The sequence below is a fragment of the Paenibacillus sp. HWE-109 genome (assembly GCF_022163125.1).
Classification (GTDB): Bacteria; Bacillota; Bacilli; order Paenibacillales; family NBRC-103111; genus Paenibacillus_E.
This window is the reverse complement of sequence record NZ_CP091881.1, coordinates 4,610,911-4,668,581: the sequence shown is the minus strand read 5'-3', so window position 1 is coordinate 4,668,581 and position 57,671 is coordinate 4,610,911. Positions and strand designations below refer to the sequence as shown.

The 57,671-nt window shown below is 44.6% G+C and carries 42 protein-coding genes and 2 pseudogenes (2 of these 44 only partly in view); 34 read left to right on the top strand and 10 right to left on the bottom strand.

Annotated elements, in window-relative coordinates:
* Positions 1 to 78: the 3' end of a DinB family protein gene (locus LOZ80_RS19950; RefSeq protein ID WP_238166360.1), read on the top strand. 384 nt of this gene lie to the left of the window's left edge; only the last 78 of its 462 coding nucleotides appear in the window; its start codon lies off the left edge, out of view; it ends in the stop codon at positions 76 to 78.
* Between the two features lie 11 nt (positions 79 to 89).
* Positions 90 to 1,850 carry a methyl-accepting chemotaxis protein gene (locus LOZ80_RS19945; protein ID WP_238166359.1) on the top strand — a complete coding sequence of 587 codons (1,761 nt, stop codon included), beginning with the start codon at positions 90 to 92 and terminating at the stop codon, positions 1,848 to 1,850.
* A 253-nt stretch (positions 1,851 to 2,103) separates the two neighbouring features.
* On the opposite strand, the gene LOZ80_RS19940 is transcribed toward LOZ80_RS19945, so the two are convergent.
* Positions 2,104 to 3,687 (bottom strand): stalk domain-containing protein, encoded by a 1,584-nt coding sequence (locus tag LOZ80_RS19940; protein WP_238166358.1) that lies wholly within the window; start codon positions 3,685 to 3,687, stop codon positions 2,104 to 2,106.
* A 528-nt stretch (positions 3,688 to 4,215) separates the two neighbouring features.
* Positions 4,216 to 4,479, bottom strand: a complete 264-nt coding sequence (locus tag LOZ80_RS19935) for a hypothetical protein (protein WP_238166357.1) — start codon at positions 4,477 to 4,479, stop codon at positions 4,216 to 4,218.
* A 76-nt stretch (positions 4,480 to 4,555) separates the two neighbouring features.
* On the opposite strand from LOZ80_RS19935, the gene LOZ80_RS19930 reads away from it, so the two are divergent.
* Both LOZ80_RS19930 and LOZ80_RS19925 read left to right on the top strand, forming a co-directional pair.
* The gene (locus tag LOZ80_RS19930) at positions 4,556 to 6,163 is read left to right on the top strand and encodes a hypothetical protein (RefSeq protein ID WP_238166356.1); all 1,608 of its coding nucleotides are present in this window, start codon (positions 4,556 to 4,558) and stop codon (positions 6,161 to 6,163) included.
* 38 nt (positions 6,164 to 6,201) lie between these two features.
* On the top strand, positions 6,202 to 7,206 hold the full coding sequence (locus LOZ80_RS19925) for a hypothetical protein (RefSeq protein ID WP_238166355.1): 1,005 nt from the start codon (positions 6,202 to 6,204) through the stop codon (positions 7,204 to 7,206).
* A gap of 667 nt (positions 7,207 to 7,873) precedes the next feature.
* Here LOZ80_RS19925 and LOZ80_RS19920 read toward each other — a convergent pair.
* Positions 7,874 to 8,263 carry an AlkZ-related protein gene (locus LOZ80_RS19920; protein ID WP_238166354.1) on the bottom strand — a complete coding sequence of 130 codons (390 nt, stop codon included), beginning with the start codon at positions 8,261 to 8,263 and terminating at the stop codon, positions 7,874 to 7,876.
* 345 nt (positions 8,264 to 8,608) lie between these two features.
* On the opposite strand from LOZ80_RS19920, the gene LOZ80_RS19915 reads away from it, so the two are divergent.
* A complete protein-coding gene (locus LOZ80_RS19915; RefSeq protein ID WP_238166353.1) occupies positions 8,609 to 9,676 on the top strand; it encodes a YheC/YheD family protein in 1,068 nt (355 codons plus the stop codon).
* On the opposite strand, the gene LOZ80_RS19910 is transcribed toward LOZ80_RS19915, so the two are convergent.
* The 3 genes and pseudogenes from LOZ80_RS19910 to LOZ80_RS19900 all read right to left on the bottom strand — a co-directional run.
* A complete protein-coding gene (locus tag LOZ80_RS19910) occupies positions 9,673 to 11,040 on the bottom strand; it encodes a HAMP domain-containing sensor histidine kinase (protein WP_238166352.1) in 1,368 nt (455 codons plus the stop codon). The two genes, LOZ80_RS19915 and LOZ80_RS19910, sit on opposite strands and share 4 nt — an antisense overlap.
* 5 nt (positions 11,041 to 11,045) lie before the next feature.
* Positions 11,046 to 11,744: a response regulator transcription factor gene (locus LOZ80_RS19905; protein WP_238166351.1), complete on the bottom strand. Its 699-nt coding sequence runs from the start codon at positions 11,742 to 11,744 to the stop codon at positions 11,046 to 11,048.
* A 160-nt stretch (positions 11,745 to 11,904) separates the two neighbouring features.
* Positions 11,905 to 12,278, bottom strand: a pseudogene (locus LOZ80_RS19900) (C40 family peptidase); the annotation flags it as partial.
* Between the two features lie 207 nt (positions 12,279 to 12,485).
* On the opposite strand from LOZ80_RS19900, the gene LOZ80_RS19895 reads away from it, so the two are divergent.
* Positions 12,486 to 13,091: a DedA family protein gene (locus tag LOZ80_RS19895; protein WP_238166350.1), complete on the top strand. Its 606-nt coding sequence runs from the start codon at positions 12,486 to 12,488 to the stop codon at positions 13,089 to 13,091.
* A 537-nt stretch (positions 13,092 to 13,628) separates the two neighbouring features.
* Here LOZ80_RS19895 and LOZ80_RS39320 read toward each other — a convergent pair.
* Positions 13,629 to 14,396, bottom strand: a pseudogene (locus LOZ80_RS39320) (COG4705 family protein); the annotation flags it as partial.
* Positions 14,397 to 14,558: 162 nt separating this feature from the next.
* Complete coding sequence (locus LOZ80_RS19885) at positions 14,559 to 15,395, bottom strand: glycosyltransferase (protein ID WP_238166348.1); 837 nt, start codon at positions 15,393 to 15,395, stop codon at positions 14,559 to 14,561.
* A gap of 486 nt (positions 15,396 to 15,881) precedes the next feature.
* Here LOZ80_RS19885 and LOZ80_RS19880 point away from each other — a divergent pair, with 486 nt between their 5' ends.
* The 3 genes from LOZ80_RS19880 (at position 15,882) to LOZ80_RS19870 (ending at position 18,104) form a co-directional block, all read left to right on the top strand.
* The gene (locus LOZ80_RS19880) at positions 15,882 to 16,166 is read left to right on the top strand and encodes a stalk domain-containing protein (protein ID WP_238166347.1); all 285 of its coding nucleotides are present in this window, start codon (positions 15,882 to 15,884) and stop codon (positions 16,164 to 16,166) included.
* A gap of 76 nt (positions 16,167 to 16,242) precedes the next feature.
* A complete protein-coding gene (locus LOZ80_RS19875; protein WP_238166346.1) occupies positions 16,243 to 16,809 on the top strand; it encodes a histidine phosphatase family protein in 567 nt (188 codons plus the stop codon).
* A 668-nt stretch (positions 16,810 to 17,477) separates the two neighbouring features.
* Positions 17,478 to 18,104, top strand: coding sequence for an undecaprenyl-diphosphatase (locus LOZ80_RS19870; protein WP_283214677.1), 627 nt, complete (start codon positions 17,478 to 17,480; stop codon positions 18,102 to 18,104).
* Between the two features lie 887 nt (positions 18,105 to 18,991).
* On the opposite strand, the gene tlp is transcribed toward LOZ80_RS19870, so the two are convergent.
* Positions 18,992 to 19,213, bottom strand: coding sequence for a small acid-soluble spore protein Tlp (gene tlp / locus LOZ80_RS19865; RefSeq protein WP_238166344.1), 222 nt, complete (start codon positions 19,211 to 19,213; stop codon positions 18,992 to 18,994).
* Between the two features lie 329 nt (positions 19,214 to 19,542).
* Between tlp and LOZ80_RS19860 the strand changes: the two genes are divergently transcribed.
* Both LOZ80_RS19860 and LOZ80_RS19855 read left to right on the top strand, forming a co-directional pair.
* Complete coding sequence (locus LOZ80_RS19860) at positions 19,543 to 19,668, top strand: RidA family protein (protein WP_337950968.1); 126 nt, start codon at positions 19,543 to 19,545, stop codon at positions 19,666 to 19,668.
* Positions 19,669 to 20,074: 406 nt separating this feature from the next.
* Entirely contained in the window at positions 20,075 to 20,326 is a 252-nt protein-coding gene (locus LOZ80_RS19855) for a hypothetical protein (protein ID WP_238166343.1), read from the top strand.
* 736 nt (positions 20,327 to 21,062) lie between these two features.
* Here the strand turns inward: LOZ80_RS19855 and LOZ80_RS19850 are convergent.
* Entirely contained in the window at positions 21,063 to 21,821 is a 759-nt protein-coding gene (locus tag LOZ80_RS19850; RefSeq protein ID WP_238166342.1) for an SDR family NAD(P)-dependent oxidoreductase, read from the bottom strand.
* 138 nt (positions 21,822 to 21,959) lie between these two features.
* Here LOZ80_RS19850 and LOZ80_RS19845 point away from each other — a divergent pair, with 138 nt between their 5' ends.
* The 23 genes from LOZ80_RS19845 to LOZ80_RS19735 all read left to right on the top strand — a co-directional run.
* The gene (locus LOZ80_RS19845; protein ID WP_238166341.1) at positions 21,960 to 22,331 is read left to right on the top strand and encodes a MerR family transcriptional regulator; all 372 of its coding nucleotides are present in this window, start codon (positions 21,960 to 21,962) and stop codon (positions 22,329 to 22,331) included.
* 287 nt (positions 22,332 to 22,618) lie between these two features.
* Entirely contained in the window at positions 22,619 to 24,673 is a 2,055-nt protein-coding gene (locus LOZ80_RS19840) for a methyl-accepting chemotaxis protein (RefSeq protein ID WP_238166340.1), read from the top strand.
* Between the two features lie 242 nt (positions 24,674 to 24,915).
* Positions 24,916 to 26,460 (top strand): response regulator transcription factor, encoded by a 1,545-nt coding sequence (locus LOZ80_RS19835; RefSeq protein WP_238166339.1) that lies wholly within the window; start codon positions 24,916 to 24,918, stop codon positions 26,458 to 26,460.
* A gap of 20 nt (positions 26,461 to 26,480) precedes the next feature.
* Entirely contained in the window at positions 26,481 to 28,253 is a 1,773-nt protein-coding gene (locus tag LOZ80_RS19830) for a sensor histidine kinase (RefSeq protein WP_238166338.1), read from the top strand.
* 187 nt (positions 28,254 to 28,440) lie between these two features.
* Positions 28,441 to 29,748: an ABC transporter substrate-binding protein gene (locus LOZ80_RS19825; RefSeq protein WP_238166337.1), complete on the top strand. Its 1,308-nt coding sequence runs from the start codon at positions 28,441 to 28,443 to the stop codon at positions 29,746 to 29,748.
* Positions 29,749 to 29,859: 111 nt separating this feature from the next.
* Positions 29,860 to 30,738: a carbohydrate ABC transporter permease gene (locus LOZ80_RS19820; RefSeq protein WP_079412535.1), complete on the top strand. Its 879-nt coding sequence runs from the start codon at positions 29,860 to 29,862 to the stop codon at positions 30,736 to 30,738.
* Positions 30,735 to 31,559, top strand: coding sequence for a carbohydrate ABC transporter permease (locus tag LOZ80_RS19815; protein WP_238166336.1), 825 nt, complete (start codon positions 30,735 to 30,737; stop codon positions 31,557 to 31,559). Before LOZ80_RS19820 ends, LOZ80_RS19815 begins: the two co-directional genes overlap by 4 nt.
* A 52-nt stretch (positions 31,560 to 31,611) precedes the next feature.
* Positions 31,612 to 34,662, top strand: a complete 3,051-nt coding sequence (locus LOZ80_RS19810) for a beta-galactosidase, LacZ type (protein ID WP_238166335.1) — start codon at positions 31,612 to 31,614, stop codon at positions 34,660 to 34,662.
* 813 nt (positions 34,663 to 35,475) lie between these two features.
* Positions 35,476 to 38,097, top strand: coding sequence for a DUF5054 domain-containing protein (locus LOZ80_RS19805; RefSeq protein ID WP_238166334.1), 2,622 nt, complete (start codon positions 35,476 to 35,478; stop codon positions 38,095 to 38,097).
* Position 38,098: 1 nt separating this feature from the next.
* Positions 38,099 to 41,131 (top strand): glycoside hydrolase family 2 TIM barrel-domain containing protein, encoded by a 3,033-nt coding sequence (locus LOZ80_RS19800; protein WP_443146966.1) that lies wholly within the window; start codon positions 38,099 to 38,101, stop codon positions 41,129 to 41,131.
* Positions 41,132 to 41,240: 109 nt separating this feature from the next.
* On the top strand, positions 41,241 to 43,028 hold the full coding sequence (locus LOZ80_RS19795) for a sensor histidine kinase (protein ID WP_238166332.1): 1,788 nt from the start codon (positions 41,241 to 41,243) through the stop codon (positions 43,026 to 43,028).
* On the top strand, positions 43,028 to 44,092 hold the full coding sequence (locus tag LOZ80_RS19790) for a response regulator transcription factor (RefSeq protein WP_238166331.1): 1,065 nt from the start codon (positions 43,028 to 43,030) through the stop codon (positions 44,090 to 44,092). The genes LOZ80_RS19795 and LOZ80_RS19790 overlap by 1 nt, the downstream gene beginning before the upstream one ends.
* A gap of 131 nt (positions 44,093 to 44,223) precedes the next feature.
* Positions 44,224 to 45,534, top strand: a complete 1,311-nt coding sequence (locus LOZ80_RS19785) for an ABC transporter substrate-binding protein (RefSeq protein ID WP_238166330.1) — start codon at positions 44,224 to 44,226, stop codon at positions 45,532 to 45,534.
* A 114-nt stretch (positions 45,535 to 45,648) separates the two neighbouring features.
* A complete protein-coding gene (locus LOZ80_RS19780) occupies positions 45,649 to 46,500 on the top strand; it encodes a carbohydrate ABC transporter permease (RefSeq protein ID WP_238173050.1) in 852 nt (283 codons plus the stop codon).
* Positions 46,497 to 47,321, top strand: coding sequence for a carbohydrate ABC transporter permease (locus LOZ80_RS19775; protein WP_238166329.1), 825 nt, complete (start codon positions 46,497 to 46,499; stop codon positions 47,319 to 47,321). The genes LOZ80_RS19780 and LOZ80_RS19775 overlap by 4 nt, the downstream gene beginning before the upstream one ends.
* Positions 47,322 to 47,969: 648 nt before the next feature.
* On the top strand, positions 47,970 to 49,706 hold the full coding sequence (locus LOZ80_RS19770) for a sensor histidine kinase (RefSeq protein WP_238166328.1): 1,737 nt from the start codon (positions 47,970 to 47,972) through the stop codon (positions 49,704 to 49,706).
* Positions 49,707 to 49,716: 10 nt separating this feature from the next.
* Entirely contained in the window at positions 49,717 to 51,291 is a 1,575-nt protein-coding gene (locus LOZ80_RS19765) for a response regulator (RefSeq protein WP_238166327.1), read from the top strand.
* 157 nt (positions 51,292 to 51,448) lie between these two features.
* The gene (locus LOZ80_RS19760; RefSeq protein ID WP_238166326.1) at positions 51,449 to 52,987 is read left to right on the top strand and encodes an ABC transporter substrate-binding protein; all 1,539 of its coding nucleotides are present in this window, start codon (positions 51,449 to 51,451) and stop codon (positions 52,985 to 52,987) included.
* A gap of 188 nt (positions 52,988 to 53,175) precedes the next feature.
* Positions 53,176 to 54,117: an ABC transporter permease gene (locus tag LOZ80_RS19755; protein WP_238166325.1), complete on the top strand. Its 942-nt coding sequence runs from the start codon at positions 53,176 to 53,178 to the stop codon at positions 54,115 to 54,117.
* Between the two features lie 14 nt (positions 54,118 to 54,131).
* Positions 54,132 to 55,007 (top strand): carbohydrate ABC transporter permease, encoded by an 876-nt coding sequence (locus LOZ80_RS19750; protein ID WP_238166324.1) that lies wholly within the window; start codon positions 54,132 to 54,134, stop codon positions 55,005 to 55,007.
* A 26-nt stretch (positions 55,008 to 55,033) separates the two neighbouring features.
* Positions 55,034 to 55,681 (top strand): SGNH/GDSL hydrolase family protein, encoded by a 648-nt coding sequence (locus LOZ80_RS19745; RefSeq protein WP_238166323.1) that lies wholly within the window; start codon positions 55,034 to 55,036, stop codon positions 55,679 to 55,681.
* Positions 55,682 to 55,921: 240 nt separating this feature from the next.
* On the top strand, positions 55,922 to 56,698 hold the full coding sequence (locus tag LOZ80_RS19740) for an MgtC/SapB family protein (protein WP_238166322.1): 777 nt from the start codon (positions 55,922 to 55,924) through the stop codon (positions 56,696 to 56,698).
* Positions 56,699 to 56,756: 58 nt separating this feature from the next.
* On the top strand, positions 56,757 to 57,671 hold the beginning of the coding sequence (locus LOZ80_RS19735; RefSeq protein WP_238166321.1) for a glycoside hydrolase family 2 TIM barrel-domain containing protein. 1,563 nt of this gene lie beyond the right edge of the window; the window shows 915 of its 2,478 coding nt (coding positions 1–915); the start codon lies at positions 56,757 to 56,759; its stop codon lies off the right edge, out of view.

Here is a 57,671-nt window from a genome sequence, read left to right as displayed (position 1 = left end):
GGGCTGGTCGTTTCCACGGCTCTGCATGCATCGTATCATGTGGGCAATGTCTCCGCTATGCTGAAAGCATTGAAGTAGAGGGCAATATCGTGAAGTTGAGATCAAATCGCAGGCGGCTCACTATTCAAAATAAATTATTGTTCATTACCTTAACTATCCTGATCGTGCCGATGCTGACGATGGCTGCTATGAGTCTATGGGTGTCGTCGAGCGAGAGCGACATGCAAATGAGGTCGAATCTGCGCAATACGGTCAAGATGGGTTCCGAGATCATGGCGTCGTTCGAGGATTCGGCTGCAAGGGGCACGCTCAGCAAAGAGGCCGCGCAGGAGCAAGTGAAGCAGTTGCTTCTCGGTCCCAGGCAGGCGGACGGATTGAGGACGGTCAATGCGAATATTGATCTGGGGGAGCACGGCTACTTCTTTATCCTCAACGATAAAGGTGAATTGCTGGCGCACCCTTCGCTGGAGGGGCAGAATCTCTTTGATCAAAAGACGAGCGATGGCTTCTATCATATTCGAGATATGCTGAAGAAGGGCGGACAACCGGCCGGCGGCTTTACTGTCTACAAGTGGCCTCTTCCCGATAATTCCAAAGAGGCCATGAAAATCGCCTACTCGCTGAAGAACCCAGAGTGGGGGTGGACCCTTGTCGCGGGATCGTACATCCAAGATTACATGGCGGGGCAAACGTATATTGTTCAAGGCACACTGTATACGCTCATCAGCTGCCTGGCGGTTGGTGTCGTTGTCATTATTCTATTCGCCATGAGGCTCTCCAAGCCGATCGCGTTGCTGACCCGCCAAGCCAGGAAGATCGCTGAGGGCGACTTGTCGCCCAGCGATGGAGAAATCATTCGGAGCCAGGACGAGATCGGCGACTTGTTCCGCTCGTTCTCCATGATGAGGGACAGCCTACGAACGATGACCGGGGAGCTGATCACCCACGCCGCCGCTTTGTCATCGGCCTCGCGGGACCTATCGTTGACTTTTTTGGAGACGACGGGAGCAATGAACCGCATCTCCGCTTCCGTGCAGGAAGTCGCTGCGAGCAATGAGGTGCAAAAGAAAAGCCTGCGGGAAAGCACACTCGCCATGGAGGAATTGGCGGAGGAGGCGCAACGCATAGCCGCCTCCTCTTCGCTGGCTCATGAGGCCTCTCTGACCACTTTAGACCATGCGGAACAAGGCAACGAACTCATCATCCGGTCATCGGAGCAGATGTGGGCAATAACTTCCACCGTGGAGGACCTCTCATCGATAGTCGGCCGGCTCGGAGAGAGATCACGGCATATCGGGGAAATTGCAGAAGAGATGGCTGAGTTGTCCGCGCAGACGAACCTGCTCTCGCTGAATGCGTCTATCGAGGCGGCGAGGGCCGGGGAGCAGGGTAAGGGCTTCGCAGTCGTCGCCGGCGAGGTGAAGAAGCTGGCCGAACGCTCGCAACGATCCGCCATGCAGGTCGCGGAGCTAATCGGTGATACGCGAGGAGATATTGGCGCCGCCGTTTCGTCTATGGATAAGGGGGATCGCGAAGTAAGGGCCGGAGCCGAGCTCATCCAGTATTCCGGCGAAGCATTCAACCGGATCCTGTTAGCTACGCGCAGCGCTGCGTACCATGTGCGGCAGACCTCTTCGGCGTCCGAACAGATCTCCTCGAGCTCGCAGGAATTTACCGCGTCCTTGTTGGAGATTGACCATATGGCAAAGTGTTCCGACGATCTGGCGCAGGGAATTTCGGCGGCCACCACACATCAGTTCGCCGCCTTGGAGGAAATCTCGGCATCGGCCGACTCTATGAGCCGGATCTCCGAGGAGATGCTCCGGCTAGTTCAACGGTTTAAGCTGTGAAGACGAAGGGAGACTAGATCGGCTAACGATTATCGATTTTAGGAAGCGTAGGCTGTTGGACTAGGGGATGTATTGCCTGAATGGATTGAAAGCATTGATCGACATTTGAAAAATAATATTCACGTTACTAAAAAACAGATGAGATAACTCCTCATCTGCTTTTTTTTATAATATTCTTTTCAGAATTGTTTTCGCCTTTCTAATTCATTTAGTATCCCATTTTTACACTCAAATGCTAGAGCAAGATTACTACTTATTCTCGATCAATGTTGATCGATGAGCTGGTACCGTCCCAATTCACTTTTCTCCCCAACGTTTCGCCTACGAAACGAAGTGGCACGAATGTGTTATTGTTTTCAATCAAAGGTGATTCGTTCAACTCTTGTGCTAGTCCGTTGACGAAGGCTGTTTTTCCCCCAATCGTTAATTGGATGGATAAGCCCTCTTTTGTACCAGTGATGGTTTTCAAGTCGGGATCCCACGAAACCTTGAGACCAGCGTTTTCGAATAGTGATCTGAATGGTACAAGTACGGTACCATCATGATTAATCGGAGCAGCAGTTAGAGGCAGGCTAAGGTTATCTATATATACTTGAATTTGCTTCTTTCCAAAAGATACAAGTCCAATATCATCTAACGTTGATACAATATTTCCATTATTATCAAGAATGAGTTTATCGATTTTTGACCAGAAAGCGTTTCGAAGGAACACAAAAATTTCTTGCCCTTTGTTGTTGAGCGCGATAATATTACCGACACCCGTGTTGAAATACACGTTCCCTTCTTTGTCTGTTATGGGTTCTTCCACAGAACCTATCCCATTTTTCTCTGTCTCTCGCCGTTTGTATTCCCAGATCAGCTCGCCTTCACGGTTGATTTTCAGAAATCTTCCCCGCGCGTTAATGTAGAATCCACCCTGACCATCCATTGGAACACCTGAAGATTGAATATCGTTAATATCCATATTAATTGTATCCACAGTGCTACCATCACGAGTATTTAAGATATGCAATCCATCCTCAGTTAATAAATAAAGGTGATCGTTATGAGAGAAATGAGGTTGAAAACCAGAAAACTTATTTACATATTGTAGTGGTTGAGTGTGCCATCTTTCTACGCCAGATCGGTCAAGAGAAATCATTACACCTAGCGCAGAATCTAAGTAAAGGTTTCCTTTAGAATCCATGAATAGAGAGACTTTATGTGAGTTTCGTGAATAATCTCTTGGTTCAGAGGATGTAATGGTTTTGTTGATCCAGTTGACTTCACCTTTCGCATTAAGTGAGGTTAGTCCTTCATCGGTGAAAAAAACTAAATTGCCATGAACATCACCTGCGAACTGGCTATTAAAATCACTATAAATAGATTTAGATTGTAATTTCCATTTTATCTTACCTTCTGGAGATAGAGCATAGATTGTCGATAACCCTTTTTCAGAAAAACTGTCAGAGCTATGGGCATATAGTGTGCCATCCTGTCCAATAACTAAGTAAATTACGGAGATTTCAAAACCCATGTCCAAGTGAATACTCCATTTTTCTTTTCCATTTGGATATACAGCACGTACCATATCTTTGGAATCGGAAGTGTAAACCACTCCTTGTTGATCAAGTATAATATCTTGTATTAGCGTGTTATCGATTTTCCATTTTACTTCATAATTTAATGGGTTTAAAATTTTCGGTTGAGGACGTTTCGGTGGGGTCTCTGTAAAGGCCCAGTCTAACTCTAAGCCTTCTTCATCAGGTAAGTAAGTAGTTGAATCTGCAAATGCACAATAAGGACCTACAAGACTTAAAATGAGTACTGTACAAATCAGAATAATATACTTTTTCATTGCTAAGAGTGCTCCTTTGTTTTAGATGGATTGGTGATATGAATCAGAACTCTCTTCTTCGATATCAAATTACTTCGAGCAAGATGTATTCGACAATTTTTGTCATATTCCTATCTTTGGCCATTCTTATAAGTGTATTATTTTTCATTTCCCAACTTTCCCTAAAAAGGAATAAAGTGAGACAATTTGAATTGCTATATTATACTATTAAATTTTCATATTGGAGGTTCATTTTGTGAAAAAGCAATCCCTATTCATTATAGTATCTATTTTTATATGGATTTTTGCATTAATCCTTCCACTTACTGATCAAATAATGCTTTGTATAAATATGCATACACAGAATTATTTCTAAATATTTTTTCTAACGAATTCTGCAACAAACCCTCATTTTCGCCGCTGGCGAGTTTAGTTTCTAATTAATTCTGGAATTGCAAACTGGATTTTTTCGTTTGTTCGTTCTCCCACTTTTCTCTTTTTTTAGTGCTTCCCGTAAAAAAGGAGGCATTTTTTCTTTTTACGCGGGTTTCAAATCACGATTAGTGTCATTTGTATCATTGTTAGAATGGCCAAGTTCATGTGCTTGTTTTTGTAAATAAAGCGACCAATAATGAACAAGTAAAAACGATAATACAATCCCATAGCCAATGTTTTATACATCTGGTGATTCGTATCCAATAATTTGGTGGATAGTGAACGAAGAGATTCAAGTTCCTGTTCTTTCAAATTGTACTTGAACATCCCAACACCTAAGAGGATAATTGTAACAACAGCGAAAAAAATGATCATCATTCTTTATTCCCCTCCTTTTCTTATCAGTTATTTCCATTTGCGAGTTTCATTAGTCATTTTGAGGGAGGTAAATCGTTTGAAGGGATTATCTCGGACAACCAAAGATTTGATGGATAACATTTACAAAACGCCTTCATTATGGGGGACGTTTGCTAATAAAAACGAAGAAAAATTAAGGCTGATTAGATTGGTGGGACAATCGGCAGAGATTGCTGCCGTTCCATATTTAATCCCTCTATTGTTAGACTGTAATGCTGATTTGAGAAGCACAGCTGTGAATGCTATGGAGTCTTTATTGAGGAATTGTAGGCTAGAGGATTTGGTTTGGTTGGATGAACATATAAGAGGCTTCTCACCTTATTTACCGAGTTCTAGACTAGAAGCATGGTATAAAATAAAGATTAGTGATTTCAAGAAAGTGGACCGAGTGCTCGTTTACTTATGTAGTTTGCATCCTAACGGGTATATTCGGGAAAAAGCGGTTGAGGAGCTTTCACAAATAAGAGATGGTCAAGAGCTCCCTTACCTATTGATCAGATTAAATGATTGGGTTGAGACTGTAAGAACACAAGCACGAATGGCAGTTAATGAGCGTATTATTTCGGAGTATGCTTCCGAGTTTATAAATAATCTCCCGCTTGTGATTCGGCTTAGAACTCGTAACCGAGTTAGTCATCATCACATCGTTGAATCGGTGTTTGGACTACTTAACCTAGAAGAATCATTCCCAGCTGTAATGAATGGACTAGAATCAAGTACTTTTATAACAAAACGAATGTGTTATCAAATAGCCTTGGGATATCAAAACTCGCAGCAACTGCTCGTTCTTAATAAAGCTCTGAAACAATCTGAACCGATCATTAGATTAATGGCTTGCAGAGTCATTTGTGACAGTAAGTTATTATTTCCAAGTTATTTCAACCGCTTAATCAATGATCGATATGCGCCAATCAGGAGAATCACATTAACCACTTTAGCAGAAAAAAATCATATAGACGCAATTCCTGAACTACAGAATTCCCTTGTTGATCCTCATATTTCTGTTAGGGAAGTGTCAAGATTCTATCTTAATTCAGCAACAGAAATTGATTTTGCGAACCATTACTTGGATTATTTATGGGGCGAGAATACGAAGAGTCTAGCTACAGCATTAATTGCTTTGGGTGAAGTTGGAGGTCCTGAGCATGTTGAAATTCTAGCAGAGTATGCGAGTCATGTAGATATAAAAATAAAACGAGCAGGTCTTAGAGGATTATCTTTATTAAATTGCGAGCAGTTTCTTGAACTTTTCTATATCGCTCTACAAAGTGATAACAATGGTTTAACAGTTGAAGGATATCGAGGATTACGTAAGAAAGCACACCTTATTGATTCCAACCGTTTGTTAAATATTCTTCTTAAATCGCCAGAAATTCATGTCGCCAAATATGTCGTACGATTGTTCGCGATTATAAATAAATGGGATCAGTTACGCTGTTTATTAAGCGCTCTTCAGATGATGAATGAGGATAATATTCGAGTCGAAATTATAGCTCAACTAAGAAAGTGGATCTCCTCCTTTAATCGTAGTGTTCAAGCCAAACCGAAAACTTTTAAAATTGAGGAAGTGGATAAGATGTTAGATCGACTTCAACAAGATTTGGGTGAAAAAGAAGTCAAAAAATTAAAATTCTTGATACGTTGAGTTTCCCTAGAATTAGCGTAGAAAGGTAGAGATTTCCTATGGGGCAACGAGCTAACTTAGTTATTGTAAAGCAAGATGGTTACGATCTTTATTACAATCATTGGTGTGCAAATACGCTACCTAGTGATCTATTTTGGGGTCCAGAACATGCAATTTCATTTATCCAAGCTCAAAAGAAAGTTGATCAGACAGATTGGTTAGATGATATATGGGCCGAAGGTGGAGCTGTCATTGATGAAGCTAAAAAATTACTCTTATTTTACGGCGGCGAAGATGTGCAATCTAATATCCCATATAGAAGGCTATTCCTAGAGTTAATGCAGAGGGTTTGGGGAGATTGGGAAATCCACTGGGCACATGAAGGTATTGTTGATCTTGCAGAATACGTTGGCGTCTCGAGAGATAAGGTTCTTTCTGGTAAAGATGATGATTTAGCTAATGTAAATTTAAGACCTCCAGGTGCAATGGATTGGATTGATACTATTGCTAGCATAAAATTTGAAGATGAAGAAACACTAATTTTCCCTCTAGATGGGGGTATCGAAGGATATTTGCTTCATGGACCGGAGCTCTTGCAAAACTGTAATAAATCTTTTGGTTATAAACAATTTCATATGGAAGAATGGGCATCAGACTTCCCATCTTCCGGATTTCATTTAGACATAAAAAATAAGCAGATCGAAATATGGTATGCAGAAGTTTTTTCAAATATCGTTCAACGACTTCAAGAGAAATGGCAGGATTGGAAGGTAATCGACCACTTAGATCGATATGAAGCACAAATTGAAATTTTAAGAGGTAGACTGCAGTTTCAAACTGAAGATAGTAGTAAAAGATTGTTGGAAATTAAAGCATCGCTTCTACGGTCACCTACAAATCCGCTGGGAACCATTTCTACCTTAGTTACAAGATTACAAAAAGATGGTAAAGAAGTAAAAGTCAGCCCCTATGCCTATATGCATGAAAATTACGGCATGCCAAAAACTATCCGTGAAGACATCATTCGATACGCTTTTTCTATGTTCGAGAACAATGAAAAATGAAGTGAAATATGTAATACTAAAAGTCGTTTGGCATGAATGCATAATTATGCATACGTGGTTAAAAAGTAAAAATATTTTTCTAACGAATTCTGCAACAAACAATCATCAGCGCCGCGGGTTTGCGGGCTCCGTTTTCTAATTAATTATGGAATATCACCCTTTTTAATAAAGCGTGTATACTTTCTAAATGTCCCTTGAAATGTTCCACCCCTATTATGATAACCATTGAAAATGTATTCTGCCCTTCTGAAAAACTATTTAGAAATGAAAAAAGCTCAACTCTGATGGGTGAGCAATACATATTACTTAATACCGTTTATGATGAGCAAAACTAAGGCGGGAATCAGTGCTATTAACCCTATTTTTTCTTTCATCTTCATTAGTTTAGAGAAAAAAATAAAACGAATGAAAACAATTAATAAAAGTATCATTGCAATAATAGATGAAATGAGCAAATTATCCCCTCCTGCAATTAAAACAGCAGTTATCGGATTCAGATAACTTAAGTGTTTACACCAGTTGACCAACCATTAAGAATGTTATATGCATTTGCCATAACAGCTTTACCATCATTAGATGCAATAGAAGCTGTATTGATATTGCTTCGAGCACTATAAACTGCACCTGCATACATTTTGAAATCAGATAATTTACTAAATGTATAAGGTTAAACTGGTTTCACAAATCTTTCAAGTTTTGCGCCTGAATCACTGTCTAGGAAAGAAAGCTGAACACCGTTAATGAACAAATCTCCATTTTTCTTTTTTTTAATAGTTGTGGTTCTAATAACTAGAATGACTTTAACCCAAGGGAACAATTCGCGTGAAATGAGAATTGGTTTTTTCTTAATGAATTTACCGTAAGCCGCTGCGCCATCACTGGGAAGTCGTGTTCGCCAAAGCCAAGGATCAGTTTCAGTCCCCGTTAGCCATTGATCGCCAAAAGTAATTTCGTAAAGTGAGGGATGATTTGGAATAAGTGGTGCCAGTGGCAAGATGCCCACCTCATTAATAAGCTGAGCAGCCTCTTTATATATGGAGATTTTTATTTGGATCATTGGTATTTCCTCCTAATCGTAGCTTCCTATAGCGTATTACGACGAAGATATAAGGTTTTTATAACACCAATTACATTACACGAAATTTATCATAATAAATAGTAGAGATATTGAACGAATCTAACACCTCTCTTTTTAAGTTTGATAAACAGGCGAATGCGAGCCATTTCAAGATGTGATGCATAAATGGAATGATCAACTCAGGTAAGCGTCAATTTAGAATGGGGAGGCATAATTCCCGATTATGATAACAATCTCATCTTATTAATTGGGTAACCACCGTGTTGGCTGATGAGGAAAAGACATACCATATCTAAGTTAGATATTAGAAATGGTGGTGGGCTTATGGGTCATACAGTAGGTGTTCTGTTGGATCGGAAGATTTTTATGGGGATTTCTAAGGGCAAAACAGGAAATGAGAAGCTTTCCTTATATAATCAGGTAGCTAAGCAGCATAACCTAACGCCTTTTTATACTTCGCTTCATCAGATTGGCATTACTACAGCTCAAGGTTATATTTATACGAAAAATAAGTATAAATTTGTACGACGACCGATTCCAAAGGTTACACACAACAGAGCCATGACCTTGTCACCATTTCTTAAACGTAAGCTCAAACAATTGTCGAAAAACAGCTTTATTTTCAATAGGCAAAATCGATATGACAAATACTACATCTATAAACTTTTACATCAGAACATACATTTGCGAGACTACTTACCCGTTTCACTGAAGTACTCAGAAAAGGTATTAAAGTCGGCTATGGCGGCTTATCAATCTTTATTCATAAAGCCTACAAACGATAGTATTGGAAATGGAATCATGAAGCTGACTAAGCAGTTGAGCGGAAAATGGTTGTTGTTTTGGAAAAAGGGAAAGCAAACGCTGTTATCGGCGAAGAGAGCTGTTTCCGTTATCCAGAAGGTTGTTGGAAAGAGAACTTACATGATTCAAGAAACAATTGCATTAGCAACATACAAAGGCAGACCCTATGATTTGCGTGTCTCTGTCCAACGCGGTACATCAGGAAGATGGCAAGTAACAGGCGTGGTGGGGAAAGTCGCTAGTGCTGGAAGACATGTAACTAACGTGGCTAAAGGTGGGAAGGTAAGACGAACAGAAGTACTGTTTAAAAACAATAGATTCAACTTTGAAACGATGATGAATGACATACGTCGTGCATCTATTAGTATCATGAATGATTTGAGTGGAAAATTGCCTCATTTGGCCGATGTGGGGTTAGATATCGGGATTGATCATCGCGGTCATATTAAATTAATTGAAGTAAATGGGCGAGACCAACGCTATTCCTTTAAGAAAGCAAAGATGAGCGCTACATTCTACCGAACATATGAAACGCCTCTACAGTATGCCAAATATTTATTACAGCAAGCTCAATCCTCCAAATCCTAAAACGGGTTGGAGGTTTTCAATTTTGGGATGGTAACGATGACTTCTGTTCCTTTATGGCGTTCGCTGACGATTTGAATTGTTCCATGATGTAAACTGACAATACTTTTAGCTATTGCTAAGCCTAGGCCTGACCCGCCGGTTTGTCTGCTTCGGGATCGATCTACGCGATAGAATCGTTCGAAGACGAAGGGCAATTCTTCTGTGGGAATGCCTAAGCCATCATCAACAATGCGTATACAATGATTTGAATCTGTTTTAGAAAGGTATATATGGGTTTGATGTTTCATGTATTTCATCGCATTATCCAAAATAATGAAGATGACTTGTTTTATTTGCAATTGATCTGCTTCTATCATCATGCTTCTCTCGGAGGGGACGAGTATGAATTCTTTGTTTGAGAGTGGCTGAAGAAGTTGAATGCTTTCTTCACAAAGTGTTACTAGATCAAAAACACACAAAGTAAGCCTTTCTGCATGTTCCATTTCAGCCAATTCAAGCAATTGATAAGTTATGTGTTTCATTCGTTTGCTCTCGTTATGAACAGCTTTTAGAGCTTCCATATGAAGGTCCATATTTTCAAAGCCCCATCTACGAATGAGTGATGTATAGCCTTCAATAATTGTGAGTGAAGTCTTGAACTCATGTGAGGCATCAGAGATAAACTGCCGCTGTTTCTTCATACTTATCTCAATGCGTTCCATCAAATGATTAAATGTTTCAGATAATTGATAGAGCTCATCCTTTGACTTTTGATTCAAAGGCAGTTTTTTTATCGCAATACTCGTTTCAATCTCTTTCATCGTCTGAATCATACGAGATAGCGGTAAAAATAATAGTTTGGACAATAAGAAACTTGCAGATAGAGAGATGAGCATAGCAGCAAGTGTTACGATCACTATAATGCCAATCAAACGATATAAGCTTTGATCAAGCTCTATGGGTTCCTTAATGATTTCTAACGTTCCGATAATTTGTATTCCTTGACGAATGGGTGTTCGAACGATCATAACGGTCTGATCATTAAATTTTTGTGCGTATGACTCTTGTACATCCATGTGTTTCGGCGGAATAACGGCTAATTCGGAATTGTTAGTTGCTTGGTTGATCACCTTTGAAGAAAGATCAAGTGAGCGAATTATGGAGTGATCGGGTAGATACCTTCTTAAAATTCGGTTGCTATCCTCTTGAAGTAATTCCAAAGGACTTATATGCGTGAGTATTTGGTTAGCTGTAAATTGAAGGGTTTCCATCTCTTCCTCTTTTTCAAACTGTGCATAAAGATAATAAATAATGAAGGTAAGCGGCAATAGAACACAAATTAACCAAAAGAAGGACAGCAAAGAAGCTTTTGTCTTAATTTTCATTTCATTTAGACCTCCAAGAGGTACCCAACACCACGGATTGTTCGAATATTCGGATAAGGCGCAAGCAGCTTTTTGCGGACATACCGGATATATACATCCACCAGATTTGAATTGCCTATAAAATCGTAACCCCACACATCGGTCATAATTTTTTCTCGACTAAGGATCTCATTCTGATGTTCGATCAAATAGACCAGAAGTTCAAATTCTTTTGGTGTAAAATCGATCTTTATACCATCCTGGAACACTTCTCTGGATCGAAGATTCACGTTTGTTCCTTTCAATGTATAGAGTAGGGAGTTATGCTTATTAAGCTCGTCATCGGCCTCTTGGAGTTGGCTTTGGCGGCGAATGCAAGCGCGAATCCGAGCAAGCAGTTCTTCCAAGTGAAATGGTTTCGTTACATAATCTTGGCCCCCGAAATCAAGTCCATTCACAATATCCGAGGGGGTGCCGCAGGCAGTTACTATAATAATAGGAGTTGCTGAATTCTGCTTGCGGAAGGATTTGATCAGTTCAAAGCCGTTATATACAGGAAGCAAAATATCGAGCAGAATGAGATCCCAGTTATCATTCAATGCTTTTCTTAACCCGTCTGAGCCATCTAGAGCCAACTCTACAATATACCCAGCATGTGTGAGTTCTAATTGCAGCAGCCTTGCTATTTTCTCTTCATCTTCGATGACAAGTATTCTATATGACATTAACACCACTCTTTTCAAGGTGTTTGAAATCAATCGCCCTACATCTTATGTACCAAGAAAGCAGGATGTTCTGCCATAGGCAGAAGACCTCCTTCAGTTGGAGAACGGAAGGAGGTCTTCTGAGCTTGGCTATTTAGTTAAAAACATAATGGAAGAAGACTTAGTGAATCACACGACGGGCTGTTTTGTAATTCTTGCTCCACCAGCCAGAGTTCATATCTGAAATCGTCACACCCGGGCTGCCATAAGTGTGCAAAATCTTTCATTCCCCATGTAGATACCAACGTGATGAATTGGTGAGTAGAAAAAGACAAGATCCCCCGGTTGAAGCTGATTTCTAGCAACAAAAGTTCCGACTTGTGACTGCTGCTTTGACGAACGGGGAAGATTGATACCATACTTACCATATACATATTGTGTAAAAGACGAACAATCAAAGGAGCTTGTGCTGCCTTTTTGAGCACCGAATTTATACCTCACACCTAGATATTGTTTACCAGTTGTAATGATACTATTTGCTTTCCCAGATATTGCATATCTAGAATGCCCTATAGATTACCAAACATGGGGGAATACTAGTTCCAATAAGGCTTTAAGGGTATTAATTAGAAGTTCATGAGAATCGGATGAGGGGAAATACCTTGACAATCCATACACAAAATAACTATTTGTTGCTAAAAATTCTCTCATGTTCTTCTCACTTTCCTGTGATACTATCAAATACGAGGCAGGTGAAGAAAAATGAATCATCATTCAATGATCATGTTAATCACCCATTACGGTTATGCAGGTATTTTTATAGCACTCTTCATTGGAATTATAGGGATCCCGTTACCGATCGAGATTATCCTGCTAGGTGCAGGCTATATAGCCGTTAAGACTAATTTACATTTTGGCGGCATCATCGGCTTCGCCTGGCTAGGAGCAAGTGCTGGCATGACAGTTAATTACTTCCTAGGACAAAGTATAGGTTTGAAGCGGATTAGCAAAGTAACCAAGTGGATTAAGCTTACTGAAAGCAGATTAGAAAGTTGGGCAGTGCATTTTAAAAAGCATGGAGCCATCTTACTATTAGTAGGCTTTTATGTAGCTGGTCTTAGGCATGCTGCTCCGTTCATTGCAGGGGCTACGAAAATGCGGTTCACTAAATTTATGATCATCTCGTATGGTGGTGCAATGGCATGGATTCTAGTTATTGTTCTTCTAGGTCAAAAGCTTGGTAAAGTATGGGACCACATAATTATGCATGTCCATCATCCAATATGGTTTATTTTCGCGGCTTGTGTATTCGGTCTGGGTTTGTTAGGAGTTAAAATGATGGTACGTCAGCGAAGATTTTCATCCTAAAGCAAAAACACCTCCAATCCTCTGGATCAGTGGATTGGAGGTGTTTTTTGCTGAAGATTTTCTGGGAAGATTCTATAGCCTGTTGGTCGAATTAGAAAATGAATTAAGTAAGGACATCAAAGCTTCCAGTGATGCTTTACTAGCAGTAGCATCTGGGTGTACAGCACGTACTTGGCGCAATACATTATCTATGGCATTGTCAACCGTACTCCACTTCGTTTTGTTTATTGACTTAAGCCGAGCAGCAGCTTTGTCCCAAGCTGTTTCCAAATCACTCACGCGTGTCTTTGCGGCTGAAGGATTCCCTGCTTGAACAAGACTTAATGTATCTTCAGTGATTTTCATGAAATTTGAAATATCATCTTGTGGAAAAGCTTGAGTGACGGAGTTAGACGAAGATCCCGTCGGTAAGGCATCTTGGAGACTACTATGTCGCATATTATAGCCTGTTCCTGCCGCGAGCACGAGTACAGCTACAACCACAATAACTTGCCATCTAACGCCGGAACGTTTGGGTTCAGTAGCTGACTTTGCAGATGTTGGTATCAAATCTCGTTTGGTGACAGAGAGGAAAATAACCAATAGCAGAATCGCTATAATGAATATTACGCTTGTTACCGTTGCACCTAAGCCTAACCCACCATTATCTTGCGTTTGTGAAAGGAAATCCCCTATGGAAGCCCCCAATGGACGCGTCATGATATAAGCAATCCAGAAGGCAAGTACAGCATCAAGCCCCAATCGCCACGCGGCAGTCATGATGGCTATAACCGCACATACGATGGCACCTGTTACGACATAACCAAGTCCTAAGCTTTCTGCCATTAAGTCTCCAGCTGCCGTTCCTAGTGCAAATGTGAACAGGATGGTTAACCAATAAAAGGCTTCTCTTCGCTTCGTAAATATAGAGTGGATAGAGAGTGTTTTCTCACTGACATACCATAAAATAAATGTTGCTACCAAGCCTGCACTGAAAACGATCGTGCTCACCTCAAGGGGAATTCCCAAGTTGTCAGTCAGATTATCCGTAACAAGCGTACCAAAGATGCTGATCAAGAATACTGTCAACCAATAGATGCTCGGTATATATTGCTTAGACTTAAACTGAACATAGATGGCTACAAGCAAAAAGATTCCCGTTACAATGGAGGTACCCGTCAATCCAAAATTGAGATTTACGTTGAGGAAATCAGCAGCAGTTTCCCCGACTGTGGTGCATAAGATTTTTATGATCCAGAAATAAATGGTGACCTCTGGGACTTTACTTAACATACGTTTCATTTCATTCGATTGAATCGATTTCATTTTGTATCCCCCTTGTTCATTGATTATTAAACTACTTGACTTGGTTATTGTACTTGCATCAAATGAGAAGAAGATGAGAAATGGGGTTCACTATCCATGGAAGCCTTAACAACGCAGACAAGCCAGGACAGAGAATTCTCAGTCCTGGCTTTACAGTCAATTTTATTTTTTAGATCGCAGTACTTTTTCAACCGCAATCTTCATTAATTTTCCCGCTCGATCCCAAGATAATTGAAACATATCTCTTCTGCCTTGGAGTCCTTTTGCTTTGCAAAGTCCGGGATTCTCATAAGCTTTCCTCATGATCTTCTTCAAGCTGTGCAGATCCGGTTCCGCCCATAGTTGTCCTTTTTGCGCAAAAAGATGGCTGAACTTTCTTGAGATGGCATGCAGACTGTTCATGCTGACAGATGGGCACTTCAACTTAAAAGGAATTAAGAACGAGTTATTAGGAGTAAGGAAATCCATTTGTCCACCCCAACCTGTTGCGATGACCGGCACACCACTCGCCAATGCTTCTAGAAAAGGTAGTCCGACGCCCTCGCCACGAGTGGGGAGGACGAAGGCATTACCGAGCGTATACAAACCCTTCAGCTGGCTTTCACTGAGCCGCCTGCCGATGATGACAACAGGGGCTGTGTCTTTGCGGATACCCAGCCTTTTTTTATATATCGATACCTGATGCTTAATCCATTGCTCATTCTCATAAGCTGCATATCCGTTCGTTTTGATTACAAGAATAACGTTATCTTTTGATGAAAATTCTTCCCAGTATGCCCTAAGCAAGCCTTCTGGATTTTTACGATGCTGGAAGCCAAAGATAGACACGAATGTAAATTTTCCCGCCGCACGACTCAAAGCCAGCTTCTTATTGTTCGGATGAAACTCCCTGGTGTTAACACCATGAGGTACATTGAAAATCGGTATCTTTACACCGCTATTCTTTAATGCCCTTTCATTATGTCGTGAAGGTACAAAAACCGCATCAAATTTGTTCATATGGGGGCGCCACTTCATGGGGATCCGGCTTGTTTCCCAAACGGTATTCAAAATAATTCGATCATACAAGACTCGCTCTTTCTTCCATTGAATTTGACTAGGAATATGATGATAAATAAGTGCTTTTCGTCTTTTTAACGTTATGCCATGTCTTAAAGCAGCACCAACTCTAACAGTAACATTCTGGCGCCTTAGTGAATGTACATACGTTCTACTTGCACGGCCAAGACCGCTTCTTTTGTGTACAGGTCCTTTCCAGACAACATAATAGGGCCTCATATAGACATCACGGTATACATAACATGGGCAAGTGTAACTAGGTCCTTTTCAATTACTGGCATTAACACATCAACTCGGGTTGTCATTCGCTCATCTCCATTTAATCAAATGTATTTATTATGATATGTCGAGAAAAAGAAATGGAATGGAGAAATTAGTATTAAATTGTACTCATAATTTAAGTGGTTTGGAAGAAGGGGAATTGACATGTTCAGGCGGAAAAACGGAAGAGTGGAACCGGGTCTTACAGAAAAAGGAGATATACGCCAAATATCCTCGGGCTATTGTTATAATTTAGCGTTACTTACGGATGGAACGGTTTGGGCTTGGGGTGATAATACATATGGTCAGTTTGAAAAAGTGCTCCTAGATCAAGTTCCAATTATTAAGAATGAATTAACACTTGTTCCATTGCGTTTTATCACTGAATCCTTCGGTGGACAAGTTATATGGGATGAGAATAACAAACTTATTGATTTGAAGATACATTGATTAGTGGCAAAGGTTATAATTGGCTACTTATTGAACCATCGGGTACGATAGTTAACTAAATCTAAAGGAGCCCTGTATGAAGACAATTATCTATATGGTTAGGCATGGAGAATCACCATACAATGAAGGAAATGAAAGAACAAGAGGGCTTACCCCAAAAGGAAAGATCGATATTGAAAAAGCAACGAAGCTACTTATAGGTGAAGGAATTGACATGATTATATCAAGTCCTTATACTCGAGCAATTCTTAGTGTTGAGGGATTGGCCGAGCACTTAAAGTTAGATATTAATGTATTTGAAGATCTTAGAGAACGTCATTTTGCAACTAATATTATTGGAAATGCAGAGTTAATGTCTAGTATCAGTGAGAGTTTTAATGACCTTAATCATACCTTGCCGGGTGGAGAGTCTAATGCTGATTGTCAGAAAAGAGCAATCACAGTTCTAAAACCCATATTAAAAGAGCACAGAGGGAAGAAAATAGCAATCGGGACTCATGGTCTTGTAATGACTTTGATGATGAATCATTTTGATCCAGCTTTTGGCTTGGATTTTTTGAACCAATTAAAGAAACCAGATATCTATAAAATGCAATTCGAGGAATTAGAATTAGAAGAAGTAACAAGAATGTGGAATGATTAGATTTTATAAGGTTTATTTAAGAGGACTGTGACATCATTAGGGATAGTAATACTATTTCTCTTTTTTCCTTCTCCTACAGCAAATATTGAAGTAAGAAAACACATTTTACTTACTGGGCATCCAATACTCGCTGTTACAACTGAATTGAAAAATCAAGGAAAAAGGGGATCCGAAGGAAACTTGTTCTATGCTAGTGATCTAAGTTCCAGTTATATTTATGTTAAAAAAACAAGATTAGGATGGATTGCCGATAAATCAGGGTCAGGTCCTTAATTAAACTGACGGATAACGAGAGTTAAGTGAATGTAACATAATTGAAATCTTACATTCATGTGATATTAATGAATTAAGCCTATAATAAAACTCGACCCCCTTTTAAATATAAACCTTAGACCCTCAGCCCGTTGCTGTGGGTCTCTTTTTTGCTATTCAACTAAAGGGCAGGATAACGCAACAAACCCTTTCCCATGAAAGATTGTTGGGTTATTCGAAATCTTCTTCCAGATAATCAGTGAAGTTGTAGGGAATATAATATCCCTTATCATCCATATCAGCAGTGGTTAAATGACACCGATGTTACAAAAATGTAACATCAATCTAAATAATGTTATTTGATTCGATGGTAGAGCATCTAATTTTCTTTTACTATGTTTAAAAAAAGAGATTGGATGGTGCTGAGTTTGGATATTTTAGAAATTAATTTATCATTGTTTAGGTTGGTTAATGACTTAGGAAAAGAATATCCCTTTTTGAATCCCACATTTATTTTTATTGCTGAATATATGGTTTTTTTACTTGCACTAAGTGTTCTTATTATTTGGTTTACAAGAGATGTGGACAATAGAATTATGATTCTTTGTGCATCAATCGCTTTCATTTGTGCCTTTACGGTAGGAAAGGTTTCAGGGGTATTTCACTCGAATTATCAACCTTTTGTTGAATTAAATGACGTTAATAAACTGATACATAAAGAAAAAGACAATTCTTTTCCAAGTGACCATACAATTTTATTCTTCTCATATTGTTTTTCATTCTGGCTCTTTAAGAGAGGTTGGTCAATTTTATGGGTATTGTTAGCAGTTCTAGTGGGAGTCTCCCGTATATGGGTTGGGGTTCATTATCCTTTAGATATTTTAACAGGAATATTAATTAGCCTAACTGCTGCAACTTCTATATATTTAATATTCCCTAAACTTAATGTTACTCAGGCCACCATAAAAATTTATGAAAAATATGAAAACAAGCTTCTTCTTCTGTTCAAAAGAACAATGAGAAACAAGTCAAAAAACTTTTAGATTTATTCAAAAATCAAGTGTTTCGTTTAGTAGTCGGGGTAGGAGGTTCGGGCTCGCGCCACATATACCTTTTTGGCGATGTCTGCCCCAACGACCAGTGATTTTTCGGTAATTCGTGGGACTATGCGAATAATGCTAACAATGAGATTGTGCAGCTGAGTAATGATTTAGTGAAATTTTTAAGTCAAAATGATATCAATCGTAAATACATATTCAATAATTTTTTATTAAAATATTGTGGCAATTATAATTTTTTCTCATTAAATTCTTCAAGGGCAGACTAAACTAACGGGAACGTTACTTCAATAAACTACAAATTGAGGCTGCCGCCGCGAAAGCGAGTGGCAGCCTCTTAAGCTATCGGGCAGGTTACCGAAGCACTGAAGCAGGTACGAGAAGAAGTTAGTACTGATACTCTAAACCCAAATATTATATATTTTATTAAAAGGAATTTGAGTGATTCGACTTGTTTTGGTAATTAGTATATTTATGAATTGCAGGTGTTATTATGATGTGGTTAAGGTATGTAACAACTAACTTTATAGTCTTGTTATGGTTTCCGAAATGCTTAGGTTTAAGTTTGGCTTTAATAATGATTTGTGCTTTTTTATGTGGTCCTCCCAAATTACACAATGTTATTCTAGTCATAGTTCTTTGGTTACTTTATGTAAGTACTGCAATTTATTTGAACTATTTATGTTTTAAAAATCTGAGGCATATACTTATTCCAATAAAGTCCATTCTACTACTGTTAGGAATGGCATTGTATTTATGGAGTGCATTAATCTAACGGGCATAGAAAACCACCCTATAGCAGACTTCGGTTGAACCAGAATGGTTATCCGATATCTCGACTAAAGGGTGCTTTTAGTAAATGGGGAAATCTGTTATTCTTGCGCTTTGGATTCGTCTTGTTTCTCTGCGATAAATCCATTGATGCTCTCTTTGCGGCGAGCATTTTTGGATTCGATGCTTTCTTTGTCTACAGCAGAAATTTCATCCGCATGTTCATCCAAGTAATCCTCAGCTTCGTTTAGATTTGCCATTGTATTATCGATGGCATTCTGAATACGTGCTGGGTTATCTTCGCGATTGTCTGGCTTAGCCATAGTAGTTCCCTCCCTTTGTTGCGATAGATTAACATCCTGTTATACGATTCCAAATGATCAATCATATTATTCATTCAGACAAAAAAACGGCTACGTCGAGGATGAAGGCGTTTATATATTCAGAAAATGACACTCACTTTGTGAAATTAAGCTTAAGCTAACGGGACACTATAGCTTAATAATACACCAGGAAGGCAGTTGATCATGATCGGCTGCCTTTTCAATGTTAACGGGAGTAATGAGGAACAATTTTATTGACATTCTATTTGATACGGGAGTATAATTTTACCAATTTATGGTTGTTTATAGATGGTGAGGGGGATTTCGGAATGATGGAACATACAGTAGCCAACAGATTAAAAGCTTTAGGAATTGTTTTGCCAAATGCGAGCGAACCTGCTGCAAAATATGCAAACTTCGTTAATGTGAAGGGGCTATTATTTGTTTCAGGTTAGTATGCTAATGAAGAAATGAGGACCTGCTTTATTGAAAAAGAAGACCTTATTTTTGTTTACAATTGGTGAATCAAAATCTGGTTATCATGATGGTATTGGAAATGGTAATTTGCAATGATAGTGCTCTGTGACTGTAAATGCCATTTTTGGTATGAAGGACAAGGAAGAGTAAGCGGAGTGAATTGGTACATCTTTTACCTAGATGAGAAATCATCAGGATGGTCTATAGTTAGTTCTGGTAGCGGTCCCTAATGCGAATCTTTGATATGGCTCAAATTTGAACTAAACGCAGAACTTTAGCTTAATAAACAACTACGACGCGATAGCTGGCTTGGATCGGCAGCCGCGTTATGCTAACGGTCTGGAAAATTAGAACATATAACCAATATCAGAAGGTGATAAATAGGTGAAGATAGATATAGAGTCTCTAACCCAAATAATTAATGACTGGGATCCTGTTGGTCTTTTAGCAGGAGGTGCTCCAGAAAACGAGTATAGCTTTGAAATAGGAGAAATCTTTCAAAAATCCGCGACGTGCAAGTCAGAAACAGACTTAGCGATACTAATTTACAGAGTGTTCAACTACAAAATGGGAGTAAAATTAAATCAGCTTACTTGCTTGAAGCAGGCATTTAAAATAGCTGAACACGGAATATAACAGACAGCCATAAATGATTCAACTCTATCGAGAAATAGTGGAGGAGCTTGCCGCGATTCAGCTTCTTTTTCATTGGATTAACGTGCGGATTAACGTGATAATCCTTTTGGAAATAAGGAGGAAATCAAACGTATTTCACGAATAATTGTTTGAGTTTGTAGTGAATAAGAGCATTTAGCCTCTACCACTTTTAAGTAATCGAACTGAGGTTTCTCTTAGGGGATTACTATGGAAAAAGACTGCTAATTAAATTAAGGACAGGTAATGGTCTTGATAAAAGTAGAGTTGATGAGATTTGTGCAGTATTAAGTCAATTAGCCATTGAGTGGAAAAACGATGATAAGATATCGAAAGAGGCAGTCTTTATTTATATAGATCCAGTTATGAATGCAACTTTGAATCAATATTCCAAGAAACAGCAAGAAGATATTTTAGTTGCACTTGATACAATAATGCAATGTGTTAGACAATGATGATTTACCATCGATCTATTTATATCAAATAGATCGATGGTAAATCATTTTTCAATATTGTCTTGGATTGTGGAACACGAACCCAATTTGGGCTATCGTGTTCCTTTTTTGTTTTAGGATGCACGGAGGCTACATTAACCCAAAACAGGATTCATTCCGAGTATGCATAATAAATATTTATACAAAGTTATATTTGCCGATAGTCCACTAATTTAGACGCCACACAATGGTCATGTTTCGTAACTTGCCATTACGAGACTAGCTTATCGAGTGCTCGCCACATAATTGAAAATAGGATCTCTTAACTGAAACTCGTATGTTAAACCATCTACAATTCCTACAACGCGGTCGCTGTCATACAAGTCAAGCAGGAATCCAGCCATTTCCTTCGCGGTATGAAACCTCGGCACAGTCCCGTGATATTCGAATTCGGAGATATCCAAAGAACGCTTCGCGAATTCTGTTTCTGTTGCAGCAGGTGCTAACACTTTAGCCTGCATAAGTGCACCTTGTCTGTTTAACTCATGAGAGAGTCCTTCCGTAAAGGCACTCACATAGAACTTAGTTGCGCAGTACGTAATGGCATTTCCCACAATCGTATAGCCGCCACCGGATGAAACGTTGATTAATTGTGTTCCTTCAACATTGGAATAGTCACGAACGAAAAGAGAGGAAAGTATCGTCAACGATTCAATGTTCAGATGCAGCATGGCAGAAATTTTATCTAAATCTTGCTGGGCCACTGAAGCAAAATTGCCAAAACCCGCATTGTTGATCCAAGTTTCAATTTGGAACTCTTGTAGACCTTCATATAGCTTATAAGCATTCTCGGAAACGGATAAGTCAGTCGCTCGAATGACGACATCTACTTCGGGGTAGATCCGTGCGATTTCAGACTTTAAATCCTCCAGCTGTTCCTTTCTGCGGGCTGAAACAATTAAGTTTTTGCCGCGAGCTGCAAAAGCTAGAGCGGTTTCATAACCTATGCCTGAACTGGCGCCTGTAACTACCGTATATTTCATATGATTTCCTCCCGTTTTCTACACGAATGTATGGTAAACCAACAATGGTTTGATTATACAGGTTAGAGTTTACTCTAAGTCAAATGTTTTTTATAATAATGGAGGACTCTTAAAATTAACATAGATTCGGGGGCTTGTATGTATACGATCAGCGATGTAGCCAAATTATTGGGGATAACCGCACATACACTGAGATATTATGAAAAGGAAGAGATTATTGCTCCGATACGTAATGCGAATGGAGAAAGAGTATACGATGACGCCAATCTTGCATGGCTGCGATTTGTGATGAGGTTGAAACAAACCCAAATGCCGATCTCACAAATCAGAAAATATGCGCAGTTATATTTAGAAGGAGAGCATACGGCCCAAGACCGATTGAACCTTCTCGAAGATCATAGAAACTCTGTTCAGAGTCAAATCAGAAACTTAACAGCCACAGAGAAGGTGCTGAAGGACAAAATTGCAACCTACAAAAATTTCATTACTAAAGGGGCAGGCATTCGCTAAGCAGACGACATAAAGAGTGATCCAAGTAGTCTTGATGCATTCGAGGTGATGCAGAACACCATGGGCGAAACTTACATCAAAGTCACCACCGAAAAAGAGCGGTATGGATTCAACACCCAATTATTCGAAATAAAATTTCATTATAAAATATTAATTTAAAATAAAGTAACAAAATTTGAAGGAATCTGTCGAATCGCGGCGAATCATTAAACCAACTAATTACGTATGTCTTATTTTTCCACAGAGTTGGGAGGCATGCCAATAGAAACTAATGGTGGGTGAGCGACTTGAAAGATGTCCTAAAGAAGTTTATTTCTACATTCAAACAGCTTGAAAATCCGGCGAAATCGGTAGGGATGAAGCTGTTCCTGATGTTTTTCGCCAGCATCTTGTTTTTCGTCATGGTTGTTGGTGCCATTTCTTACTTCGTTTCGAAAGACGTGATTAAGAACAATATGGCTGATTCCAGTCTACAGACGGTAACGCAAGCGGGGCAAAAGCTTGATTTCCTCTATCAAACTTTTGAAGATTTGACCCTGCAAGTGATGTACAATGATGATTTGCAGAAGCTATTGGAAAAATTGGCAAAACTCGATCCCCTATCGTACAACGCTGCGGAGACTAGTCGTCAACTAACGGAAAAATTGAATTTTGTCGCATTTTCCAACAAAGTCATCAAAACACTTCGCATTTACAGTTCGGATGGCAAACTCCTTGTCGGGACAGGTGGTGGAGGCTATGAATCCGATGCGAGTGTTAGTGATGCCGCTTGGTTCAAGCAGATTAACGAAGCAGGTGGTAAAGCGGCTTGGCTTGATAGTAAAGCAAAAGGATATTCGAGTGATTCCACCAGCACATTCGGGATTGGACGCATCATTAGTAACGCAACATCAGCCGTAATGATCGTAGAGTTTAGCACGGATATTTTGAAAACCGAATTAGGTACAATGACGCTGGGTGAGAACAGCTCCGTTGTCATTACGAATAGCAGCAACACAAACATCGCGACACCTGATATGACTGAAATAGAAAAAACAGCTGACATCCAGCTGACGAAAGAGCAGCTTGAAGAGGAACAAAATTCGTTTACGACGAAAGATGATCATCTAGTTGCTTATTATAGGTCGCAGGTTTCCGGCTGGAATCTGATCGGAGACGTTCCAGTAAGCTCTATGGTCAAAAAGGCTAAAAAGATTTTCAACTATACGCTGATCGTTGCGTTTTTTGCAGCTATTGCAGCTCTTATGATTGGTCTGTTCGTTGTGCGCATGATCGGAAAACCGTTGATTCATTTGCGTAACCTCATGCAGCAAGGGGCTATGGGCAAGCTTACTGTACGCTCGAATTACACAATGAAGGATGAAATCGGTCAATTAGGCACTAGCTTCGATATCATGATGGAGAAAATCACGTTATTAGTTCAACAAACGAGCACTTCTGCCCAGCAAGTACTCGAAACGGCGGCTGAACTGACGAATTCCTCCAAAACAACAGCAAATGCTGCCCGAGAAATTGCACTCGCTACCGAAGAAATATCAGGTGGCGCCGCCGGTTTGGCCACAGAGTCAGAACGCGGTAATGAGCTGACGCATCATATTGGCCTGCAAATGAAAACCGTGATTGAGGCGAACTTTGAAATGGGCACAGCAGCAACGGATGTTCAAAGTTCTAGTGAACTAGGCACGAAGTACATGGCTGAACTTATTGATAAAACGAGTCTGACGGAAGAAATGATCCGCTCCATGGTGAATAAGGTCGATAACTTAAAAGACAGCACAAGTTCGATCCGCCAAATTCTTGATGTACTGAACAATATGACGAAGCAGACGAATATCTTATCCCTAAATGCTACAATTGAAGCCGCACGTGCGGGTACAGCCGGTAAAGGATTCATGGTTGTTGCTGATGAAATTCGTAAACTTGCGGATCAATCGAAGCAGTCTATCTATGTCGTTGGCCAAATTACAGAAAAAATTCAAGTTGAAATCAACGAGACGGTGAAAGTGCTGTCCACAGCAACACCGATCTTCAAACAACAAATTCAAGCGGTGAAAGAAGCGGATACCATTTTCAAACAAGTCACGGCACACATGGGTGGCTTTATCGTACAACTCAGCACAGTCAGCGATTCCATTAGTACGCTGGAGCAGTCGCAAGAAGTATTATCCGATGCGATGATGAACGTCAGCGCAGTTGCCGAGGAGTCACTTGCTACCTCCCAAGAGGTAGCTTCCTTAAGCACAGAACAGCTCAGCATTAGCAATGGCTTGGTCAAACTGTCGGAACAGCTGGACCAACTATCCAATTCGCTTAACGAGACGTTATCTAAATTCGAAGTTTAAGTATTTCATTATGGTGAGCGGAATTATCATTTAAACTACTTTACGATTAATTATCGTAAGGTAGTTTTCTTTTTATCCTCAAGGTAGTAATCAAAAGAATCGTAGCTGTGTAATTAAGCATTCGGGAAGGAAGTTGATTTATTCTTGTTAAAGTGAGCAAATAAATTTACAATGTGACAGGGATTGATACATCATTCAAACTAAATGTGGGAACCTATGTATAATCGGTAAAGGAGTTAGTCATGGAGACGTATTGCAAGTTATTAATTGTTGATGATGAGATGTTGGTGCGTCAAGGAATCAGGCATCTTCTCGATTGGGAAAGCGAAGGCTTCCACATTGTTGGCGAGGCTTCTAACGGTAAGGATGCGCTTGAGATGGTTAAATTATTCCAACCTAACATGATTCTGACGGATATTGTTATGCCGGTTATGAGTGGGGAAGAATTGGTAAGAGTTGTGAAGGGACTATATCCGGAAATTGAAATTGTGGTACTCAGCAGCTACGGTGAATTTGAGTATGTGCGCTCTACATTTCAGCACGGTGTAGCCGATTATTTATTAAAGCCAAAATTGGATGCGAATTCGCTGCTAGCCGTTTTAAAAAAGACCGTTCAGGGAATGCCAGCCTTCCGACATATGGACTTTACGAATGAAAAAGGACAGTCCGTCGACTATGTGCTGGACAGGTTGATTTCGGGTTATGCCATGGAGCTTGAGGGTGCGGAGATCAACACTCATTTGCCATATCCTTATTTCGTTTTATTAGTTGTAGATATGCAAGATAGCACATCCTCGATGAAAAGAAATGAGGAATGGATCGAGGCATTTCTAAAAGGAATGGTTCAGGATGTTAAGCAGCCTGTTGTCGTTCACCGTCTTTCACTTCAAGATAGCCACATCCGTTTTTTGCTGAATACAGCGGATGCTGGCAGAGTGGATGCCATCCATTTGGCTGAGCAATTGGTGGAATCGGGTGTGAGAGCGGGCTTATCCTTCTATGCAGCACTCAGCAAAAATTTCACGCAAATCCAAGAACTTCATGAAATTTATACGCATGATATTCTCAAAGTGTTGGATCACCGGTTCTTTTTATCGGATCAACAACTGTTCTTTGCTGATGAATTGGTGGAAGTGGTCGGCAATGGCGAAACGTTTGATTCGGAGGCGTTTACCGCGGAGCTGAATCATCAAGAATTTCATTTAGCTTTTCAACGTCTCAGCCGATATGTCGACTCCATGCCTGATAGGCTTGATACGGACATGTTTGAGTTTAAATCTTTTTTAGGACACAGCCTATTCAATATTATTGTCACGCTGCTGCATTTTCACTTTGAGGCTCGCACGCTTGATGAAGCGAAGTATGAGTATTTTCGTGCCATTCATGAGGCCAAACATATTGGGGAAGTGCGCGCTCTTTTAGCCAAGTTTCTGAATGAGGCAACTGACTGTGTAACAGGAAATAAAACAAATGCTCCGGGTATACAAAAGATTTTGATGTATTTGGATGAACATTTTGCTGAACCGCTTACGTTGACTGAAGTAGCCAAACAGTTTCATTTCAACCCTTCGTATTTGTCCAATTATTTTACCATTCATAATAAAGAAGGTTTCAATGAGTATTTGAATCGTATTCGGATTGAACATGCTTGTGAATTATTAAGGGATAGCGCGCATTTTACAATTTCAGAAATTAGCTCTCTTGTTGGATATTCCGATCATAGTTACTTCACGAAAGTATTTCGTAAACTGATGGGAACTTCACCTAGCCATTATCGAAAAAAATAAAGACGAAAGGAATCAAGCATATGAGGGTATGGCTAAGAAGGATCTCTGATCAAAGTTTGTTTAGTAAATTGTTTCTAGTTATGGTTCTTAGCATAATTACGGTTACGGTGGCCACTTCCTGGGTTACCGTGCAAATGTCGGAGGAGCTTTTTGTTAAGACATTCAGTATCACGAATTCCAAAATCATTGAGCAAATCAAAAGCGGTCTTGAATCCATTCATTATTCTAATGTAAATATTATCATTAACACCGCGCAAAGTGGCGCGATTAAGCGTTTTTTGACCGAAAGAGATGTCGATTCGGAAACCAACTCCGTAGTGACATTTGACATGAGCGAGCAGATGAAGCGAATCCAGTCGGGTATTGGGGCTAAGAGCATTGGGATGATCATTTCGGGTATAAATGGAAAAAACTACACGAGATACAATACCTACTGGTCGGGTACTTCGGCGGATTTAGAACGAAATCCCATTACACAGGAGTCGCGGAACCAGCCGGGACGCTTGTTGTATAGCTATTTGGGTGAAGGGACGCCAGGTTCTGGGGATCAAGGAGTAGTAGCCGCCAAAACGATGACTGATCCTGTTAGCAAAGAGTGGTATGGGACGCTTTATATCATCATGAAAGAAAGTGTTTTAAGATCGTTTTACGCAAGTTTTACAAGTGATGGGAATGACGTGATGATCTTGGATCGTCAAGGTCTAATCGTTTCCAGCAATCGAGCCGAGTTGATCGGGACAACTTCGAAAGAGCTTTTAGATAGTGCTCAGAAGATTCGGCAAAATGGGCTGGCAAAGGATGAAATGAAGATGGCCGATAAGGATGTCATTGTATTGGCTGATGATTTGGCTTTGTACGATTTCTACATTATGAATGTCATTGATAAGAAGGTGACACTCGGTCAAATGCTTAACAGGAAATCGATTTTCTTCCTTGTTGCGGGAATCGTGGCTATTGCTGTGCTCGTTGTGTATGTGATCACGCGGAGGTTGATGCTCTCGTTAAGAAGGCTTGTTAAGCAAATGTCTACGGTCACGAAAACGAATTTTAACAATTATATGGCGGTTACGGGCACCTATGAGACAAGGGAGCTTAGTCGCTCCTTCAATTTTATGCTCGACGAGTTGAACGACTATATCTCCCAGCTTGTTGATACGCAGAAGGAGCAGCGCAAGGCAGAATTAGCTGCGCTGCAGCAGCAGATTAACCCGCATTTTCTATATAATACGCTGGCTTCCGTTAACATCCTCGTTCAGCGAGGGAGCCAAGAGTCCGCCACGCAAACGATTCATGCACTCATTTCTCTCCTGCAGAATACCATCAGCAATGTCAATGAAACGATTCCCGTTGTGCAAGAGTTAGTGAATTTAAAGCATTATGTGTTCATTAATCAGATTCGCTATGGCCAAGGCATTAAAGTCGATTATTTTGTTTCACCGGACTGTATGCCTGCGCAAGTACCTAAGTTGATGCTGCAACCTTTCATCGAGAATGCTTTTTTTCATGCTTTTAATAAGAAAGGCACTGGATATATTTACGTCATCATCACGAAAGAGAAAGATACGCTGCTTTGTGAAGTGGTTGACAATGGGGATGGCATGGAACTTACGAACGTAGCGGATGAGATACCGAATCCCACAAGTGCGAGGCAATTGTTCACAGGGATTGGGATTCGCAATGTGAATGATCGCTTGGTTCTTTTGTACGGAGAACAGTATGGGGTAACTATAACTAGCACCTTAGGACAAGGGACGAAAATATCTATATGCCTTCCATGGCGCACAGAACAGTAAACGTAGAAGAATAAAAATCTAAAAATAATGCAAAATATAAAAATATTACAAATGACAGGTAGAGGAAGGGATATCAGATACAATAAAAACGCTAATTTCAGTAAATTTCGTTCTAACAAGACGATTTGCCCAAATGATATTATCTATAAGTAAGCACTTACAAATTCAAATCATCAAGGGGGACCACATGAAGAAGACAATTTCAACGGTTTTACTTGCAAGTTTTTTGCTTTTGACGGCATGTTCAAGTAATTCGTCTGACACATCATCAACGACCACTCCTAGCGGCGGTGCGAAGAGCACGAGCAAGGAAATTACAGTTTGGGCTTGGGATAAGAACTTTAATATTGCAGCAATGAACCTAGCGAAAGATGCCTATGCCAAGGATCATCCTGATGTGAAAATCAATGTTGTTGAATATGCGCAAGATGACATTATTCAAAAGATGAATACGGGTTTGAACTCCGGTTCAAAGTCAGGTCTGCCGAATGTTGTATTGATTGAAGATTACCGTGCACAAGGCTTTTTAAAAACATACCCAGATGCATTTGCAGATATGTCCGCATCCATTAAGGCTTCGGATTTCGCTGAATACAAGTTGGGTCCAACAAGTTTGAACGGCAAACAATACGGTGTGCCATTTGATTCCGGCGTAACAGGACTATATGTGCGCAGAGATTATTTGGAACAAGCAGGATATAAGGTCGATGATCTGAAAAATATAGACTGGCAGAAATTCATTGAAGTCGGTAAAGCTGTTAAAGCAAAAACAGGTAAAGATTTGCTGACGCAGGATCCCAATGATCTTGGTTTAATTCGTATGATGATTCAATCTGCTGGCGCTTGGTATCTGAAAAGTGATGGCACCACGCCGGACCTCAAAGACAACGCAGTATTGAAAGAAGCTTTCGAGACATACAAAGAAATCATGAACGCAAATATTGTGAAAATTAACTCGGATTGGAACTCCTTCCTTGCTGGTTTCAACAGCGGTGCTGTCGTCTCTGTTCCAACAGGTAACTGGATTACGCCATCCATTAAATCACAAGCGGATCAATCCGGTAAATGGGCAGTTGTTCCTTTTCCTAAGTTGAAAAACACAGCCAGTTCTGTTAACGCATCAAACCTTGGGGGAAGCTCCTGGTATGTATTGAACAGTGATGGTAAAGATGCGGCTGCTGATTTCCTTGCAAAAACGCTTGGTTCTGATGTGAATTTGTATCAAAAATTAGTTACAGACGTAGGGGTTGTTGGTACTTATAAACCTGCTGCGCAAGGTGAAGCCTATACGAAAGCCGACGATTTCTTCGGAGGTCAAAAGGTGATTTCTGATTTCGCAACATGGACGGCTCAAATTCCAAAAGTCAACTATGGTCTGCATACGTATGCGATTGAAGATATTCTCAAAGTTGAGATGCAAAACTACCTGAAGGGCAAAGACATCGCCAAAGTATTCAGTGATGCACAATCCCAAGCAGAATCCCAACTTAAATAAGTTTCTCTTCCCATTAACCTTATGAACGCTGACCTCTGAATTGCGAAATATGCAAAGAAGAGGACAGCGTTTCAATTTTTAATCGCTATGAATAGGAAGGATTTGGAGCTAATGAACTACTCGATACGTAGCCGTGCAAAGCTTACGGGATGGCTGTTTATCGCTATTGCCGTATTAATGATATGTTTGTTTTACTTTTATCCTATGATTCAGGCATTGCTGCTTTCCTTTAAAACTGGTGCGGGGGCTAATCTGCATTTCAACGGGATCAGCAACTATAAGCGGCTCTTCAGCGATAAGACATTCATTACAGCTGTTAAGAATACGTTTATCTATTTGATTATTCAGGTGCCGGTCATGATTATTCTGTCCATGATGATTTCCGTCTTGTTGAATGACAGTAAGCTTCGTTTCAAAGGTTTTTTCCGTACAGCTATTTTCTTACCTTGCGTGACTTCACTTGTTGCCTACTCCGTTGTTTTCAAATACTTGTTTGGCAACGATGGTTTGATTAATATGGCTTTAATTAAGATTCACTTGATTGGACAGCCGATTGCATGGATTTCCGATCCTTTCTGGGCGAAAATTACGATTATCCTTGCCATTACATGGCGCTGGACAGGATATAATATGATTTTTTTCCTTTCCGCATTGCAAAATATTGATAGCTCTATTTATGAAGCAGCCCGTATTGATGGAGCTTCTCCGATCAAACAGTTTTTCTTTATTACGTTTCCAATGCTTAAGCCAATTGTTCTCTTCACGTCCATTACCTCGACGATTGGTACGTTGCAATTGTTCGATGAGATTATGAATATTACGAAGGGTGGCCCAGGGAATGCTACTCTCTCCATATCGCAGTACATCTACAATCTTTCCTTTAAATACACACCTGATTTTGGCTATGCGGCAACGGTTTCCTATTCGGTTGTAGTCATGATCATTGTGTTATCTGTCCTTCAAATCAAATTGGCAGGTGATAAAAAATGATAGCTTTAAGACGTACAATTATCTACCTCTTCCTTGCTGCTGTGGCTGTAATATCCATTTTTCCATTCCTGTGGATGGTCATTAGTTCCACGAATCTGTCTGTGGACGTTACGCAGGGCCGAATGTTACCAGGGTCGCATTTCATGGACAACTTTCATAAATTAACAGATTCCATTAATCTCGTTCCCGCACTTTGGAATTCATTGAAGATCTCGTTAACTACAACCATTTTGGCTTTATTGGTTGCTTCGCTGGCTGGCTATGCTTTTGAAATCTATCAGAGCAAAGCCAAAGATATCGTGTTTAATTTACTGCTTGTCTCCATGATGATTCCGTTCGCGGCGTTGATGGTTCCGCTTTACCAGATGTTTTCCAGCATTTCGCGTACGGTTCCATTAATCGGGATCAACACGATGAACGCGGTCGTCCTTCCGACATTCACGACAGCGTTTCTCATTTTCTTCTTCCGTCAAAGCACGAAAATGTTTGCGAAGGAGCTTCTGGAAGCTGGGCGTATTGATGGACTGACGGAATTAGGACTGTTTTTCCGTATATATATGCCGACTATGAAAACAACGTATTCAGCTGCTGCTATCATTACGTTTATGTCTAGTTGGAACAATTACTTGTGGCCGCTTATTGTCTTGCAAACACCGGAGAAACGAACGATTCCTTTGTTGATTTCCAATTTGGGTTCGAGTTATTCACCGGATTTTGGGGTGATCATGACCGCTATTGTCATCTCAACACTGCCGACAGCGATCGTATTTTTCTTGATGCAAAAACAATTCGTTGCGGGCATGGTAGGATCTGTAAAATAATGTATAATTTGAAAGCCCTTCTTGGGTCTTATTTTTCGGGAGGCATAGATCAATGAAACATTCGGTACCAAGCCTTGATTGGCTTCAAGATGTAAATGTATTCAAAGTGAACAGACTGGAAGCCCATTCTGATCATCGTTACTATCATTCGATGGCGTCCGCGGAGGCGAGTGCGCCGATGGACATGCGGCATAGCTTGAACGGACGCTGGCAGTTCAGCTATGCGGTTAACCCCGCAAGTCGTGTGCAGTCTTTTTATCAGATGGATTATAACTGCAGCGCTTGGGAGCATATCCAGGTGCCTGGTCATATCCAGCTTCAAGGCTGGGGAGTCCCGCAATATGTCAACACGATGTATCCGTGGGATGGCGTAGAGGCGCTTCGTCCTCCGCACATTTCGCAAGAGCATAATCCTGTTGGCAGCTATGTAAAAAACTTTGAATTACCAGATACGATGATTGGTAAGCCCGTCTACATATCGTTTCAAGGCGTGGAATCGGCCTTCTACGTATGGCTTAACGGCGAATTTATCGGTTACAGTGAAGATAGCTTTACGCCTGCCGAGTTTGACTTAACCCCTCATATTCGTGAAGGAGAGAACAAGCTGGCTGTTGAGGTTTATCAGCGCAGCACAGGAAGCTGGCTGGAAGATCAGGATTTCTGGCGGATGTCGGGGATTTTCCGCGATGTGTATTTGTACACAGTACCTAAGGTGCATGTATGGGATATGCGTGTGAAGGCAGATTTGGACGATGCGTATGAGCAAGGACTTCTTGAGATTGAGCTCAAGCTTCGCAATGAACATATGGAAACCGTCCGTGCTAAACTTGAACTGAAGGATGCTGAGGGGAATGTTTGCCTCTCCGAAGAAGATGAATTCCGCGAGGGCAACCTGGTCTTCAACCTTTCAGCAGGTCCTGTTCAACCTTGGAGTGCAGAAAGCCCCTATTTATATGCCGCGTGTATCTCGATTTACGATGAGAGCGGAAATTTAATTGAAGCCATCGTTCAGAAGACAGGGTTTCGTCGTTTTGAGATGAAAGACAAGCTGATGTGCATCAATGGGAAACGCATTGTGTTCAAAGGCGTCAATCGACATGAATTTAACAGCCGCAGCGGACGAGCGATCACGAAGCAGGATATGCTGTGGGATATTCAAACGCTTAAGCGCAGCAACATTAATGCGGTGCGCACGTCACACTATCCCAATCAGACACTCTGGTACGAGCTTTGTGACGAGTACGGGGTCTATGTTATTGATGAAATGAATTTAGAGACGCATGGCTCATGGCAAAAGATGGGCGCTGTTGAACCTTCTTGGAATATCCCAGGCAACGATATGGGGTGGCAAGATATTGTCATGGATCGTGCGATTTCGATGGTGGAGCGGGATAAGAATCATCCTTCGATTCTCATTTGGTCTTGCGGCAATGAATCGTATGCCGGCCAAGTTATTCTCAATGTGTCCAACTATTTCCGCGAAACAGATCCTACGAGACTGGTTCATTACGAAGGTGTTTTCTACGACCGCAATTATGGGGCGACCAGCGACATGGAAAGCCGCATGTATGCGAAACCAGCGGATATTGAGGCGTATCTCAATAGTCAGCCGGATAAACCGTACATTAGCTGTGAATATATGCACGCTATGGGGAATTCCGTGGGAGGCCTTCATAAATATACGGAGCTTGAGAACCAATATCCAATGTATCAAGGCGGCTTTATTTGGGATTATATCGATCAGGCGATTGTGAAAAAAGACCGAAATGGCCGCGAGTTTTTGGCGTACGGCGGGGATTTCAAAGATCGTCCAACCGATTACAGCTTCTGCGGCAATGGTCTCGTCTTCGCAGATCGTCAAATCACGCCTAAAATGCAGGAAGTGAAATTCCTTTATCAAAATATCAAGCTGGAACCAACTCGAACTCATATTAACATTGTGAATGAAAATTTATTTGCGAATACAGATGATTTGGTGCTTGTCTACCGACTGTTCCATGAGGGAAAAGAAATTACCGCGGGGCAAGCCAATATCGAGGTCGAAGCTCAGAGCGAATTCAGTCTGCCAATAGAGCTGCCAAATGTAGAAGGAACGCCAGGTGAGTACTGCATTCACGCTTCGTTAGTTCTAAGAGAAGCCACGTTATGGGCTGATGCTGGATTTGAGACGACGTTTGGCGAAACGACGTTTGTGGTTGGGGCAAGCCGTCAGGTTGAGCAGCCTTCAGGCGAAGTCGTCGTCGTTGAAGGTGATGTCAACATGAGCGTGTCAGGCAAAGGTTTCATCGCCATTTTTTCGAAACAAGTAGGATCACTCGTTTCGTTGAAATACGAAGGTCGCGAAATGATCGCGACGCCGCCTGCTCCTTTATTTTGGCGGGCTACGACGGATAATGACAAAGGAACCGCAATGAGCTTTACGGCCGGTGCTTGGTATGCTGCAAGTTTGGCTCGCAAATGTGTCAAATGGGAATTGCAGCAAGAAAAGGGTTCAGCAACTGTCATTTTTGATTACAACTTCAGCATCAGCGCTGAAATTAGCGTTCGCATTGCATACACGGTACTAGCGAACGGAACGATTCGCGTAAATACGCTTTACAAGGGTGCCGCAGGTCTGCCGAATTTACCGATACTCGCTGTATCGTTCAAGATGTCTGCGGATTATAATCAATCCGAATGGTATGCGATGGGACCTGAAGAAAATTATATCGACCGCAAATTCGGTGCTCGTTTGGGCATATTTAGCCGTCAGGTGGACCAATTGCCTACGCCTTATCTGGTTCCACAGGAATCTGGCAATCGTACTGGCGTACGCCGTGTGAATATAACGGATGCGTCTGGGATTGGTTTATCGATTCAGTCTGACCCATTAGCACCTGTAGAGTGCAACTTGTCTCCGTATACGGCATTTGAACTTGAGCATGCGGAACATGCTTTTGAACTGCCGGAGGTTCATTATACCGTTGTGACCGTTGCTGGCAAACAGATGGGTGTTGGCGGGGATGATAGTTGGGGTGCACCTGTCCATGAGGAATATCAGATTCCTTCCCATCAAAAGCTTCAGTTTGAGTTCTTCTTGACAAGTCATAACGTACCTTCATAAGCTGATGAATTTGATAGTTGTGGTGCAAGAATAAAAGTGGATTGAATTTACCCAACAAACGAAGCTTGCTTTAAATAAACAAACAAATTCTGTAACAACAAAAACGGAGCGCCGCGGATTTGCGGACTCCGTTTTTTAATTATTTGTGGATTATCACATTTTTTATTCTAATGAACTGTAGGATGCTTATAGACCGGAAAATGGCTACTTTGGCGAGTTAATGAACTGGATTAACGCTATCGAGCAAATTTTAGGCGGAAAGGTGATCATTTGCTTGAAATAGGGCATCAGGAATTCATTAGAATTTCAGAATGAGTGATTTTGGCAGAATAAAGGGTATTGAGTTCGTTAGGGGGCTGTAGAAATGTTACAAGACCGTATCAAACAGGTCCGGCGTACTATTCGAGAGCGAACAGAAATTGGAACCGGAGAGCCAAATTCATTCCGTATATATTTTTTTGGCGGGCATATTGAACCGAGTGAGGTTATGTTGTAAGATTGGGTTAAGCGCTTAACTTGGTTGTCATCGATAGGATCAATATCATCCAATCAGGGACAACAATTTCATCCAAAACCATAGAAGAAAATGAATCTTGGGAAAATTGGTCGTCGATTTGTTAATTGAAGAGTTTCACGGGCTACAAAGCCCAGAGTCCGCGGATCAGCAGGATGATTCGGCTTTTTTTCATTTTCTGCAACCACTGTGCGCAGTTTGAACCTTTACCGGGTGTAAACGGTTAGGACTAGAACTTCGATTCAGCAGCACCACTACAAAACGATTAGATGAGAGAAGCAACATTGGAGGAGTAGTTTATGAAGTCTTTAGATACGATATATGTAGTCTTTAAAACGCACGTTGACCTCGGTTTTACCGACTTGCCGAGCAACATTGTCAAGCAGTACACGCAGGACATGGCCAAGGACGTTTTGACCATCTGTGAAGGAACGAAGCATTTTGAACCTGGACACCGCTTTGTATGGACGGTTCCTTCATGGGTTCTGGACGAGACGCTGATCCATGCCGAGGAAGGTATTCGGGAGCGGATCGAGCAATTGGTCATGGACGGACAGCTAAGCTGGCACGGTCTTCCTTTCACGACGCATACGGAGTTTTGCGGACTGGAAGAATGGATTCGTGGTCTCTACATGTCGGCGCGCCTCGGCAAGAAGTTCGGCAAGAAGGTTATTTCCGCCAAAATGACGGACGTGCCCGGCCACACCTGGATGCTGCCGTCACTGCTCAAAGGCGCGGGCATCGAGTTCCTGCACATCGGAGTCAACGCATGCTCGCAACCTGTGGAGGTGCCGCGGCTGTTCAATTGGGAAGGACCGGACGGCAAACAAGTGCTGACGTTCTATTCCAAAGGCGAGTACGGCACAAGTCTGCTGCCGCCGGACGACTGGGAGTATCCGGTTTGGATGGCGCTGCTGCAAACGCATGACAACATCGGGCCGCAGGACAGCAAGGTCGTGACCGAACTGCTTGAAACAGTGAAGGCGTCGTATCCAAATACGCGGGTGGTCATCGGCACGATGGACGACTTTGCTGCGGATTTCCTGAGCAGAGGCTACACCGATATTCCGGTCGTGCGCAAGGATTTAGCGGACACGTGGATACACGGGATCGGCTCGTATCCGCAGGAAGTGTCCGAGGTTCGAAGCTTGCGCAGCGAGACGACGACGCTGGAGGCCATGGCAGCGCTGCAACAATGGGAGCAGGGCGAAGCGACAGGCGCATTCGGCGCGGATATCGACAAGGCATACCGCGAATCGCTGCTGTTCGGCGAGCATACGTGGGGTCATGACGTGAAGCTGCTGCTGATTCCGGGACGGAACAGCATGCGGGCGTTTACGAAGGAAGATATTGCACGGGACCGGGAAACGTTCCCCGAAACCTATGACAAGATAGAGCTTTCTTGGGATGAGAAGCGCGCTTATGTCAAAATGGCTCGAGCGGCTGCCGAGCGCATCACACCGTTCCAAAGCGGTGCCCAGCAGGGTGAATCCCCAGTGATCGGGATTTTCAACCCGTCGTCTTGGGCAAGAACGAACGAGCTCGTTCGCCTCGACAATGTGTCCGGTGGTTGGCTGGTTGATCTGAACACCGGCGACAGCTTGCCGGTGCAAGCGTCCGGCGAAGTGCGGATTCCGCTGCTGGAGCCTTGCGGCTACCGCACGTATACCTATGAACCGCAGGCCGTGTATGGCGCAGACGAAGCCGCAGTGGCGATCGCCCGTACCGAGGACGGCAAGGCGGTGCTGGAAAATGCGCATTTGCGGATCGAAGTCGATGCCGCAAATGGCGAGATTCGCCGCCTGTTCGATAAGGTGCGCGGTAAGGATTGGGTAGCGTCCGGCCAAGCGTTTGGCGCTTATGAATACGATGTTTACGCCAAAGACGAAATTCTGCAATTCGTGAAGGATTACGCCTATGATTTGATGGACTGGTATGTAAACGATTTTGGCAAGCCGGGCTATCCGCGCATCGGGCACCAGCAATTCGGACTGAAGCTGGACAGTCTGGAAACGGCCAATGACGCTGCCGCCGGCACAATCCGCTTGACATTCAGCACGCCTGCGGCAAGCCGTACCGAGTTCGGCAATGCGCAAAGCGTCGTGATCTTGCTTAAGCTGGAGCCGGATCAGCCGTTCTTCGACTACACGCTGGAGCTGAACGACAAAGCGGCTACGGCTTTCGCCGAAGCAGGCTTCGTCGGCTTCCATCTGCAAGCCGGGGAGCCGGGCTACCGATTCCAGAAGCTGGGTGCTGTCGTAGACCCGACACAGGACATCGTTCGCGGCGCCAACCATCGCCTGCATTGCGGGGACGGCTGGGTCGATGTGACGGATGGCGGGGCAGGTCTAGCCGTCCTGGCGAAAGATACGCCTCTATTCTCCATCGGGGAGAAAGGTGTGCTCGCCTACAGCAAGTCGTATCAGCCTGAGCGGCCTTCGCTGTACTTCAACCTATTCAACAACCAGTGGGGTACGAACTTCCCGCAGTGGATGGCAGGCAGCTACACGTATAACTTCCGGATTGTCTTGCACCAGGGCGACTGGCAGCAAGGCGAGATCTGGAAGCAGCTCGAGCAGTGGAGCCACCCTGTGAAAACGGTACGCGGCTTCCAAGGAAGCGCTGCGCGTTCCTCGCTGCTGACAGAGGGCACCGAAGGCATCGTGCTGCTGGCATTCAAAGTGGCGGAAGACGGCAACAGCTATGTGCTGCGCCTGCAAAACGCCTGGAACGAGCCGCATCACGCAGAACTGGCGTTCGCTAGCGAATTGGCTTCGGCGCATGCCTGCAATTTGCTGGAAGAGCCGGAGGTGCAATTGGACGTCCGTACCGAGGCGGCGAGCCGTCTTGCGGTAAAACTCGCCCCGAAGGAAATCATAACGATCAAGCTGCAATTTATTGAACATATTAATAGAGGCTAGGGTGAGTGACTTGAGGCAGATCGAGAAGTATTGGGAAGATTTAAATGTGTTGGAAGTGAACAGGCTGGCGCCTAGGGCTTACTATATCCCTTACCGCGAAGCCGAAGCCGCTCTGGCGAAAACGAGAGGGAAATCGCCTTTCTTTCAGACGCTGAACGGAAACTGGAAATTCCGATACCATACGAGCGTTAGAGAGGTAGAGGAAGGCTTTTATCTGGAGGGTGCGGATGTCAGCACATGGGATGACTTGCTCGTCCCTTCCTGCTGGCAGGTGAACGGCTACGACCAACCTCAGTATACGAATATCAATTATCCGTTTCCATGCGATCCGCCATTTGTGCCGAATGCCAATCCGGCAGGAGCTTATGTCCGGGAATTCAACTTGGCGCCGCAATGGGACGGCAAAGCGAAGCGGGTCGTGTTCGAAGGCGTGAACTCCTGCTTCTACGTCTGGGTCAACGGCCAATTTGTCGGCTACAGCCAAGGCAGCCGGATGTCTGCCGAGTTCGATATTACATCGTTTGTCCAGCCTGGTAAAAACCGCATGGCCGTGCTGGTGCTCAAGTGGTGCGACGGCAGCTACATCGAGGATCAGGACGCCTGGAGATACTCCGGCATTTTCCGCGACGTATACCTGCTGGCTCGGGATGAAGCGCATATCCGGGACGTATTCAACAAGCAGGAGCTGTCCGCCGATTTCAGCCGCGCCGTGCTGCGCAGCGAAATTGAGACGGTGGGCGCATGCCAGGTGCAGGCTGAGCTTCGGGATGCGGCCGGCAACCCGGTGGCGAGCGGAACCGCGACGGTAGACGGCCAAGGCACGATCGAGCTGGCAGTCAACGATCCAGTGCTGTGGAACGCGGAGGCTCCGTACTTGTACCGATTGTTCGTGACGAGTGGCGAAGAAGTAATGCACTTCTCCGTCGGCTTCCGCCAAATCGACATCACGGACGGCGTTTTCCGCATTAACGGCAAGGCGATTAAGCTCAAGGGCGTCAACCGCCACGATTCGCATCCGGAGCTGGGGCAGACGATTCCGTACACCCATATGATTCAGGATTTGATGCTGATGAAAAAGCATAACATCAACACGATTCGGGAGGCGCATTATCCGAACGATCCGCGCTTCCTGGACTTGTGTGATACTTTCGGATTTTATGTGGTGGACGAAGCCGATCTGGAGTGCCACGGGCTCAGCACGGGCGGGGACGGCGGCAACGGAGCGGACATTCACGAGCTCACCCGGAACCCGGCGTGGGAGCGGGCTTTTGTAGACCGTGCGCAACGGCTCGTCGAACGGGATAAAAACCATCCGTCCGTCGTGATCTGGTCCATGGGCAACGAAGCCGGATACGATGTGAACCATATCGCGATGGCCCGGTGGACGAAAGGCCGGGACGCTTCCCGCCCCGTTCATTACGAAAGCGCAGCGCCTGTGTACAAAGGCCATCCGGATACTTCCTGTCTGGATATGGAAAGCCGCATGTACGCGTCGCCGCAGGAGATCGAAGCTTATGCCAGCGACGAAAACGCTGCGAAGCCGATGTTCCTATGCGAATATAGCCATGCGATGGGCAACAGCCCCGGCGATTTGCAGGAATATTGGGATGTCATTTACAAATATCCGAAGCTCATGGGCGGCTGTGTATGGGAATGGTGCGATCATTCCGTAATTACGCAAACGCCGGACGGCGTGCCGTTCTACGCGTACGGTGGCGACTTCGGAGACAAGCCGAACGACGGCAACTTCTGTATGGATGGCCTGGTCTACCCGGACCGCACGCCGCATACGGGCTTGCTCGAATTGAAGAAGGTGATTGCGCCGGTGCGGATCGAAGCCGACGATTTGAAGCAGGGCCGTATTCGTTTGACTAACCTGTACGATTTTATCGGCCTCTCGCATCTTTCCCTGTTCTGGAAAGTTGAGAAGGATGGCGAGACGGTACAGCAGGGCGAAATCACCGAACTTGCGGCAGGTCCTCATCAGACGCAGACGCTTACGCTGGACTACAGCTTCCCGGAAGCGGCGTATGAACGCTACTTCCTGACGCTGCTGCTGGAGCAGAAGCAAGAAACGTTCTGGTCGGCCAAAGGGCATGAGGTGACGTTCGAGCAGTTCGAACTGCCGGTTGCGAAGCTGGAAGCGGAGAAGCTGCTCCCAATCTATCCGATCCGTGTCATTCAGGAAAATGACTGCGTTGCGGTGGAAGGTTTCGACTTCGAGTATGTGTTCGATCTCATTGGCGGGGCGTTCGTCCGCATCTCCAAGCACGGCGTGCAGATGATCAGCGAGCCGACCAAGTTCGCGATCTGGCGAGCGCCGATGGACAACGACCGCAACGTGAAATCCCAGTGGCGGGAATATGGGTACGAACGCGCTCAAATCCACGTCTACGAAGCAAAGGTCGTGGAGACGGCCGACACATTTGTGAAAATTGAAGTTCGTTATTCGTTGGGCGGCTACCATAAGTACCCGATTTTGCACGGAACGGCGGTTTGGACCGTCGATGGCACTGGGGAAATTGCCCTGCATAACCAAGTGAAGGTGCGGGTGGATTATCCATTCCTGCCGCGCTACGGCTTACAGCTTACGATGCCGCAAGGCTACGAAACGGTCGAGTATTTCGGCAACGGCCCGCACGAATCGTATATCGACAAACGCCGAAGTGTCCGCAAGGGCAAGTATGCGGCGTCGGTTGATCAATTGTTTGAAAATTATTTGATGCCGCAAGAGAATGGCTCCCGCTACGGTACGGAGTGGCTGTTGGTCACGAATGCGCTCGGCATGGGTCTGAAAATCGACGGCGACCACGAATTTTCCTTTAATGCGGCGCACTATACGCCGGAGCAATTGGAAGAAGCCGGCCACCCGCACGAATTGACGAAGCGCAAAGAGACGATTCTCCATTTGGATTACAAAATGAGCGGTTCCGGCTCCAATTCCTGCGGCCCGGATCTGCTGCCGGCTTATCGTTTGGAAGAAAAAGAATTTGCATTTGCCATCCGGCTGCGGCCCGTTCTGACGGACAAGTAGCTTTTAGAACAGAGCGTTTTCCTGAACAAGCGATTTGACCGGGATTTTCAAGCCTGGGCAGGCGCTGACGCCGGGGCGCTCTCTTTTTTGTAAAAAGGGGGACCTGCCAATGAAGATGAACACAATGAAGCGGTTGTTTATGGTTCCGTTTCAGATGAGCATGCGGTACAAACTGATGATATTAATGGTGATTATCGCTATTTTACCTTTGACGACGGTGACTTTTTTTGCGACGCAGACGACCAAGCAGTCTTTAAGCTCGGAAATTATCCGTTCCAACGAATCGAGAATGAACTGGGCCGCTCAGTATTTTGACGAGAAGTTCAGCCAACTTCATTCGGTTGCCTATTCGCTCCTGCTGGACAACACTATTTTTCCAACGTCCGGCCGCGAAGGCGAAGGCGACATAAAGGGTCCTAATATGGGGAACTTTGATATTGAGGAGAAATTAAGGTCGCTGTATGTGGCTAACAATAACAACATCGTGCGGATTTCTTTGTATTTGAATGAAAAACAGCGCCTGTATGTAGTGGACAAAGACGCGGTACGCTTTACGGACAATCTGGACACGTCCATCGGCAACTGGGGGGAGATCGCCAAGACTCATCAGAGCGTCAATAAGGTTGTGAATGTGCCGCCGAACACGTTTATTTTAGCCCGCAGCATGAACCGTTTTGAGAATTTGCAAGTGTTGGGCGGTGTTTTGCTGGAAGTCCGGTGGAAAATGATGGGCAACGTCATGGACATGATTCACTCGGAAGCGAACAGTGAGGTGCTGATCGTGGATGCCCAAGGCAACACGATGTACAATCCGTATGGCACCAAAGTCTCAATGGACCCGGAGACGTTGACAAAGGCGATAGGGGACTCTGCGGAACCCGGGCACGTTCAGCTCAAGCAAGGCATTTTATTTTTCCAGCCTGCCGTCTCGGGTCAGATCTGGATCGTCAAGTTCGTCCCGATGAGCTACGTGACCGAGAGCGCCGCGACTACACTGAGCTTCAGCTTTTACACGGCGGTTGCTACGATCCTGGCAGCCATACTGCTCTCTGTGCTGATCGCTTACTTCACAACGAAGCCGATTATCCGGTTGACCAAGTCGATGAAAGCGGTCGAGCATCAAAATTTCAACGTCGGGCTCGATAATATTCGAAGCGATGAGATCGGGACGTTGGAGCGGCGGTTCAACTCGATGCTGCAGCGGATCAAGGAACTGATCCAGATTGAGTACAAAAGCAAAATCGAGACGCGCACTGCGCAAATCAAGGCGATGCAAGCGCAGATCAATCCGCATTTTCTATACAATACGCTGCAAGCGATCGGAGGCGTAGCCATTGACCGGAAAGTGCCGGAGATTTATGACTACCTTCGAGCGATCAGCGACTTGTTCCGGTATACGATCAAAATGCAGTCCGAACTGGTGACAATATTCGATGAAATGGAGCATGTCAGCAACTATCTGCATATCCAGAAGCTCCGTTTTCAGGACATGCTCGAATTTGAGCTCGATGTGGAAGAGGGCTGCGAAGACTATTGCATTACCAAATTCACGCTCCAGCCGCTTGTGGAGAATTGCTTCGTTCATGGGCTGGAAGGGATGATGAAGAGCGGCCGTGTCCTGATCAAAGTAGAGCGCGTGGTGGATGAGATTGAGATCAGCATCGAGGACAACGGTGTTGGGATCGAACCCGAGCGTCTCGAAGATATTCAGCGGCAGCTTGAACAAACGAATGATGAGCAGCTGCTGGGCGAAAGCATGGGAATTAACAACGTGAATTCACGAATCCGGCTTATTTTTGGGGAAGAGTTCGGATTGTTCGTCTCAAGCGTAGAAGGGGACGGGACGACGGTCAAAGTGATTATCCCGGCTATACGCAGGGGAGAGGAGCAACTGTAATGAAGGCTATTATTATCGACGACGAGTTTTGGATTCGGAACAGCATCCGGCATTTGGCGGACTGGGAGCGGTTTGGCATCGATCAGGTGATGGAAGCCGAGGACGGACTGAGCGGGCTGGAGATGGTGGAGCGGCTGCACCCGGAAATCGTCATCACGGATATGAAAATGAGAGGCATGGACGGAACGCGTCTGCTGCAAAAATTGACAGAGGAGTACCCGTATATCCGCAAAATCGTGATCAGCGGGTTCGATGAATTCTCCTATATGAAGCAAGCGATTTTGTCCAAGGTCGACGAATACTTGCTCAAGCCGATCAAACCGGAAGAGCTGAATCGCGCTTTGGAGAAGGCAGTCCGCGAGCTGCGGGCGACACAGGGCATCCACGCGGCCCAACCGCTGGACAAGCAACTGCTCAAGGTCGTTACGGAGACGAGAAGTGTGATCGTCAGGCACATTCATGAAATGAACCCGGAGGCGATCAAGAGCAGCTTCAAGCACCTGGAGGCGGCGCTGAAGGAGCACGAGCCCTTGAAACCGGGTGTCAGCAACTCGCTTTACAAGCAATTCATGCAATTGCTGGAGGAACAGGCGGACCTGCTTGGCAGCGAGTTGACGCCGAACGCCCAGTCGTGGGCTGCAACCTTTTTCGTATCGGACAATACGCCGCTCTCCGCCTGGATTACCGTCTTGTCCGATGCGTTCTCCGGCAGTCTGGAGGCGCTAATCTATCAGCGGAAAAATAAAGTCGGAGTCAAAATTGACGAGATTCGGCAGTTTATCGATTATTCCTACGCGGAACCTATCGGTCTTGGCACGATCGCCAGCCAGTTCTTCATCAGCCGGGAGCATCTGTCCCGTACGTTCAAGCAGGAAGTGGGCCAGACGTTGATGGATTACCTCGTCGCCAAACGGATCGAGAAAGCGTGCGAACTGCTGCAGGACCCGTCGGTCTCGATCAAGAATGCTGCGAAAGCTGTCGGGTATTCGGATATTACGTATTTTTATCGGATTTTCAAAAAAATAACAGGTGTGACGCCCATCCAGTTTCGACAAGGCAGCTAATTATCACAATGGTGAAAGCGATATCACAAAAGTCCAATTCAAAACGCTACTTCTGTTGAATGAATGGGGCCGCTTTCTTCTATATAATCAAGGATAGTAAGCGCTATCAAAACAAGGGGAGGCTAAACACAATGAAAAAAACACTTACTATGATTTTGGCCATGTTAATGGTGGGATCTACCGTCGCTTGCTCTTCCGGCGGAGGCACAAAAGATAATAACTCTGGCAGCACTTCGAATCAAAACGGTTCGAATGCGCCCGCGAAAAAAGTTGAATTGAAAGTATTCCTGGGTGGTCTAGACCGTTTCCGCGATCAATTCGACAAATACTTCGCGCAGTTTGCCGAAAAGGAAAAGAAAGAGAAGAACATCGTAGTTACGATCAATACCGAGTACCCGGGTTCTGAAAATGCAACACAAATCTTGAAAACGCGCTTGGCTACAGGCGACGTGCCGGACATTTTCGCGCTTCACGCGGTGAACGACGTGCCGGATTACTACAAAGCCGGCTTCCTGGAAGATATGACGAACCAACCGTTCTCCGGCAAACTGATTGACGGCATCCGCAAGCTCGTGACGATCGACAACAAAGTCGTTGCGGTTCCGCTGGAAAGCTTGGCGTGGGGCTACCTCTACAACAAAAAAATGTTTAATGATTTGGGCCTGAAACCGCCTACGACATTAACGGAAATGAAGGCTGTCGTGCAGAAGCTGAACGACAACAAAATTACGCCATTCATGCTGGGCTACAAAGAGAGCTGGATTCCGCAATTGTTCCTGCCTCTGGCTGTCGGCGGTCTAGGCAACTCCACTCAAAAAGGGTTTGTTGACCGCATGAACAAAGATCAAGGCAGCTTCGCCGAGCTGAAAGATATGTTCGGCATCATCGACCTCGTGAACAGCAACGGAACTGGCCGCGTATTCGAGGTTGGCAACGACGACGGGGCCGCGGATTTCGCAGCCGGCAAAGCGGCCATGTGGGTACAAGGTCCTTGGGATGCTGACAGCTTGCTGAAAGCGAACAGCAGCTTCGATTTCGGGGTTGCTCCGCTTCCGCTGAACGACAATCCGGCTTCCACGCTGATCAACGTGTCCGTATCGACCTCCCTGGCGATGGCTTCGAGCGGTAAAAACAAAGAAGTTTCCGCTGACCTTCTGAACTTCATCCTGGACGACCAAGCTTCCAATGCGCTGTACCAAGGCTTGAAATTCAATCCGGTGTCCAAAGCGCACACGTTCAAACCGTATCCTTGGGTTGAAGATGCGTCCGCTTATGTCAATAAAGGACAATCTTATCAAGATCCGCAAATCCCAGCGGCTGTTAAAGATGAGTCGGGAAAAGCGCTTCAAGCCTACTTTAGCAAAAAAATGACGGCTGACGATGTGATTAAGGACCTGGATAAAACGTGGAAAAATGCTAACGCTGTAGCTAACAAAAAATAAAGAATGGATAACAGCTGCCGTGCCTTGCTTGGAATGTACAAGATCAGGGCGCGGCACGGATTTTCCTAAGGAGTGAGCCCCGTGCTAAGACGCCTTGTTAAGACTCATAGATCTTTGATCCTGTTCGTCCTTCCCGCTTTTGTCCTGTACGTCACGTTTCTCGTCATTCCTATGCTGCAGGGCTCGTACTACAGCTTCACAAATTGGGACGGACTGAATAAAAACTACAGCTTTGTTGGCCTTCAGAACTTTGTCGAAGCGATCCGCGACGATAAAAACTTCCAGTCTTCGATTTTGTTTACAGCGAAATACGTGGTCTTTGCAGTTATTTTCCAAAATGCCGTCGCGCTCTTGCTGGCGCTTATGATTGAATCGCGCAGCCGCGGCAAAGGCTTGCTCCGGACGATTTTTTTCATGCCTAGCATGCTCAGTATCATTATCAGTACTTTTATGTGGGCGTTTGTCTTTACGAAAGTCATGCCGGCGTTGTCCCGGTTTGCGGCTCTGAAGTTTCTGGATATTTCCTGGCTTGGCGATCCGAACATTTCCTTCTGGACGATCCTTATGGTTTCCGTCTGGGGTGGGATCGGAACGCTGATGATTATTTATATGTCCGCGATTCAAGGCATTCCGCAGCATTTGAAAGAAGCCGCCATCATCGACGGCGCCACACCTTTTCATATGCTTCGCTACATTACGCTGCCGCTGATCGCGCACGCGCTGACAATCTGTATTTTCCTGACCCTGAACAACTCGTTTAAAGTGTACGACTTGATCTACGCTTTGACCGGAGGCGGTCCTGCACGGGCCACACAGGTGATTTCTATGAACATTTTGGAAGAGGCTTATCAGCAAAACTTCCGCTACGGCTATGCCAGCGCGAAAGCCATTATCCTGTTCCTCATCATACTTGTCATTACATTGATTCAAGTTACCGTCATGAAGAAAAGGGAGGTGGAAGCGTGAACAGACGGCTGTATTCCGTATCAACCCTTGTGGTGCTGATCGTTGTGGCCATCTTCTTCCTATTCCCAATTTATATGGCGATCTTGAACTCCTTCAAGACACAGGGAGAAATGTACGCTTCCGTACTCGGCCTGCCGACGAAATTCCATTTTGAGAACTACGTGCAAGCGTTCAAGAAAGCGAACATGCTGGAAAGCGGCTGGAACACGGTTGTTGTAACCGTGACAGGGATTTGCGGCATCGTGCTGTGCAGCTCGCTGGCTGGTTACAAGCTTTCGCGTACACGGGGCGCATTAAGCAACGCCATCTTCATGCTGTTCGTTTCGTCGATGCTCATTCCGTTCCAAACGATTATGGTGACTTTAACGAAAATGGCCAAAAACCTCGGCTTGCAAGGTACGCCGTTCGGGCTTGGCGTCGTGTGCGCAGGTCTTGGCGTCAGCATGGCGGTGTTCCTGTATCACGGCTTCGTAAAGGGAATTCCGCGCGAGCTCGACGAGTCCGCAAAAATAGATGGCTGCGGTGAAGTCAAAACGTTTTTCAGCATCATATTGCCGCTACTGTTGCCGATTACTTTTACGATTGTTATCTTGAACCTGTTGTGGCTGTGGAACGACTTCCTGCTGCCTGTCCTGATGCTGACGGATTTCCACAAATATACACTGGTGCTGACAATCAACATGTTCTTCGGCAAATATAGCCGTGAATGGTCGCTTATTCTCGCATCGCTGATCTTGTCTTCGATTCCGATCGTGATAATTTTCGCGATCTTCCAGCGCTGGATCATCCAAGGAATTACGGAAGGCGCGGTTAAGGGCTAAGCGTTCATATGTCGAAAAAAAAGCTTGAGCAATCAAGCTTTTTTTTTGTTTAAATATAAGAGTTTATATGTTTTGGAGTGAGCGCGGAGTTGCTCCAGCCGCCTTGTGCAAACAGAGGGAACTACAGTCCGCTATTCTAGCCAAAAGTATCCAAATCGCGGGGGTGAGGGAACTACAGTCCGCTATTTTGCTGTTTCAAGGCAAATTCAGCGTTTTTCGTGGAAATAAGACCCTGTAGTTCCGCTAATACCCTAGTATCCCTGCTATATGCCTATATAGCGTCCTCTAGTTCCCTTAACAGGTTTTGTCGCTACGAAAGAGGCTGATCTCTCAGGGTGGCGAAGCCGTTTTTCTTTATAGAAGGGCGAGTGGCTATGCTGTGGCTAAAACGGTTCAGTTTCATCCATTGGTTCCGCAATTGCCTGGTTTTTTACAAAAGGAGGGGTCAGATGATCGGAAACTCAATAAGTATAAGACGGGATCTTGAAAGCAGGCAACCCGTCTATACATTTATTATGAAGGGTAAGATTGCCGGAAATGACTATAGGCGCTACATTGTTAAGACGATCAGAGGAACGAGCCGTAAAAGTCATGCCGTCCATGTGGTAAAATAATTATCATTAAAGGGACGAAGGGAACAAGGACAACATGAGAAAACCACCTGGTACAATATTCAATTCGCTCCGATTTAAGCTGATCACGGGACTCATGCTTATTATGCTGCCGATTGTTCTCTTCCTGTTTTATACAAACTTCTATTCGATCCAGGTTGTTCGCAACCAGGTCGCGCAATCTAACAGCAACATGATCAGCCTCTATATGGGGTTGATTGACAAGTCGTTAGGCGACATTGACAGCTATTTGCTGAAGTATGCCTCGGAGGTAACAGGATTGTACGTTCTGGACCGATCTCCTGAGATCGATATTGATTTGTATAAAATGGAACGTATTTGGCAATTCAAACAACTAGTGAATAATGTGACTTACTACGAGGGACTCGACTATTTTTTCATATATTCGCCCAATAACAATGATTTGGTATTTGCTCCCAAGCAGACAGGCTCGGCTGACGCCGACAACCAGCCTATAAAGGATGCCCTCGTCTCGCTTATTGATGACGGGCAATCGGCAGAGAGTTTTCAGACCGGGAGATGGTCTGTATTTCGCGCTAATAAAAAGGATTATTTGTTATATACCATAAAGGTTGGTGGTTTATATATCGGGGCTGGCGTAAATACGCAGGATGTGACGGGGCCGCTCAATCTTTTGGATCTCGGTGCCGATGGGAGAGCGCTGCTGGTCGATGGCAACCACAAGCCGCTAAAGGACGAATCATTTTTTAGAGAACAGGGAATCGATCTTACTTATACGTCTAAGTCGTACCGTTTAAGCGGTTTCGATAAAGGGTATCTGGTGATCGGAGAGCATTCCGGCAAAGGGGATTTCGGACTGGTCGCTGTGGTTCCCGATCAAAGCATTCTCCAGAAGCTGCCTTATTTGCAGAGGATTATATCACTACTTGCGGCAGGGACCGTCTTGATCTTACTGCTTGCCTTCTTTTTCATGAGGAGAGTTGTACTCCGTCCGATTAACCGAATCGTACTGGCCATGCGCAGGGTCAAAGAGGGTCACTTGGAGATGCGAATAGCGAAGGAGCCGACCTCTAACGAATTCGAACTGATGAACGAGATGTTCAACAGCATGGTGACCGACATTCAGAAGCTGAAAATCGACGTCTATGAGGAGCAGTTGATCAATCAGAAAGCGGAGCTGAAGCATTTGCAGCTGCAAGTCAACCCGCACTTCTTTTTGAACAGTCTGAATGTCGTTTATTATTTGGCCCAGGAGAGGAAATACGGGTTGATTCAAGAGCTTTCCCTCTCATTAATCAGATATTTCCGCTTCATGTTTCGCAGCCATACGGATCATGTTCTAGTTCGGGACGAGCTGGGTCATACGAAAAATTATTTGAACATCCAGAAGATCCGGTTTCCGGGAAGCTTGACGTACACCATCACCGTTCCGGATGACCTGCTCGATTGTTGTATTCCCCCGCTGATCATTCAAAGCTTTGCAGAAAACACGATTAAGCATGCGGTCAACACAGACGAGCCTACCCATATCGAGATTTCAATCGAACAGGATACCCGGAATGATGAGGAACGGCTTCATATCCGCATTCGCGATACGGGCATGGGTTATGAGGACGAGGTGCTCGAGAAGCTGAGACAAGAGATCAAGCTGACGACTGAAGAAGGTGAGCATATCGGGATTTGGAATGCCCGGCAAAGACTGCGGCTGTTGTACAGGGGGCGGGCGATCATCGGGTTTTCAAACGATAACGGCGCCGTTGTCGATATTTTTTTGCCGATCATGAAAGGATAGGGGCGAGGGTATGTACCGGTTATTGATTGTGGACGACGAAGAATTTATCGCGAACGGCATTAAGGCAAGCGTGAACTGGTCAAAATTCGGCATCATTCACGTATCTGTAGCGAACAATGCACGTCAAGCGAAGGAAAAGTTTAGTGAACATCCGTTCGACATGATGATATGCGATATCGAGATGCCGCAAGGAAGCGGACTCGAACTCTTTGAGTGGGTACGGGAAAAGCATCCTTGGACGGAGTGTGTCTTTCTGACTTGCCATGCCGACTTTCAATACGCGAAAAAAGCGATCCATCTAGGGAGTTTCGAGTATTTGCTCAAGCCTGCGCCACCCGAAGAGCTGGAGCAAGTCATGACGGAGATGATCAAGAAAATAAGCAAAGACCGGAAATCATCATCGATCGTCATCGAGCGGTTCTGGCAGGATGTGCTGCAGCAGGTCATTCCATCCACGCCTGATAAAATTATGGAGGCTATCGGAAAGCACAATATACCGTATACGAGCAGGATGAAGTTTTTACCCATTTTGATCGGTATCCAACACTGGAAAAAAGAACTGAGCGCTCGCGATGCCCAAATTATGGAGTACGCGCTAACGAACGCCTTGGAGGAATTGGTCATCCATCAAGTTGCCGCGGCTCACATCGTTCGCGTCAAGGCCAATCAGTTATTGGTGGTGTTTTCTACGGAACATGTGATAGAGGCGAGCGGAGAGAAGTTCCGCAAAGAGCTCATACAACGCTGCAGTTTGTTCATCGAGACGTGTAACCGATATTTTTATTGCCATTTGTCCTGCTATATCGGTCAACCGTCGGAGATACACGGCGTGCGCGATATGGTTGAAAATTTGGTGGCGCTTCGAAAGACTCAAGTGAACGCCGTCGACCGGGTCGTGCTTATCGACGAGAAAATGGCAAATGAAACGCCTTTTCCCATGCCTCCGATGAGATTATGGTCCGAGCTGATCAAGCAGGGGGACAAGCAGAAGCTGATGGCTGAGTCACAAGATTTTCTGGAGTCGCTTAAGGGGATCGAAGGGCTGAACTCGAAAAGCCTGCAGCAGTTTTATTTAAGCTTCCTGCAGATGGTTCTGCATACGCTTCAGCAGAAAGGGTTGTATACGGACGATACTTTAGCGGATCATTTCGCGCCGGAACGTATTTCGTCTGCCGCCGAGAGCGTCAAGAATCTGCAAGACTGGGTAACGGACGTCCTCGAATTTGCAATGACTTCCATCGAAGCGCTTGGTTCGAACGAGACAGTGGTGGAAAAGATCAAGCGGTATATATCGGCGAATATCGATCAGGAGATGTCCAGACAGTACATTGCCGACTACATTGGTCTCAGTCCCGACCACATTGTCAAGCTTTTCAAAAAGGAAACAGGTCTCTCGATATCGGAGTATATTCTGAAAGAAAGGATCGATCTTGCGAAAGAACTACTGGCCAAATCGGATACTTCGATAAGCAACGTCGCTTTGGCGGTAGGCTTCGCTAATTTCTCTTATTTCTCCACCCTCTTCAAGAAGGAAGTCTTGATGACGCCTCAAGAATATCGGAAAAGATTCTCTTCCAGTATGTAAACGAAATATGTACATCAAGGACGCCAACTGGCGTTTTTCTCTTTATGTGGACGGAATCTCGAAACCGAGAGAACGGATTCTTGAAAGCGGGTAAACGGGAACTTTAATAAAATAATAACAGCAAGCGGCAAGATCAATCAATATAGGGGGTTCTTACATGAAGAAAAGAATGAAGAGCGCTGCAATACTTCTGATTTCGGTAATGACAACGTCTGCTCTGGTCACGGCATGCAGCTCGGGCTCGGGCAACCAACCGAATGCGAGCGGAGCTCCCGGACTGTCGGGCAGCGCGAAGCCTGACCTGAAGCCCGTTGAACTGACGATGGTATTTCCGGTTGCCAGCGAGCAGAAAGACTTGAAAGCCGTACAAGAAAAAATTAACAAGATTACGCAGGAAAAAATCAATGCGACCGTGAAGCTCGTTCAGATCACGAAAGGCGCCTGGGCGCAGCAAACCACACTGATGCTGTCCGGCAACGAGAAAATGGACCTCATCGTAAGCGGCCGGGGCACGTATGAGCAGCAAGCGGCCAAGGGCAACTATCTTGAGCTTGACGACTACATTGCCAAATACGGTCAAGGCGCCCAAAAAGCGCTGAACGATCTGGATCCGGCTATCCTAAAAGCGGCCAGGATCAACGGGAAAACATACGGGATAACGAGTATCCGGGACCTGGCGAACGACTTCGGCATCTCTATGCGCAAGGATCTTGTGGACAAGTACAAAATCGATACGAAAGCGATCAGATCGCTGGACGATCTTGACGCCGTATTCAAGGTGATCAAGGAGAATGAGCCAGATGTGATTCCGGTGACCAAGTTTGCCAACTCGATTCTCGGCAGCCCTTTCTCCCTTGGCATGATGGATCCTTTGGGAGATGGCTTCGGTGTGCTGCCGGCGCACGATAACGGGATGAAGGTGGTTAATTGGCAGGAAACTTCGGAATATGCCAAGCTGCTGGATACGACAAGAAGATGGTATTTGGCCGGATATGTTGCTAAAGATGCGGCAACCAATAATGAAATTTGGCAAAATTTGATGAAGGCGGGAAAAGTCTTCTCGACGTTCCACCATATGAGTCCATTTAGCGAAGCGGCAAATTCCTTAAGTGTAGGAAAAGATTTGGTCGAGGTGCGCCTGCTGCCGGCTGTCGCGACCACTACCAACATCACCGGGTATATGTGGAGCATTCCCAGAAACACGCAGAACCCTGAAAGGTCTATGATGCTGCTTAATTTGATGTATACAGACAAAGATTTTATCAATTTGCTCGACTGGGGAATCGAAGGGCAGCATTACGTAAAAAAATCGGATAATGTCATCGATTTCCCGCAGGGCGTCAACGCTTCGAACAGCGGCTATTACCCTTACCAAAACTGGCTATTCGGAAATATGTTCCTCTCCTATTTGTTCAACGGGGAAGATCCGGACCGTAACAAGAAGCTGGCGGAATTCATTAAGAACTCGAAAAAATCGAAAGCGCTCGGCTTCACTTACAATCCGGAGTCTGTTAAGACGGAAATCGCGGCTCTTACGAATGTGGCGAACCAGTACGCTCTCGCTTTGGAGACCGGCACGGTGGATCCCGCTAAGATATTGCCTGAGTATATCAAGCAAATGAAAGCGGCGGGCGTCGACAAGGTCATTGCCGAGAAGCAAAAGCAGCTTGACGCTTGGGCAGCGGCCAATAAATAATCCGACGGATCCTCCTGTAAAAGACGGAAAGTCTCGAACGGGGGGATTTTTTACGCCATCGCGGATGCAGTCAAGCGGATGTCGGAAACTCAAAAATAGGATGTCGGGATCATGGAAGTAGGGGCGGACAAATTGCTATAAGATGAAAACATGCACAAAACAATGACAACAAAAGGTGGTTGTAACGTATGAAGGCAAGCAAAATGTCGGTGTTGCGGCTTGAGATGAGGAAGGCGAAAAAATACCGGATGCTCGTGCTCATGACGCTGCCGGGGCTACTCTACTTTCTCATCAATAATTATTTGCCGATGTTCGGCATCGTCATCGCGTTCAAAAACGTCAATTTCGCGAGGGGCATATGGGGTAGCGAGTGGATCGGTTTTAAGAACTTTGAGTATTTGTTTAAGACGAAGGATGCATACATCATCACCCGCAACACGCTATTGTACAATCTCTCTTTCATTTTCTTGAATACGGCAATCGCGATTTCCCTTGCGATCCTGCTGACTGAAATCCGTAAGCGCATTTTATCGAGAGCGTACCAAACGATGATCCTGCTTCCGTACTTGATCTCCATGGTGATCGTCGGTTACCTCGTGCTTGGTTTCCTGGACGTCGAAAAAGGCTTCATGAACAAGACTCTGCTCCCCTTGTTTGGCCTAGAGCCTATCTCTTGGTATAGCGAAACGAAATACTGGCCGTGGATCCTGACGATCGTACACGCCTGGAAAGGCGTAGGACAGCTTTGCATCATCTACTTGGCTGCGATTATCGGCATCGATCAAGAGTACTATGAGGCGGCCAAAATAGACGGCGCGAACCGATGGCAGCAAATCCGTACGATAACGATTCCGCTCATTGCGCCGGTTATTACGATTATGACGCTGCTTGCGATCGGGCGCATTTTCTATTCCGACTTCGGCTTGTTCTTCCAAGTGCCGCTTAACACGGGCGCCTTAATGCCGGTCACGAACACGATTGATACGTATGTGTACCGCGCGCTGATCAATATGGGTGACATCGGGATGTCGTCGGCCGCAGGCTTGTATCAAGCGCTCGTCGGATTTGTTCTGGTACTGGCTTCCAATGCGGTCGTGAGAAAATTCAACAAAGACAATGCACTGTTCTAGAAAGGGGCGCTCCCATGCTATCATCCGGTAAACTTTATCAATGGACGATCAACATCGTTATGCTGGCATTTACATGTTTCTGCATCATGCCATTCTGGTTGCTGCTCTCCGCTTCTCTTACGGACGACATGGAAATCATTCGCCATGGATATGCTTTCTTCCCGAGAGTCGTTAGTTTTTCGGCATACGAATATATATGGACGAACTCAGCTAATATACTGCGCGCTTATGGAATTACGATTCTCGTGACGGTAGTCGGAACGGCTGCAGGATTGACGCTAACGGCGTTGCTTGCCTATCCGCTGTCACGGACTGAGATGCCATTTCGCAAGATACTGTCCTTCTACGTATTTTTCACGATGCTGTTTAACGGAGGTCTTGTGCCGACCTACCTGTTATACACCAATTTCTTCAATTTGAAAAATACGATACTGGCGCTGATCATTCCGAGCCTGTTGATGAATGGTTTTTTCGTCATCCTGATGCGAACGTTCTTTGCAAGCTCGATTCCGAAGCCGATCATCGAATCGGCCTATATCGACGGGGCGAAGGAATGGAAAATTTTCGCGACAATCGTATTGCCGTTATCGACGCCGGTATTGGCTACGGTCGGGATGTTTTATACGATTATGTACTGGAACGATTGGTTTAACGGACTGATTTACATTACCGACAGCCGGTACTTCAGCCTTCAAAACATGCTCAATCGGATTTTACTTGATGCGCAATTTTTGCAGTCATCGACGGAGATTGTCGCGACAAGTCATCTTCCGCTGACCTCCATGCGCATGGCCATAGCCGCGATCGGGGTCGTTCCGCTGCTGGTCGCATACCCATTCTTTCAGAAGTATTTCGTAAAAGGCCTGACGGTTGGCGCTGTCAAAGGTTGAAGCTATTATTTTGGAGGTGGTTACAGATGACCGGCACGAGAACGATCTTATGCTTTGGAGATTCAAATACATGGGGGGCCGATCCGCAAAATCGAGGAGTTCGGTATCCGGCGGATGTTCGGTGGACGGGCGTACTGCGTAAGGAACTGGGAGACGGCTACGACATTGTCGAGGAAGGATTGCCCGGGAGGACGACAGTGTGGACGGATCCGATCGATGGAATCATGAGTGGAAAAGAGTACTTGCCGTCCTGCCTGCTGTCTCACAGGCCGCTTGATCTTGTCGTGATCATGCTCGGAACGAATGATTTGAAAGAGCGGTTTTCCGTCTCGGCGCTGGATATCGCGATGAGCACCCTGTCGCTTGCCGGACTCGTAAAAACGACTTTTTCAAGGCCGGGGATTACGTTAGTCCCTCATGTTCTGATTCTAGTTCCGCCGCCAATCAAGGAAACTGGATTATTCGCAGACATGTTCAAGGGCGGGGAAGAGAAGTCCAAACAATTGGGCGAGGCATTCGCAATGCTTAGTCCGTATACCGACGCTTCTATCATGGATGCTTCGACTGTGATCGTTTCCAGTGATGCAGACGGCATTCATTTCGAAGCGGAACAACACCGGAAGCTCGGAAGTGCCGTTGCGGAAACAATAAAAAGTATGTTGGTGGAGTCATAACAATGAACATTCCTTTGTGGCACGACCAACCCGAATTGCAGGGATTCAACGAAGGTTGTCCCAGCTTAACACCGTACTTGCTGGAAGGGGAAGGACCGTTTCCTGCCGTCATCGTTTGTCCTGGCGGAGGCTATAGGCGCAAAAAAATAACAACGAAGTGTATAGGCATGCCAAGCGTAATTCCTTTTTCTAGGGCTGGGCACTCTGCAAAATATGTGTTTGAAATAAGGGGGGACGCTATTGACTGACGCCGCTGCTAATGTTTGGCAACTTGGTCATTGGGATTTGTTCGTACGCATGGTCCTCGCCACAGTTTTGGGCGGATTGGTCGGCATCGAGCGGGAGTGGAACAACCATGCGGCAGGGTTCCGCACCCATATTCTCGTCTGTCTCGGCTCGACCACCATTATGCTGCTTTCGATTTACGGTTTCTCCGACTTTGTTGCCGAATCCAACGTCCGGGTCGACCCTGCCCGTCTAGCCGCTCAGGTGATCAGCGGGATCGGCTTTTTGGGTGCGGGCGCGATTCTGCGCAACGGGTCTGTCATCAAAGGGCTCACGACCGCGGCTTCGGTTTGGGTTGTGGCGGCAATCGGCCTTTGCGTCGGAGCGGGGTTTTTGTTTGTCGCATTTCTGTGTACGTTTTTCGTCATTATCAGTCTATACGTGCTGAACAAGTGGGAGAAACATTTGATGCGCCACCGCAAAAATGTTGAGGTCAAGTGTACGATTATCGATATACCAGGCGTTCTTGGGAAGGTTGCTTCCAAATTCGGCGAACAAGGGATCCAAATCGCCAACGTCAAAATGATGCCGGATGAACACGCGCCGCCTGAGGCTGGGGGTATGCCTACGATGCAACTCTGCTTCACGGTCAAAAATCATCAAGAAGAAAATATCGTCCAGGCGCTGGAAGAAATTAAGGCACTGGACATGGTGCTATGGACGGAATCCAGTTATTTGCCTGCTATGAAACCGGCTATTCAGGTAACCGGAAAAAATTCGACGAATCTATGAATCGGAAAGACGATACTCTTTCGAAAATAAGATTTAGACGCAAAAGGAGCCGTTGTTTATGAGAACCAGAGAAAATTTTGATCGAAACTGGATGTTTCACGTCGGTGAGGTAGGGAAAATTGTCAAGACGGTAAAAAAAGCCGGCATGATCGCCGGCCTGACGAATGCGTTGGGGGAGGAAAGGCATGAGCCTTTTGCCCTCGGCGAAGCTGGACGTGTTACTCAGAACGTTATTCGTGAAAAAACGGGAGATCCGAATTTCGAAATTTCCCAAATATACGGCGCAGATACGCCCAAGGATAAGATTACAGGCTGGGTGGGTGTTAATCTGCCACATGATTGGAGGTTAGAACAGCCGTACAACCCGGAAAGCGGGGGCGCATTTCAAGGTTATCTGCCCAATGGAGTGGGTTATTACCGCAAGGTATTTCAAATTCCACAAGAGGATGAAGGCAAGAAGATCATCATTGAATTTGACGGTGTAATGCGGAACAGCTCGGTTTGGGTGAACGGATGCTTCGTCGGCGACCATCTCAGCGGTTATACCAGCTTTCATTATGACATCACGGACTTGCTGAAATATGGGGATGAGGAAGGGGATAATGTCATCCTGGTTCGAACGGATACGACAGGCGGAGACGAAGGTTGGTGGTACGAAGGCGGAGGCATCTACCGCCATGTCTGGTTAACCAAACATGATTACCTGCATGTGGACCACTGGGGAACCTTCGTCAGAACCGAGCGAATGGATAATGAAAGGGCCACGATTACGGTAGAAACGACGGTAAGCAACGAATATCCGCAGCCGATGAAGTATAGCATTCGAACAAGCATTCTGAATCCGGATGGGGAACTCGTCGCCGTCACGGAATCCGACTGCGAAACGCCGGGAATCGACAAGCAAACGGTTATTCAATCGGTTCAAGTGGCGAATCCGCTGCTCTGGTCGCTGGACATGCCACATCTGTATGAA

Coding starts and splice junctions, on each gene's coding strand:
- LOZ80_RS19940 (WP_238166358.1), bottom strand. CDS start 3,687: ATGAAAAAGTATATTATTCTGATTTGTACAGTACTCATTTTAAGTCTT.
- LOZ80_RS19935 (WP_238166357.1), bottom strand. CDS start 4,479: ATGATGATCATTTTTTTCGCTGTTGTTACAATTATCCTCTTAGGTGTT.
- LOZ80_RS19925 (WP_238166355.1), top strand. CDS start 6,202: ATGGGGCAACGAGCTAACTTAGTTATTGTAAAGCAAGATGGTTACGAT.
- LOZ80_RS19920 (WP_238166354.1), bottom strand. CDS start 8,263: ATGATCCAAATAAAAATCTCCATATATAAAGAGGCTGCTCAGCTTATT.
- LOZ80_RS19915 (WP_238166353.1), top strand. CDS start 8,609: ATGGGTCATACAGTAGGTGTTCTGTTGGATCGGAAGATTTTTATGGGG.
- LOZ80_RS19910 (WP_238166352.1), bottom strand. CDS start 11,040: ATGAAAATTAAGACAAAAGCTTCTTTGCTGTCCTTCTTTTGGTTAATT.
- LOZ80_RS19905 (WP_238166351.1), bottom strand. CDS start 11,744: ATGTCATATAGAATACTTGTCATCGAAGATGAAGAGAAAATAGCAAGG.
- LOZ80_RS19895 (WP_238166350.1), top strand. CDS start 12,486: ATGAATCATCATTCAATGATCATGTTAATCACCCATTACGGTTATGCA.
- LOZ80_RS19885 (WP_238166348.1), bottom strand. CDS start 15,395: ATGAACAAATTTGATGCGGTTTTTGTACCTTCACGACATAATGAAAGG.
- LOZ80_RS19880 (WP_238166347.1), top strand. CDS start 15,882: ATGTTCAGGCGGAAAAACGGAAGAGTGGAACCGGGTCTTACAGAAAAA.
- LOZ80_RS19875 (WP_238166346.1), top strand. CDS start 16,243: ATGAAGACAATTATCTATATGGTTAGGCATGGAGAATCACCATACAAT.
- LOZ80_RS19870 (WP_283214677.1), top strand. CDS start 17,478: ATGGTGCTGAGTTTGGATATTTTAGAAATTAATTTATCATTGTTTAGG.
- tlp (WP_238166344.1), bottom strand. CDS start 19,213: ATGGCTAAGCCAGACAATCGCGAAGATAACCCAGCACGTATTCAGAAT.
- LOZ80_RS19860 (WP_337950968.1), top strand. CDS start 19,543: ATGATGGAACATACAGTAGCCAACAGATTAAAAGCTTTAGGAATTGTT.
- LOZ80_RS19850 (WP_238166342.1), bottom strand. CDS start 21,821: ATGAAATATACGGTAGTTACAGGCGCCAGTTCAGGCATAGGTTATGAA.
- LOZ80_RS19845 (WP_238166341.1), top strand. CDS start 21,960: ATGTATACGATCAGCGATGTAGCCAAATTATTGGGGATAACCGCACAT.
- LOZ80_RS19835 (WP_238166339.1), top strand. CDS start 24,916: ATGGAGACGTATTGCAAGTTATTAATTGTTGATGATGAGATGTTGGTG.
- LOZ80_RS19830 (WP_238166338.1), top strand. CDS start 26,481: ATGAGGGTATGGCTAAGAAGGATCTCTGATCAAAGTTTGTTTAGTAAA.
- LOZ80_RS19825 (WP_238166337.1), top strand. CDS start 28,441: ATGAAGAAGACAATTTCAACGGTTTTACTTGCAAGTTTTTTGCTTTTG.
- LOZ80_RS19820 (WP_079412535.1), top strand. CDS start 29,860: ATGAACTACTCGATACGTAGCCGTGCAAAGCTTACGGGATGGCTGTTT.
- LOZ80_RS19815 (WP_238166336.1), top strand. CDS start 30,735: ATGATAGCTTTAAGACGTACAATTATCTACCTCTTCCTTGCTGCTGTG.
- LOZ80_RS19810 (WP_238166335.1), top strand. CDS start 31,612: ATGAAACATTCGGTACCAAGCCTTGATTGGCTTCAAGATGTAAATGTA.
- LOZ80_RS19805 (WP_238166334.1), top strand. CDS start 35,476: ATGAAGTCTTTAGATACGATATATGTAGTCTTTAAAACGCACGTTGAC.
- LOZ80_RS19795 (WP_238166332.1), top strand. CDS start 41,241: ATGAAGATGAACACAATGAAGCGGTTGTTTATGGTTCCGTTTCAGATG.
- LOZ80_RS19790 (WP_238166331.1), top strand. CDS start 43,028: ATGAAGGCTATTATTATCGACGACGAGTTTTGGATTCGGAACAGCATC.
- LOZ80_RS19785 (WP_238166330.1), top strand. CDS start 44,224: ATGAAAAAAACACTTACTATGATTTTGGCCATGTTAATGGTGGGATCT.
- LOZ80_RS19770 (WP_238166328.1), top strand. CDS start 47,970: ATGAGAAAACCACCTGGTACAATATTCAATTCGCTCCGATTTAAGCTG.
- LOZ80_RS19765 (WP_238166327.1), top strand. CDS start 49,717: ATGTACCGGTTATTGATTGTGGACGACGAAGAATTTATCGCGAACGGC.
- LOZ80_RS19760 (WP_238166326.1), top strand. CDS start 51,449: ATGAAGAAAAGAATGAAGAGCGCTGCAATACTTCTGATTTCGGTAATG.
- LOZ80_RS19755 (WP_238166325.1), top strand. CDS start 53,176: ATGAAGGCAAGCAAAATGTCGGTGTTGCGGCTTGAGATGAGGAAGGCG.
- LOZ80_RS19750 (WP_238166324.1), top strand. CDS start 54,132: ATGCTATCATCCGGTAAACTTTATCAATGGACGATCAACATCGTTATG.
- LOZ80_RS19745 (WP_238166323.1), top strand. CDS start 55,034: ATGACCGGCACGAGAACGATCTTATGCTTTGGAGATTCAAATACATGG.